The organism is Brevundimonas sp., from assembly GCF_029945885.1.
In the GTDB taxonomy this organism is placed as follows: Bacteria; Pseudomonadota; Alphaproteobacteria; order Caulobacterales; family Caulobacteraceae; genus Brevundimonas.
In genome coordinates, this window is sequence record NZ_JAQSDK010000013.1 from 112690 (window position 1) to 166557 (window position 53868).

Consider the following 53868-nt stretch of genomic DNA (forward strand, 5'->3'; position numbering starts at 1 on the left):
CCGGCGAAGGTCGCGAGCGTCGCGACGGCCTCGGCCAGCGGCACGCCCAGGGCGCGCACGGCCCCGAGGGCGGCGAGGGCATTGGCGACATTGTGGGCCCCGGGAACGTTCAGGGTGACCGGGATGCGGTCGTTGCCGGGGCGCTCGATCAGGTCGAATTTCATGCCCGCCGGAAGCGGTCGCAGGTCGTGGGCCGACAGGTCGGCGGCGGCGTTGTTGATCGAGAAGGTCACCGCCTTGCCCGTGTCCAGTCCGGCGGCGAGGTCGGCGGTCCCGGCATTGTCGAGGTTGAGCACGGCGGTACCGGCCCGGCCGGCGAAGCCGCCGAACAGGTCGCGCAATTCCTCCATCGACTTGTGATCGAGCGAAATGTTGGAGACCACGGCCACGGTCGGGACGTAGCGGGCGATGGACCCGTCGGACTCATCGACTTCGGACACGAACAGGTCGGGTCCGCCGATCAGGGCGCTGGCGAACGGGTGATCGGCGTCGACGAAATTGGTCATCACCGCCCCGTTCATCACCGTGGGCCTGCGACCGGCGCGGTCGAGGATCCAGGCGATCATGCCGGTGATGGTCGACTTGCCGCTGGTCCCGGCCACGCCGACGGACTGCGGGGCGGCATTGAACAGCTGCGACAGCAGTTCGGGACGGGTGACAATCTGCGCCCCGACGCGGCGGGCGGCGGCGATGTCGGGCACCGTGTCCTCGACCGCGCCGGTGGCGACGACGATCTGATCGCCACTGGTCAGGCCCGAGCCGTCCTGGGGATGGAGGGTGACGCCATGGGCAGACAGCCAGGCGAACTTGTCCGGCGTCCGGCCCTGGTCGCGCGAGCGGTCCGAGCCCGCGATCCGGCCGCCGCGGCTCTGGACAATCATGGCCAGGGGCAGCATGCCGGAGCCGCCGATGCCGCAGAAGAAATAGGTGTTGGCCATGATGCTGACTAGGACGGTTCCGGGCGGGGGAAAAGAGGCCGGGGGACGGAAGTTCTTCGGCTTTCGGAAAACGATGCCCTGTCCTAAGCTTGAGGCTGGCCCAATGAGACAGACACGCTGATGACGCCTTCGCCGCCTCCATCGATCGCATCCCGCATTCTGGACGTGGTCTTTGGAGAAAAGGGAACGCCTGAAGAGGCCGGGCTGCCGCCGAAATCGATCCGGCTTGCCTTTGTAATTGTCATGGGCCTGCTGTTCGCAGTCTGGCTGCTCTTGGTGTTTGGTAGTTGGGGCTGGTTGCCGATCGATCGTGATTCCATTCCGACCTGGAGACAGCTTCCGACCTGGGGGAAACTGGCCTTCTTCGGGATGCTTCTGCTTGTGCAGCTCGCGCAGCTTCAAGTTCAGCGCCACTACAAACATCGCGCCGATCGGACCCGGATGTCCGACGGTGGGCAGGACGACCAGCCATGAAGATCGGCATCGTCAACGCCAGTTCGCGGCTGGACCCGGCCCGGGCCGAGGCGGTCCAGGCCTGGTTCGCCGGCCATATTCCCGACGGTTCCGTCTCGGCGGTCTTCCACCCGGCCAGCTTCGGCAAACACGGCCATTTCGGCGGCGATGACGCCAGCCGGGCCAGTGCCTTTGTTGAGTTCGCCAATGACCCGCGGCTGGACGCGGTGTGGTTCGCACGCGGCGGCTATGGCGCGTGCCGGATCGCCGAGGCGGTGCTGCCACGCCTGACCGGGGTGGCCCGCAAGAAACGCTATCTGGGCTATTCCGACGCCGGCAGCCTGCTGGCCGGGCTGTACCGGGCGGGCTTTCCCCATGTGGCGCACGGCCCCATGGCCTCGGACTCGGTGCGCCATGACGAGACGGCCTGGCGGGCGGTGAACTGGCTGGTCAGCGGCGACCCGACATCGCTGGAGCCATCGCTGGCCGATGATCCGCGTCCGGCCGTGGCCTTCAACCTGAGCATCCTCGACGCCCTGGTCGGCACCTATCTGGAGCCGGACCTGACCGACCATGTGCTGATGCTCGAGGATGTGTCCGAGCCGCTGTACCGGATCGACCGGATGATGTTCCACCTGACCGCCCAGCCGTCGATTCGTCGGGTGGCGGGAATCCGGATGGGGCGGGTCTCGGCCGTCGTCGAGAACGATCCTGATTTCGGCATGACGGCCGAGGAGATCGCCCGCTACTGGTGCGCGCGATCGGGCATTCCGTATCTTGGAACCGCCGACATCGGCCATGACGGCGGCAACAAGATCGTGCCCTTCGGTCCGCGTTAAACCCCGGAGAAGGTATCGCAGACGGCGGGATCGCCGGACTGGTAGCCGCGACGCAGCCAGTCAACGCGCTGGGCCGAGGTGCCGTGGGTGAAGCTTTCGGGACTGACCCGACCGCCGCCGCGCTGCTGCAGGGTGTCATCGCCGATGGCGTTGGCGGTCTTCATCCCCTCTTCCAGATCGCCGGATTCGAGGGCCACGGCACCGTTGGACACGGCGGCGGCATTGGCGGCCCAGACCCCGGCATAGCAGTCAGCCTGGAGCTCGAGGGCCACGGAATAGCGGTTGGATTCGGCCTCGCCGGTGGCGCGCTGCTGGGCGGCCTGGACCTGTTGCGAGGCCCCGGTCAGGGTCTGGACGTGATGGCCGAACTCATGGGCGATGACATAGGCCCGGGCGAAGTCGGCCCCGGAAGCACCCAGCTGGGTCTCCATGTCGCGCCAGAAGCCGAGGTCGAGATAGACCGTCGAATCGCTCGGGCAGTAGAAAGGACCCATCGCGGCCTGACCGAAGCCGCAGCCGGTGTTGGTGCCCTGTTCATAGAGAACGACGCGCGGGGCCTCGTAGCCCTGCAGGTTGGCGGTCCAGACGTCATTGATATTGGCCCCGATCACGTCGACGAACTGGCCGGCCTGGTCGTCGGGGGTGCCGGTGCGACCAGCCTCCTGGGTGCCGGTACCGCCGAACTGGCTGGCCAGCTGGGTCGTGGTCGACGGGTCGATGCCGAAGACGAAATAGCCGATGGCCGCCAGCACCATGACGCCGATTCCGCCGCCCGCCATGGCCCCGCCGCCCATGCCGCGCCGGTCCTCAATGCCGCCACCGCGACGTCCACCCTGCCAACGCATCTGATCGGTCTCCTGCCCTGCCGTGCTGCAAGCTAGGCCGGAACGCGGCAGAAGGCCAAGGGATGCAGGCCGGATTCGTCCTAGCGCGGGCGGCGATCCAGCCAGTCATCGATCTGGGTCATGCCGCTGACGACGGCCTCGCGCCGGGCGCGGGCCTGTTCCGGGGTTCCGGTCGTATAGGGGAGATAAGGTTCCGGCGGTGTCGGTTGCCGGGCGGCCTGCAGATCCATCACCCGCAGTCGGGCCTCCAGCACCTGTTGCCGGGCAAAGGCTTCGCGCTGGTCGGCCTCCAGCCGCAGACGGTCCATCTCATGGCGGTGCTGGTCGGCCTGGTAGCGGGCCTGATCCGCGGCATTGGACCAGGGCTGGCCGGGCAGGGGCGCGACCTGGGCGGCGGCCGGCAGGGCGCTGGCCATGGCGGCGGCGGCAAGAGCGGCGGAAGTCACGGACCGGATCATGGCTTCAAGATGGGGTCGAAGCCGGCCCGGACCAAGCGCTGCCGTGGCAGGCCTCGAGGGGCAGGGCCCAGACGCGGGTGCGTTTGATTTCGAAATCCTCGAGCTCGCGCGTGGTCGGGACGCTGTATTCAGCCAGGAATTCCAGCCCCTCGCGCGGGAAATAGGTGCGCTGCGGATCGCCGATCAGCACCCGGGTTCCGCGTGCCCGCGCCACCGCCAGCCAGGCCAGGACGTCGCCGGCCATCGGCTGTTCGTAACAGACATCGCCTGCCAGGATGACGTCGACCTCAGGGGGTGGCGCAGCCAGCAGGTCGGTGGCGGTAAAGTCGGCGGCGACCCCGTTCACGGTCGTATTGGCCGCCACCGCCGCGCCGCAGAAGGGATCGATGTCGGCGCACAGGACGTGGGCGGCCCCGGCGCGGGCGGCGGCGATACCGACCAGGCCCGATCCGGCGGCGAAATCCAGCACCCGCCGCCCGGCCACCTCTTCGGGATGGTCGAGAACCCAGCGCGCCAGCGCCTGACCCCCGGCCCAGGCGAAGGCCCAGAACGGCGGCGGCAGGCCCAGTTCGCCCAGTTCCTCCTCGGTCAGCCGCCAGATCGGCGTCACCTCATCGGCCAGCCACAGCGAAATCTCCGGCGCATGCGGCACCGGCTGGACGCGGGTGTTGGCGGCGATGAAGGCGGCAGGGTCGGGGATGCGGGTCATGGGTCCGGGCTGGTGGGCGGCGACGGGCACCGGGTCAAGGGGCCGCTTATGGCCGGATACAGGGGCGCGCATAAAAAAGCCCCGGCGCGACGGCCGGGGCTTGGTGTCGCCAAGGCCGGATGATCAGCCCTGCGCCTTGACCGTGCGCAGATAGGGCAGTTTGACGTCCACATCGCCGAATCTCGTCCTGGCGTCCTCGGTCGAGACCGAGAGGGCGACGATCACGTCCTGGCCGGGCACCCAGTTGGCGGGGGTGGCAAAGGGCACGCCCTCCGTGGCCTGGACGGCGTCAAGCGCGCGGAGAATCTCGGCAAAATTGCGCCCCACCGACATCGGGTAGGACATGGTCAGGCGGACCTTCTTGTCCGGGCCGACGATGAACACGGTGCGCACCGAGGCCGAGTCCGCCGCGGTCCGGCCGTCCGGCAGCCAGGCTTCGGCGGGCAGCATGTCGTACAGTTTCGAGACGGTGAGCGAGGTGTCGTCGATGATCGGGAAATTCGCCGGAACGCCCGCGAGGCTGGCGATATCAGCCTTCCATTTCACATGCTCCTCGACGCTGTCGACGGACACGCCCAGCACCTTGGTGTTGCGTTTTTCGAACTCGGGAACGAGCTGGGCCACGGCACTGAATTCGGTGGTGCAGACCGGGGTGAAGTCCTTGGGGTGCGAGAACAGGATCGCGTAGCTGTCGCCGACCCAGTCGTGGAAATGGATCTGGCCTGCGGTCGAGTCCGCGGTGAAGTCGGGAGCAACATCGTTGATGCGCAAGCTCATGGGGTAGTCTCCTGTCGGCGGAAATTCATTGTCCGCAGGGGATATGGGTATTCGGCCCGGTCCGGTCCAGCCGACCGCGGCCATTTTCAGGGGCGGCTGATCCGACGGACAGGTCCGATGTCCTGCCGGCCGGACCCGGTCCTCGCGGGCGCTACAGCCCTCTCCCGGTCGTCGATGGTCTGTGGCACAGTCTTGATCGAGACCTGCCACAGTCGCGTGCTCCAGGGGCCCGAATGCCGACCGAGTTGATCGACCGCATCTATGAATGTTCCGTCGTGCCGGAGCTGTGGCCCACCGTGCTGGACGATCTGGCCCGCCTGACCGAGTCGCGCGGCGGTCCATTGTTTTCAGCGCGCAAGACGCTGTGCTGGACGGCGTCAGGCACGGTTCGGGGCGTATTCGACGAATACGTCAACGAGGGCTGGTTCAACCGCTGCAGCCGGCGCGTCTGTCTGATGAGTCAGTCGCAGCCGTCCTTCTTCGTCGAACAGGACTTCTGGAGCGAGGACCAGCTGGACGCCGACCCGATCTATCGTGACTTCTTCCGACCGCACGGGCTGGGCTGGTCGGCGGGAACCGGGCTCAAGATTCCGACCGGCGACAATATCGTCTTCAGCATCGAGCGCGCGTTCGAGCGGGGACCGATCGAGGCCGAACATGTCGAACGGCTGAACGCGCTGCGCCCGCATCTGGCCCGCAGCGCCCTGGTCAGTTCACGGCTGGGCCTGCAGCGGGCCCGGGGCGCGACCGAGGCCCTGACCGATCTGGGCCTGCCGGCCCTGCTGCTGGACGAGACCGGACGGGTGGTCGAGGTCAATGCCCTGATGGAGGCCCTGCCTGAACGGGTCAGGCTGGGGGCGCATGACCGTCTGGTGCTGGCCGACGGGAAAGCCCAGGCGCGACTGAGCGAGGCCCTGTCGATGATCACGGCCACGGCGGGAGGAGCGGGCTGTACCGTCCCGCTTCGCGACGCGGTCGGCCGGGCGACCATGGTTTTGCACCTGATGCCGGTGCGACGATCGGCGCATGACATCTTCGGCAGCGGCTACGCCCTGCTGCTGATCACGCCGGTTGCCGCCGATCGGGCCCCGTCGCTGGAGCTGATGCGGTCGCTGTTCGACCTGACCGTGTCCGAGGCCCGGGTGGCGTCCCGCCTGGCCACCGGCCAGTCCCTGGAGACGATCGCCGCTGAAGGCGATGTGGCGATCACCACGGTGCGCTCACAGCTGCGGCGTGTTCTGGAAAAGACCGGATGCACGCGCCAGGCCGAGGTCGCCGCCCTGCTGGCCAGCGTGGCGCTGACCCCGGTCTGAGCGGGCCGACCGTCCGCCGGTCGTCCCGAAAAACCGGCTCCCTTCATCTGTTTGGATGACGACCGCGCGCTCCCGTGCGGGCCAGGATGCCCTCATGTCGTGGCCCGGCCGCGCCCTCAGGGAGACAGAGTGATGCAGACCTTTATCCGTACCGTCGCCGCGACCGGACTGGCGCTGGCCATGGCGCTTCCCGCCCCGGCTCTCGCCCAGAGACGCGCCGAACCGCAGTTGCAGGTCTCCTATCCGACCGACGGCGCGATGGACTGTGACCAGCTGCTGGTCGAGATCGGCCGGATGGAACAGATCTCCGGCATCTCGGCCGAGAATGCGCAGAACGCCCAGAACCAGGGTGCGATGGCCGAGGGCGCGGCCGGAGTAGCCGTCAATGCCGCCCTGTATTCCGGAGCCCTGGGGGCCGTGCCCGGTCTGGGAATGTTCGCCAACATGGCCGGCGGGGCGGCCCGCCGCAACGCCGAGGCCCGCGCCCGCGCCGAGGCCGAACGGATTCGCATCGCCGACCAGCGTCGCAGCCTGCTGAGCGGCATCTATCAGGGTCGCCAGTGCGGCTTGCCCGTCGCTCCGCCCGTCGCGACCCCCACCGTGGCGGCCGCGGTCGCACCGTCCGTCGCTGCCCCCGTGGCGACGGACGGTGCCGAAGCGGCGGCCGTGCCGCCCGCTGCGGCCTCGGACGACTGATCGTTCGACCCCGGCCAAGGGCGAATCAGGACGCCGCCCGAGGCCGATAGGTGTGGAGCATGAAGCGGTTCCGGCCCGTCCGGTTGCGGCTTTCGACGGCGAAGCGGAAACCGTCGCCGTCTTCAGCCGGCCAATACAGCATGCGCGCCAGGCCGGCGGGCATCTGCGCCTCGAAAGCTATGGCCAGGGGGTGGGCGTCGCTACCGTCGTCCAGGCGACCGACCGAGCGTTTTCCGTCATTGGTGAAGGAGAATACGCCGAGCGCGCCGTCGTCACCGACACCGAACAGGGCGGTCTCTCGGCGGTCGCCGCGCTCGCCCATATGCCAGAATGCCTCCAGTCGGATCCAGCCCTTGCCGAAGGTCCGGAAGCTGCGGGTGCAGACCATCGTCTGACCGTTAAGCTCCGCCTCGGCCCGCCAGTCACCCGGCAGGGGTTTGAGCGCCCCCAGGAGGTCGCGGCCCGGTTTCCATTCCAGGCTCAGCCGGCCTTGCCGCTCGCCGTCCGCAGAACCTCGAGATAGCCCCCGGCCACCTCCATCCGCTCACCCTGCGGCTTGCTGCGCACCGCCCGGTGCAGGTCGGCCAGCTTCCAGCAGGGGACGTGCATGAACAGGTGGTGTTCGGCGTGGAAATTGACCCAGTAGGGGGCGATCAACATCCGCTCCCACCATGAGGCCCGGGTGGTGCGGGCGGCGCGGAACGGGTCGGTGGCCGAGCCCTCGACACAGGCGTGTTCGGCGATGTTGCGCAGCCGGGTGACCAGCGGGAACCAGGTGGCCAGCGGCAGCAGCCACAGGGCGAAATACGCCCACCACACCCCGGCCAGGGTCAGGCCCAGCAGCATGAGCGCATTGACGATCAGGAAGGGGGCCACGGACTTGCCGGTGACCACCGCGCCTTCTGCCGTGTCTTCGTCCCGCTTCGACGCATAGGCCCGGAAGGCGAACAGCACCCGCTGTTTGAAGAAGGTCTGGCCGGTCAGGTCGCGGATGATCTTGCGCCGCAGTGAGGCGGGCGTGACGGGGAAGGGGGCCGACAGGACCAGGTCGGGATCCTCGGCGTTCTGGGCGTATCTGTGATGGTTCAGATGATAGGGGCGATAGTCGCCCAGATCCGCTCCGATCGGCACGGCGCACAGCCAGTGGCCGAGAAAATCGTTGAGCTTGAGGTTCTTCGCCAGGGCCCCGTGGGCGGCCTCATGCATCAATATGGCCAGGCCCAGCTGGCGGGTGCCGATGACCATGACGCAGAGCGGGATCAGGATCGGCCAGACGACGCCGACGGCCATGGCTGCGGCGATCACCCCCCAGGCATGGGCCACCAGCAGCGGGCCACGCCAGGTGGAGCGCGTCTGGAACGGGGCCCATTCGTCGGGGGTGAACAGCTGGGTCGGGGAGACGCGGGGCGCGGCGGACATGGTGCGAGTATAGGCCGTTTTCGCGGGTCTTCAAAGGCAACGGGCTATGTCAGGCTTATCTGACAAAAAGTCAGGTTGACATGACAAAATCTCGCAGTAAGGTAGGCCTTACATTCGGTCAGGAACACATGACATGTTGGCTCTCGGAAAATCAACCACCGCCGCGCATCGCCGCTACGCCGTTCGGACCATGGCCTTCATGGTTCCCTATGTGGCGATCAATGTCGCGGCCATGTTCGGGGCCTTTGACGACATCGCCTCGACTCCGGCCGCCTGGCTGCTGGCCCTGGCGGTCTCGGCCCCCGTGGTCGGGCAGATCTGGGCCACCCTGTCGATGATGCGCGACTCCGACGAGTTCGTGCGGGCGGTGGCGGCCAAACAGTTCATTGTCGCTGCGGGTCTGGCCATGGCGATCGCCAGCGTCTGGGGCTTTGGCGAGAGCTATGCCGACGCCTTTCACCTGCCGGCCTGGCTGATCTATCCGTTGTTCTGGGGCTGCATGGGCCTGACCGCGCCCTTCATCCGGACCTCGAACTGATGCGCAATCAGCTCAAATTACTGCGCACCCAGCGTGGCTGGACCCAGGAGCAACTGGGCCAGGAACTGGGGGTCTCGCGCCAGGCGGTCAATGCTCTCGAGACCGAGAAACACGATCCGTCGCTGGACCTGGCCTATCGCATCGCCGTGCTGTTCGCCCGGCCGGTGGAAGAGATCTTCGACAATCCCCACCTCTGATCAAAAGTCAGATTACCCTTACATCGCTGGAGAGTGAAATGTTCAACGCCTTCTTCAAGGCGCGGCCCCGGCTGCGCGCTGCCCTGTTCGGTCTGGCCGTCTGTTCCCCCGCCTTCGTGGTCGGGATCAGCCAGGCCTTTGCCCAGGAGGCCGCCGGCCCCGTCGCGTACAGCTCCGACCGTCTCTCGGTCGAAGTCATCGGCTCAGGCCCCGATGTAATCCTGATTCCCGGCCTGGCCTCGTCGCGCGATGTGTGGCGGACCGAGGCCGGACGGCTGGCCCCGATGCACCGGGTGCATCTGGTTCAGTTGGCCGGGTTCGCCGGCGAGCCGTGGCATCACGGTGACGGGCCGTTCGTCGCGCCGGTGGTCGAGGCCCTGGCGACCTATATCGACGCGGCCGGTCTCGATCATCCCGCGGTCATCGGTCATTCGATGGGCGGACTGTCGGCCCTGATGCTGGCCCAGCAGTATCCGGCCTCGGTCGGACGGGTGATGAGTGTCGACAGCCTGCCGTTCTTCAGCGCCATGTACGGACCGCAGGTCACGGCCGAAAACGCCCGACCCTTCGCCGAACAGGCGGCCGTGGGCATCCTGAATGCCGATGATGCAGGCTTCCGCGCCGGTCAGGCGCAGACGGCGATTGGTCTGGTGCGGGATCCGACGACGCGGATCGCGATGGTCGACTGGTCGATGGCCTCGGACCGCCACGCCATGGCCGCGGCCATCCGCGACGTGATGACCACCGACGCCCGCCCCGGACTGGGAGCCACGACCACCCCGGTCTGGGCTGTCTATGCCGCCGACGCCGATGGAGGCACGCCCGCGGCCATGGCCGATGCCCTGTGGAGCGGCGAATATGCGGCCCTGCCGGGGGTGACCCTGATCCGGGTCGACGACAGCCGCCATTTCATCATGGCTGACCAGCCTGACCGGCTGGCGGCAATCATCGATCGTTTTCTGGACCAGTGAGCAGGCTCAGTTCGTCGGCGCGGCCACCGGCTGGCCGGCGAACTCGTCGGCATAGGCCCCGGCCAGCACGCTGCGGAATTTCGACAGCGGCAGGGTGACTTCATAGTGGCCCTCGGAATAGGGGCCGACCAGATAGGGACCGATCAGGAAGGTCAGGCCACCGGCCTTGCCGTCGACCGTGCCGGGCGCGAGGACGAAGGGGGTGGCGGCGACCCGGGGGCAGGACCAGTCGCGGCCGTTCAGGGCGACGACCGCAGAGCCGGGGACACGCGCCTGTTTGGCGGCGTTGATCGCCGCGCACAGCGCCTGGTCCAGGGTCGAAAGATCGGCCCCCGGACGGAACAGGCCGGACGGCGAGATCATCTGCTTCAGGGCCTTGTCCCACAACACGCCGGTGGTCTGGGTATTGGGATGGGCCCCGCCCGAGTAGTCCATGGCCTCGCGCTTGAGGCTGACCAGTTTGCCGGTCTCGGCGGCGGCGGTCAGGGTGATGGTCTTCTGGTAGAGGCCGATCGACGAGTCGTCGCCGGCCTCGCTGCGGTCGGCCTGGGCCCCCTCGGTGAACTGGCGCAGGCGACGCACCTCCTCGGCATAGAGGCGGGCGTGCAGGTCGGTCTGGGGCTTGATCGCCTCGGGCAGGGTCAGTTTGACCTCGGCGTACTCCGTTGTCAGGGCAAAGCCCATCGGGGCGGCCGCGTCCGCCGGCGTGATCTCTGCCGGGGCTTCGGCGGCGGGCAGGGGCGCGGGGGCCGGCTCGGCCTCACGGCGGTTGCAGCCGGCCAGGGTGGCGACGATGGCGCTGGTCAGAAGCAGGGCACGGAATGCGGTCATGGAACGGTCCTTCATGTCGGCCAGCCCACTGTACCAAGGATGATGGCCAGAAGCAGGATCAATCCCGCCTCGCGGTTGGATCGGAACAGGCGCAGGGCCAGAACCGGGCTGTCGGGGCGGACGTCGCGGACCTGGCGGTACAGATGCGCCGCCCATGGCAGCAGGGCGACATAGAAGACCGGGCCGAGGCCCGCGGTCAGGCCCGAGGCGACGGTCAGGACGACGGTCATTCCGTAGAAGATGCCCACGCCGCGCTGCACATTGGCCCCCAGCCGCCGGGCCGAGGATTTGACCCCGACCATGGCGTCGTCCTCGATGTCCTGCAGGGCGTAGATTGTGTCGTAGCCGAGGGTCCAGAACACGCCCCCGAGGTAGAGGAGGACGGCGGCGGGGGTGATCGTGCCGGTCACCGCCGCAAATCCCATCAAGGCCCCCCAGTTGAAGGTCAGGCCCAGCCAGGCCTGGGGCCACCAGGTGATCCGCTTCATGAAGGGGTAGGCGGCGACCAGGGCCAGGGAGCCGACGCCCAGCAGCACGGCTGTCAGGTTCAGCGTCAGCAGGATCAGCAGGCTGACCAGCGAACAGCCGATGACGAAGGCCCAGGCCTGTTTGACGCTGATCTGACCCGCCGGAATCGGGCGCAGGGCGGTTCGGGCGACCTGCGCGTCGATGTCGCGGTCGACGATGTCGTTGAAGGCGCAGCCGGCGGCCCGCATCAGGGTGGCCCCCACGGCGAAGGCGACGACCAGCCAGGCGTCATACAGGTCGGGTGTCCGGCGATACTGGCTCAGCGCCAGGGCGATGCCCTGCCAGCCGGGGATCAGCAGCAGCCAGATGCCGATCGGTCGGTCGAACCGGCCCAGTTTCAGCCACGGCTTCAGGCGCGTGGGCGCATGGCGGTCGACCCAGTTGGCACCGGCGTCGGGGAGGGGAGCGGAACTCATGACACCGGTCTAGCCCGTCCGGCCCCGGCGGGTGAAGGGGCGGCCAATTGAAAACGGGCGCGGAACCCGAAGGTCCCGCGCCCGCCTGATCTCAACGTCCGAAGGGACGCTCGGCTCAAAGAACCTTGAGGTCGATCGCGGAGGTCTTGCCGCGCTGGGATTCCAGCTCGTATTCGACCTTGGCGTTCTCATCGAGGCCCTGCAGACCAGCCTTCTGAACGGCGGTGATGTGGACGAAAACGTCCGCGCCGCCGCTGTCGGGCTGGATGAAGCCGAAGCCTTTGGTGGGGTTGAACCACTTGACCGTGCCGGTCGCCATATCTGCGCTCTCCATAAACGCGCTTCTCCAGGCGGGCTCTCACGCGGAGAAACCCGACAATCCATCTGGACGGCTCGTTCAGGCGAAGGAGCAAGACATGGGTTTGGACCCCACGCAAAATCCGGACTGCGAGGCTGTTTTCTCGCGTCTGCCGATCACGGTCAACCCGAAACGATTCGCGCGCCCGGCGCGGCGGGTCGGACGAACCCCGGTGAGGCCGGGGCGGGACAGGTCAGGCACACAGGCCGCGGGGGGCTCCGTCGAGGTGCAGATGGTCGTGATGTTCGCGGTTGTAATCGGGGCTCAGAACCGTCGAGAAGACGCGGCAGGCCCCGGCGCGAATGCGTTTGAGAAAGCGGCGGCCGTCGGCACCCGCGCGGCCCTTGCCTGTCCAGTCACCGGCGATGGAGATTACCCGACCATCCTCGAGCGTGATGGCCGCGACATCGAGGGCATTGGCCCGGGCATGTTCGCTGGGGCGGGCGTCGGTGGCCGTCCGGCCGTAGATACGACGGCAGGAATAGCTGCCGTAGTTCTGAACACTGGCGACCGGGGAGCCGAGAATGTCGCGCGCGGCCGGTTGCAGCACCTGGCGGTCCCAGATCACGTAGCGCACCGCCATCGGGCACTGCATCACGAGACCGCCGGGGGCCAGGGGGGTGACCGCGCCGCCGGTGATGCGCACGGCACCGCGGACCACGCAGAACCCGCCGTCATCCCGGTCCGGAGCGCGTTCGACCTCAACGCCGGCCTCGCGGAGTACCTGCATACAGGCGTCGGTGACGGCCTTGGTTTCTTCCGGGGCGGCGGTGCGGGGAATATCGAAATCCGCGACCTTGGCCGCCGTCGCCTGGCCAATCGGATGGGCGAGATCCAGCGGCTTCCACGGCAGGTCCTGATGCGGGGCGAAGGCATTGAGCAAAGCAAAGCCGGCGCAGACGCCCAGCGCCAACTCCCACAACAGATTCCAGAAGTCAGCGAAATCGCGATCCATGTTCGCCCAGACTAGCCGCCCCCTGTGACGGCGGAAAGGCGGTTCAGGCGGTGGCGGCGATGACCAGGTGCGGGATCAGGGACGAGCAGGCTCTCTGGCCGGCGACTCCGTCATTGGACAGGGTGATGACGCCCAGTCCGCGCTCGGGGGCCGCCAGCACGGTGGCGAACCACAGGGTGTTGGAGCCGTTGTGGGTGATCGTCGGGCCCGGTTCGCCGACCCCGGCCCACGGGGCCGTGCCGATACCCCATCCGGCCGCATAGGCCGGGGGATCGCCGACGGCGGGGGTCAGCAGGTGGCGGCGCGTGTCTTCGCTGAGCCAGTCAGGAGCTCCGCCCATCATGGCCCCGATGAAGCCGGCATAGTCGGCCAGGGTCATATGGACCGTGCCGGCCGGGCCGAGAGCAGCGGGATTGTCGGCGATTCCGGCCGGGTCCACCGCGACGCCCCCCTGGTGTCCCCATGGGGCCTCGCCCTTCGGGGCCCCGAACCCGGCGGAGGCGAGTCCGAGCGGCTGGAACAACTCGTGTTGCATGACCGTCTCCCAGGCTTCGCCGGTGATGGCCTCGATCGCCGCCCCGACCACGATATAGTTGGCGTTGCTGTAGGCGAAGGCCCCCACCGGCCCCGCCGGCGGGGCCGAGAAGACCCCGCGCGCCAGTTCGGCGCGCTGTTCGGGCAGGGGCCGGGTGTCGGCATGGGCGGCCATCAGCCAGGCCCGGTTGACGACCGGCCCGTCCAGCAGCCCGCCCCGGTGCCGCATCAGGTCGTCGAGGGTGATGCCGTTCCAGGCCGGGTCAATCGTCAGTCCGGGAAAGGCCGCCGCCACCGGCATGGCCCAGCGGGCGCGGCCCTGTTCCACCAGTCGGCCGAATACGGCGGCGGACATGGCCTTGGTGTTCGAGCCCAGGTGCCAGCGGTCGTTCAGGGTGGCCAGGTCGCCGCCGCCGGCGCGGCGTACGCCCCGGACGCCGGACCAGACCAGGCCGTTGCGGGTGACGATCCCGGCCGCCAGGGCCGGCGGGGCTGCCGCGGTGAAGACGGAATCCAGCGCCGTTGCGGCCGCGTCCCCGACGGACCGGGCCCGGGCCGGGCCGGGCAGGCCACCAAGGATCGGAAGGACGGCGAAACCGCCAAGAAGCGTGCGACGTGTGCTGAACATGGCATCCTCCCTGTCGCGGACGATCTTATGGGGGTTGCCCGCCACTTGCACCTGACAACGCGGCAAGGTTCGGGATGGAGGAAATCCGGCGGCAATATTGCCCCGGCGGGCGGCGGGGCGCATCCTTGATCCATGGGCAAGAAAAAAGACGGCTACGACAAGACTCTGGAACGGCTGCAGGAGCTGCTGGTGGAGACCCAGGCCTGGGTCATCGCCCAGGGAATCCGGCCGCTGATCGTGTTCGAGGGACGGGATTCGGCCGGCAAGGACGGGGCGATCAAGCGGATCACCGAGTTCGCTGCCCCGCGCCAGACCCGGGTCGTGGCCCTGCCCAAACCGACCGAGCGCGAGACCACCCAGTGGTATTTCCAGCGCTATGTGCCGCACCTGCCCGCCGCCGGCGAGACGGTGATCTTCAACCGCTCCTGGTACAACCGGGCCGGGGTCGAGCCGGTGATGGGCTTCTGTTCGCCGGGCCAGTACGAGAATTTCCTCAAGGACGCGCCGCATTTCGAGCGGATGCTGACTGACGACGGCATCGTGCTGATCAAGCTGTGGCTGGACATCAGCAAGCAAGAGCAGGCCAGGCGTCTGGATGAGCGGATTAATGACCCTCTGAAACGGTTCAAGGTCTCGCCGCTGGACAAGGAGGCCCAGGCCCGCTGGGAGGCCTATTCGACGGCCCGCGACCGGATGTTGTCCGAGACCCATGCCCATGGGGCCGGCTGGACGGTGGTGGCCACCGACGACAAGAAGACCGCGCGGCTGAACATCATCCGCCACATCCTGCGCACCCTCGGCGGGCCGGGCACCAAGGCCGAACGGCCGGACACCGATGTGGTCTTCCCCGCTGACGGAGCCGAGGGCCGTCTGGCCCCCTGATCAGAAGCCCAGCTCGGCGCGCAGGGCGGCGGGACTGACCCCGGCGGCACGGATCTCGGCCAGGGTCACGGCCCCGTCGCGCTTGGCAAAGCGTTTGCCGTCGGGCCCCAGCAGTAACGGATGATGGCGATAGACCGGGGTCGGCAGGTTCAGCAGGGCCTGCAAGACGCGCTGGATCGAGGTGACCGCGATCAGGTCATCGCCCCGGATCACATGGGTCACGCCCTGGGCGGCATCGTCGATGACGGTGGCGATGACATAGCCGGCCCCGATGTCCTTGCGCCCCAGAACCATGTCGCCGAGCGTCTCGGGCCGGGCGGTGTGGCGGCCGGGGCCGGCCGTTTCCTCGAGCCAGTCCAGATGGTCGAAGCCGCCGAGCCGGTCTCGGGCCCGGTTCAGTGACAGCCGCCAGGCAAAGGCCTCGCCCCGGGCCAGACGGTCGGCCTCGTCGTGCGGGGCATGCGGCCCGCCACCGAAGGCCCCGGCGTCGGCGGGGTCGTCGGCATGGGGCGCGACCCCCGCCAGGGCCAGCCGCTCCTTGCGGGTACGGAAACACCGATACAGCACCCCCATGTCACCCAGCTGCTGCAGGGCCGCGTCATAGTCGGCGCGGTGGTCGGACTGGCGGCGCACCGGGGTCTCCCAGTCGAGCCCCAGCCAGGTCAGGTCCTCGAACACGGCCGTCTCGAACTCCGGACGGCAGCGGGTGAAGTCGGTGTCCTCGATACGCAGCAGGAACCGGCCGCCGGCGTCGTGCGCCGCCTGCCAGGCGGTCAGGGCCGAAAAGGCGTGCCCCCGGTGCAGCCGTCCGGTCGGTGAGGGGGCGAAACGGGTGGTGAAGACCAAGCGCTCAGACCCGCTTCAGCGCGCCGTCGGCCTCGGCCGCGGCTACGGCGGTGCGCAGGGCGGCCTCGTCCACGGTATCGAACTCGGCGCACAGGTCTTCCAGGGCGAAAGTCGGCTGGCTGAAGGCCCACTGGAGTGCTTCGGCAAGAGGCCCGGTAGCGGCGGGCGGCGCGGCCCCGGTCGGTCGCAACAGGGTCAGGGGCTTGCGCACCGGCAGGCCGTAGGCGGGCAGGCGCGGGGCCAGTCCGGCCTGTTTGCCGGCGAGGGTGTCGCGGAAGCCGGGCGAGGCCGCCAGGGCGGCCAACCGCTGGCCCAGATCGGCCAGATGCCGCTGCAGTGCGGCCCCGCCGTCCATCTGGGCCGGCGGCATATAGGCGCGGAAGGCCGGATCCTGCATCGCCATGGTCTCCAGCAGGCCGAAGATGATGCGGCCATAGAGGGCGGCCACCGAGAAGGTCACATGCAGCGAGGCATTGCCGCCGCTGACCGGACCGTCGGCCAGGGCGTCGTGATACCAGCCGCGCGGCAGATAGAGGACGTCGCCCGGCCGCATCCGCACGGACTGCATCAGCGGCCCCCGGGTCTGCTGGAAATAGGGGCGGGGATCGCCACCACCGGGCATGGTGACGGGGGTGTCGGCGCGCGACTCATAGAGCTGCCAGGTCTTTTCGCCGCTGATGTGGACAGCGAAGACGTCGTGCAGGTCGAAATGGGTGCCGAAAGCCTGGACCCCGCCGAACGAGGCATAGGCATTGGCCCCGACCGAGGCACCGAAGGTGCGCGACAGCATGTCGGCCAGGGCTGCCAGTTCGGGGGTCAGTGACTGGATGTCGTCGGCAATCAGACTGGCTCCCGTCGACAGGAAGACGTCGACCCGGGCGGGTGCGGGCCGCTGGACCTCGCCCGTCGGGGTGCGGACGCGGGTGCAGTACTGGTCCGGCGGGATCGGCGCGCCGTCGCGCACCAGTTTCAGATTGGCGGCGGTCCAGATCGCGCTCTGGGCCAGCAGGCCGTTGAGCCGGTTCCAGTCGAAGATGCGGGCCTTGGTCGAGCTCGCGCCGGCGGGAATGTGTAGCGGTTTGCGGTCGTGGTAGTCGGCCATGAAGCGATCAGGGGTGATCGGATGCAACAGTTCGGCCAGGGTGAGCATGGATCGACGCTAAAACCGTCCGCTGTCCCTGTCGAGGAACCATGATCACCTGCCCGGGCCCGAGCGAAATCGCCGCTGCACGCGCCGCCCTTGTGGCCGCCGATCCCCGGCTGGAGCGGGCCCATGCCCAGACGCCGGTGTTCGAATGGCGCGCGCGGACCGGCGGCTTCGAGGGGTTGTTCCGGATGATCGTCGAACAGCAGGTGTCCGTGGCCTCGGCCGCGGCCATCTGGGGGCGGGTCCGCGACGGTCTTGGCGAGGTTACGGCTGACCGGGTACTGGCCCTGGACATCGAGACCCTGCGTGGCTTCGGCCTGTCGGGACAGAAGGCCCGCTATGGCCATGAGATCGCCCGGGCCCAGGGCGAGGGCCGGATCGATTTCGACCATATGGCGGGGCTGGACGACGCCGCGGCCGTGGCTGCCCTGACGGCGATCAAGGGGGTCGGGCGGTGGACTGCGGAGACCTGGCTGATGTTCTGCGACGGACGCACCGACCTGTTTCCGGGCGGCGATGTCGCGCTGCAGGAGGCGATGCGCTGGGTCGATCGGGCGGGCGTGCGACCGGGTGAAAAACAGGCCTGTGCCCGGGCTGAAATCTGGCGACCGCACCGCAGTATTGCGGCACATCTTCTGTGGGGGTGGTATGGCGGGATCAGGCGCGGCGAAATCGCGCTTGAGGAGCCCCAGCCGTGATACCGACGCCCAGCCTGGACGAGATCAGCCAGCCGATTCTGCCGACCCTGTTCCTGCTGGACTATGTCGGTGTGCTGGTGTTTGCCGCCACCGGGGCCCTGGCGTCGGCGCGCGAGAAGCATGACCTGGTGACCATGGGCTTCTTCGCCGCCATCACCGGAGTCGGCGGCGGCACATTGCGGGACCTGCTGATCGGCGCACCGGTGTTCTGGGTTCAGGACTGGAAATATATGGCGGTCTGCCTGACCGGGGCGCTGGCGGTCTGGATACTGGGGCGGCGCGACTGGCGGTTCCGGGCCCTGCTGTGGCTCGATGCCATCGGTCTGGCCGCCTACGGCGTAATGGGCGCGGCCAAGGCGGAAGCCTTCGGGGTCGCTCCGCTGATCTGCATCATCATGGGCACGCTGACCGCCTGTTTCGGCGGCATCGTCCGCGACCTGCTGGCGGGGCAGCCGTCGATCCTGCTGCGGCGCGAGATCACCGTCACCGCTGCGATCCTGGCGGCTGCCGCCTATGTGGCGATGAAGATGCTGGGTCTGTCCAATGTGGCGGCCGCCCTGGTGGCCATGCCGCTGGGATTCGGCCTGAGGGCCGGGGCTCTGGCCAAGGGCTGGAGCCTGCCCGGTTTTCCGGACACTCCGTCGCGCGGATGATGTCGCCGAGCCGACACGTAGACGTCATGGCGGAGCCGTCGAATCGCGGCTAGGCTGGAGCTTGCCTGACAAGGAAGGAGACGTGTCTTCAGTCCTGTCGCCTCCCTTTCCCTCCAGCGCACTGGCAGGGCCTGATGCAGGTCCAGTCCCGTCCCCCGTCCGGTTGGCCCGCGCTGGTGCTGAACGCCGACTTTCGCCCGCTGTCCTACTATCCGCTGTCGATCTGGCCGTGGGAGGAGGTGGTGAAGGCCGTCTACCAGAACCGCGTCGATGTGGTCTCCACCTATGACAAGGTGGTGCGCAGCCCGTCGATGGAGATCGTCCTGCCCAGCGTGATTGCGCTGAAGACCTATGTCGATCAGGACCGCCAGCCTGCCTTTACCCGGTTCAACGTCTTCCTGCGCGATGGCTTCACCTGCCAGTATTGCGGTGACATGCGCGACCTGACTTTCGACCATGTGGTCCCGCGCAGCCGCGGCGGTCGCACCACCTGGGAAAACATCGTCGCCGCCTGCTCGCCCTGCAACCTGCGCAAGGGTGGACGCACGCCGCAGCAGGCCAATATGCCGGTCCACCGCGCGCCGCATCGTCCGAACTCCTGGGAGTTGCAGGAGCGGGGGCGGAAATTCCCGCCGCATTTCCTGCACCAGAGCTGGCTGGACTACCTGTACTGGGACATCGAACTGGAGCCGTAGGCGGGAGGCCTTCGGTCCGCTATTGTGCCCGAACGGTTTCACACACAGTAAGCAGACGGTCCCCGGGACCGTTGACGCCACTGCTGCGTTGAGGTCGTCTTCCCCCGTTCAGCACAGGCTGCCATGAAACTCCGTGTCCGTTCCGAGCTCGTCTATCGTTTCGACCCGCCGACGGACGCGATTTTCCAGATTCACGTCGCATCCTGGCCGGGGCTGCGGGTGCTGGAAGAGACTCTGGTCGTCAGCCCCGAGGCCGATTTCCGCCTGGATGAGACGGTCGATCTTGGCACGAGGCCGCTGCGGGGGCGTCTGTCCGGTACCGTGTCGGTGATCTATGAGGCCCTGGTCGACAATGGGCGGCTCAAGGGGCTGCCGCCCGGTGCCGTCCAGCACAACTGGACCGATCTCCCGGTCGAGGTCCTGACCTATCTGTGGCCGAGCCGGTATTGCGGCTCCGACGAGTTCGGCCGGTTCGCCGAGCGCGAATTCGGCAGCCTGAGCGGCGGGGCGCGGGTGCTGGCCATCGTCGGCTGGATTGCCGGGAACGTCGACTATCGCTTCGGCGTGTCCGACAGTGAAACCACGGCCGCCCGAACCTTCATCGATCGCGCCGGCGTGTGCCGCGACTTCACCCATCTGGGTATCGCCCTGTGTCGCGCCTCCGGGATTCCGGCGCGGGCCGTCAGCGCCTATGCCGCCCAGATGACACCGCCGGATTTTCACGCCGTCTTCGAGGTCTGGCTGTCCAATGGCTGGTGGCTGATCGATCCGACCGGCCTGGCTCCGATCGAGGGGCTGGTTCGGATCGCCAGTGGCCGCGACGCAGCCGACATCGCCTTTTTGAGCACCCAGGGGGCCTGCGAAATGGTTCGTCAGGCGATCACTGTCGAGGCCGTCTGATCAGTCACTGCTGTCGGTCGCCTGCCGTGCCTTCCAGGTCTCGATATAGTCGAGACGTCGCAGGGCCCGGTCGTGAGGGTCGATCAGGACATGGGCACCGGCCGGTACGGTGATCTCACCGTGATTGCCGGTCATGGGAAGGGTGGTCAGTTGGCCGTCGACCTCGATCTCGACCGGCATGGGAAAGGACCCGCCGTCGCCGGTGACCCAGTCCAGTTTCAACAGGTCGCCTTCGCGGGTCTGGCGAAGGTCGGGCAGGGCGGCCTGGTACAGATAGGCGCGGAAGAACCAGGTCAGGTCGCGGCCACTCTCTTCATTGACGAGGGCCAGGAAGTCGTCGGTCGAGGCGAAGCGCGGGCTGAAACTGCCCGGACGCGGGTCTGGCCGACCATAGACCAGCCGACGCACCGAATTGAAAAAGGCCTCGTCGCCGATCAGCAGGCGCAGGGAATGGGCGATCAGCGAGCCCTTGTTGTAGATGTCCAGGCCCGGTCCCTTGTCACCGTCATAGACCTGGTCCTCGGTGCGCAGTTCGCCGGACACGACCGGATGAACGTTGAGCAGGGCCAGGCGCTGTTTCAGCAGGGCGGCCTGCATGGCCCGGTCGCCGTGCAGCCAGCGGTCGTAGAGGGGCTGCATATAGCTGCCCAAACCCTCGTGCAGCCACATGTCGTCGGCATTGGTGTTGGTCAACTGGTTGCCGAACCATTCGTGCGACAGCTCATGGTGCAGCAGCCAGTCGAAGCCGCGCCCGTCCAGCTTGTAGGCATTGCCGTAGGCGTTGATGGTCTGATGCTCCATGCCCAGGTGCGGGGTCTCGACCACGCCCATCTTCTCGTCGCCGAAGGGGAAGGGCCCCACGGTGGCCTCGTAGAAGTCCAGCATCTTCGGGAATTCGTCGAACAGGGCCCGGGCCCGGTCCGGGTCGTCGGTGGGCAGGTACCAGTAGGTCATCGGCACGGTGTTGCCGAAACGGCTGGCGTAGTCGGCGCTGAGTTCGACATAGGGACCGATGTTGAGGGCCACCGCATAGGTGTTGGGCCGGGCCGCGCTCCAGCTCCAGGTGGTCCAGCCGTCGCCCTGGTCGATGACACCGGTGAGGCGACCGTTGGCCGGGGCCGACAGGCCGGTGGGGACGGTGATGTGCAGGTCGACCCGGCCCGGCTCGGCCAGGGGGTGGTCGATACAGGGCCAGAACAGGTCACAACCCTCGCCCTGGACGGCGGTGGCGATCCACGGCTGTCCGTCGAGCGTGGTGGTCCAGACGAAACCGCCGTCCCACGGCGCGCGCGGGGCCTCGCGGGGATAGCCGGCATAGGCGATGCGCAGGCTGACCGATTGTCCGGCGGCGATCGGCCGGGGCAGATCGACCGTCAGCCGCCCGTCGGGATTGGCCCAGTGGTCAGGCGGGACCGGCATCCCGTCGACGGCCACCCCGGTGATGGCAAAGCGGGTGTCCAGCTCGACCGCCAGCCGCTCCAGGGGGGCGGTGGCAGTGAAGCGCAATTCGGCGACGGCGCTGAGGGCCCGGGCCTCGGGGCTGACGCGGATGGACAGGTCGGCCCGGTCGAACCGCATGGCCAGCTGCTCGGCGGTCCGGGGCTGGTCGGTCTCGAGCGTGAAGGCGGTGGACAGACGCAGGGCGGCGGTCGGCGGTGCCGGCGTCGTGGCGCAGGCGGCCAGGGCCAGGACACAGGCCGCAGGCACGGCAAGTCGGGGGACGATGGCGGACACGGCGAACTCCGGAGGCGACCGGGTCGAGGGTAGGGCCAGCGGGCGCGGGCGCAAGGGTGATCGCGACCAAAGAAAAAGGCCGGTGTTGCCACCGGCCTTTTTCAAATTCAGCAGTCAGTCGCCGATCAAGCGGCGGCTTGCTCGGCGATCTTGGCCTTGACCTGGCGCTTGATGCGCTGGGCGGCGGTCGAGAGCTTTTCGTCGCGTGCCTTGACGATGAAGGCGTCCAGGCCACCCTTGTAGTCGAGGGTGCGCAGGGCGGCGTTCGAGATCCGCAGGCTGAACGACTGGCCCAGGGACTCGGAGGCGAGCTTGACCGTTTTCAGCGACGGCAGGAACCGGCGCTTGGTCTTCACATTCGAGTGGCTCACGCTGTGGCCGACCATCGGGCCGATACCGGTGAGTTCGCAACGACGAGACATCGTCAGATCCTTAAAGATCACATCCGGAAAACAGCGGCCGGACGCATGAAACAGGAACGCGCGGGCAAATGTCCCGCGCGAGAGGGGGCCGTATAGAGGAAGGGCGGTCCGCGCGTCAAGGCCGAACCCGCCTGTCGGGAGTCGAACGTCCCTGTTCAGCCGCCGTTCAATTGCCGCCATATAGAGACTGTATCCATGACCACGTTTTCAAACCGAGGGGCGACAATGAAACCTTCTGCTGTGCTGACCCGCACCCTGGCCACCGCCGTGCCGGTGCTCGCCGGGGCCCTGATGTTGGGGGCGTCGGCCGCGGCCCCCCAGGCCCCGGCACCCGCGCCGCCCGCCCAGACAGTCCTGCCCGGCTACTGGGAATATACGACCAGTGCCCTGGGCATGGGCGACACCGAGACCAAATGCGTCCGGCCCAGTGAGATCAACCGCTTCTTCGGCGGTCTGTCGACCCGGCGCTGGCGGTGCACCTACCCGGTGCGCGAGGTCGGCAACGGCCAGGCCCGGTTTGAAGGTGTCTGCCGCGACCCCAAGGGGCGGAGCGTCAACGTCCGGCTGAACGGCCCCTTTGACGCGGAACATTTCCGTTTCCGGGGCGGGGCTCAGCTGGCGCGGGGCCTGCCCTATATTCCGGCCAGTATCACGGCGCATCGTATCAGCGCCGAATGCCCGGCCAACGCCGAATATTTCTGAGGCCCGGCCCATCGGGCTCCGGAACAAGAAAAAGGCCCGGTCTCGCGACCGGGCCTTTTGTCTATGACGACGATCGCCTGACGGGTCAGGCGGCTTCGGCCTCAGCCTCGGCCTCGGCGGCAGCGATGGCCGCCGGAGACAGGACAGCCTTCTTGGCGCTGAGCGACTTGGCCAGCAGCTCGACGGCGGCTCCCTTGTCGATGCGGTTGGCCGCAGCGACTTCACGGGCCATGCGGTCCAGGGCCGATTCATAGAGCTGGCGCTCGGAATAGGACTGTTCCGGCTGGCTGTCGGCACGGTGCAGGTCGCGAACCACCTCGGCGATCGAGATCAGGTCGCCGGAGTTGATCTTGGCTTCATATTCCTGGGCGCGGCGGCTCCACATGGTCCGCTTGATGCGGGCGCGGCCTTTGAGCGTGGTCAGGGCCTTGGTCACCACATCTTCGGCGGCCAGGGTGCGCAGGCCGGCCGTCTTGGCCTTCTTGGTCGGAACCCGCAGAGTCATCTTCTCGTGGTCGAAGGTCACGACATAGACTTCCAGTTCCATGCCAGCGACCTCCTGGACCTCGACGGCGGCGACCTTGCCGACGCCGTGCGCCGGGTAGACGACCGCATCGCCTACCTTGAATTCCAGACCGCTCTTGCTCGTCATGTCATTCCTTTCCCGGCAGCAGGGGCGGGCGAAGCGAAAACCCAGAGACGTCAAATCCTCTCCGTCGGCGGGGGCCGTCGGAGGGGACCGGTTTAGACGTCGCTGTGGAAACGGATCACCAAACCTCTGGCCGACCCTGCCTTCGTGGGCGGGGTTCTGTCGCAAACGCGGGCGGGGCGAAAATTTCGCTGACCGCCCGACCCAATGACGAGGAACCTATCACAAAATGCCGGAATTTCAAAACATCCACAGCTCCGTCTCCGGAGGGGTGTGTCACCGGTGGGGCCGGGGCTGAAGGCTCAGGAGCCCTTGCCGGGTTTGGTGGAGAAATATTTCTCGAACTTGCCGGTCTCACGCTCGAATTGTGCGGCATCGGCCGGAGCTGTGCCCTTGACGGTTATGTTGGGCCAGACCTTGGCATATTCGGCGTTGACCTGAAGCCATTTGCCGTCGGGCTCGTCCTCGGTGTCGGGCACGATGGCGTCGACAGGGCATTCCGGTTCGCAGACACCGCAGTCGATGCATTCGTCCGGAGCGATGACCAGGAAATTCTCGCCCTCGTAGAAGCAGTCGACCGGGCAGACCTCGACACAGTCCATGAATTTACATTTCACGCAGGCGTCGGTGACGATGTAGGTCATGGCGGAGCTGAAATACCGGGCGAAGGTCGGGGAGGGAATGGCCTGCGGACATGACCCCCGACCGTTGTCCTGTCAACTGATCGGCCCCGAAAGCGCCCCGGATCAGGGAGCTGCGGGCCGGCCCATCGCGCGTTATTTGCAGCAGTGTCTATTACAGATATGGTCGGCGCTTCCCGGTCTTCAGGAGATCCGTCCATGCTGTCACGTCAACGTCTCGTCCGTTCGGGCCTCGCAGGAGCCCTGGCGCTCAGCCTCGTGGCTGGTGGCGTGTTCGCCCAGGCCGCCCTGACCCGCAACCCCGCCGAGGTCGAGGCCGGAACCTACAAATTGGATCCGGCCCACGGCAAGATCACCTGGTCGATCCAGCATATGGGCTTTTCGACCTATTCCGGTCAGTTCACCAACGTCTCGGCCGATCTGACGCTGGACCCGGCCAATCCTTCGGCCGCGACCCTGACCGCGACCGTGCCCCTGGCCGACGTCGCCCCCAATGACGATGGCCTGAAGGCTCACCTCCAGACGCCGGACTTCTTCAATACTGCAGAGTTCCCGACGGCCACCTTCACGGCCCGGACGATCGTCGTCGATTCGTCCGACCCGAGTGAGGCTGACGTCACGGGCGATCTGAGCCTGCATGGCGTGACGCGATCCGTCACCCTGGCCGTCAAATTCAACCAGGCCGGGCCGTTCATGGGCGGGGCCTATCGCGTGGGCTTCGACGGCGAGACGACGATTAACCGGTCGGAATTCGGCATCGACAAATATGTCCCGATGCTGGGCGACGCGGTCGAACTCCATATCGAGGGTGAGTTCGTCAAACAGTAGGCGCGTCGTCCGACCCCACCAGGCTGGAATAGAGGGCGCGGGCCTCCGTCGGGGGGCCGCGCCGCGTGCCCAGGGCCTCGACCCGCACCGACAGGACCCGGCCACTGATCGCGAAGGTCAGGGCATCGCCGGGATGGACGAGGCGGCTGGGCTTGTCGAGCCGGACCTGGTGCCCGCGCTGGGCCAGGCGCACGGCCCCGCGCTCGACGAAGGCGGTCGCCAGGGACCGTGTGCGCAGGAAGCGGGCCCGCCACAGCCAGACATCGACGCGACAGGCGCTGTCGTTCATGCCTTGGGCGCGACCCGTCGCCGGGCTGTGGCCTTGCGTCGCGGGGGCCGCGCCGGGGCGGCGGTCAGGGCGGCCAGGGCGGCGAAGGGCGAGTCTTTCGGCGGGGCCACGGGTTGCCCGGGCCGATCGGGTAACCGGGCGCGCACGGGCCGCAACGCGATCGACAGCGCCCGGGCCTCGTCGGCGGTCCAGCCCAGTTCGGCCAAGACCGGGGCGGGCAGGGTACCGTCCTTGCCGCGTTGATCGGCGGCCCGTTCCAGCGCCTCGACCGGCACGGCCCAGCGCCCGACGGCGCGCAGGCCGCGGGCCGACAGGGTCCGGGCTGACGGTGGCGGATCGGGCAGCAGGGTCAGGCCCCCGGCCTGTGGACGGAACGGTTGATCGGCGACGAAGGCCAGGGCCAGGGCCCGGGCGCGTGGCTTCAATATATCGGGCAGCCAGACCGAGTGGCTGCCCATGCGCACGGCGAAGGTGCGCAGCGTGCGGCGCTCGGCCGGGCTGAGGGCGTGGAGGTCGCGCTCGACCTCGGCCCGGTCGATCAGGCCGCCGGCCTCGACCAGCCGGAAGGCCAGGCCACGCGGCAGACCCTTCAGGCTTCCGCTGTCGAGCGCCCGGCGCAGGCGACGCAGGGATTTCAGTGCCCGTCCGGCCTCGGCCGCCAGCCAGGCCTCGATCCGCTGGCGGGCGCGGTCGCGGGTGGCCGTGGGTCCAAGTTCGCTGAGCAGCCGCACCCGGGGGGCGAAGGGATCGCCACCGATGATCCGCGCGGCCTGGGCCCCCTGCCACAGGACGATTCCGTCCGGGGCGACCGAGAAGGCGTCGTCACTGTCGCCTGTCAGCCTGCCGAGGCGCCGGGCGATCTCGGGGCCGACGGCGCGACCGGCGGCGGCCTTCAGCGTGCGGTCGGCCAGGGTGGAGCCGCCCTTGTCCGGGGCGAAACGGACCCCGTCCAGGTGGCCGACCACCTCACCCTCGACCGTGACCCGGCCGTCCTCGGCCACCTCGGCGGCGAGATCCGGCCGGTCGTTGAGCGACCGCATCAGGGCGGTGGTACGGCGGTCGACGAACCGGGCCGTCAGCCGCTCGTGCAGGACATCGGACAGCCGCTCTTCCAGTACCCGGGTCTGGTCGCGCCAGTCGCGGGCCTGGTCCAGCCAGTCGGCCCGGTTGGCGATGTAGGACAGGGTGCGCACCCCGGCCAGTCGGGCCGAGAGCTGGTCGATCTGGCCGTCATCGCGGTCCAGTTGGGCGAAGCGGGGGGCGATCCAGTCGGCGGTCAGCCGTCCGCGCGGCCCGGTCAGGGCCTGGAAGATCCCCTTCGACAGGCGGGCGTGTTCGTCGAGGGTGGTCTTCTGGAAATCGGGCAGCTGACAGGCCTCCCACAGCCGCATCACCGCGCCGCGTGAGCGGCCGATACGTTTGACGTCCTCATCGGCCATGGCCCGGCGCAACAGGGTTTCGTCGAGGGCCGGGGCCGCCAGTTTCAGCCCCCGCGTGCCGGGGGTCTCGACCAGGGAGCGCAGCAGGTCGGGCAGGGTGTCGAAATCCAGCCGGGCATTGCGCCATTCGGCAGCCACCACCGGATCGAACCGGTGGTCGACCACCTGTTCGACCAGATCGGCATCCAGTTCCTCGCATTCGCCGGTGACACCGAAGGTGCCGTCGCGCAGGTGGCGACCGGCGCGGCCGGCGATCTGGCCGATCTCATGGGCATGCAGCCAGCGGGTGCGGGTGCCGTCGAATTTGCGCAGGCCGGCGAAGGCGACATGGTCGACGTCCATGTTCAGCCCCATGCCGATGGCGTCGGTGGCGACGAGAAAGTCGACCTCGCCGGACTGGAACAGTTCGACCTGGGCATTGCGGGTGCGCGGCGACAGACTGCCCATGACCACGGCGGCCCCGCCGCGCTGGCGGCGGATCAGCTCGGCGATCGCATAGACCCGCTCGGTCGAGAAGGCGACGATGGCACTGCGCCGCGGCAGCCGGGTCAGCTTCTTCGACCCGTCGTAGCTGAGGGTCGAGAGGCGTTCGCGGATGACGACCTCAAGGTCGGGGATCAGGGCCCGCATCAGGGGGGCCATGGTGCCGGCCCCCAGGAACATGGTCTCGAACCGGCCGCGGGCGTGCAGCAGGCGCTGGGTGAACATGTGGCCGCGCTCGGGATCGGCGACCAGCTGGATCTCGTCGACGGCCAGGAATTCCACCTGGCGTTCCAGCGGCATGGCCTCGACCGTGCAGACGAAGAACCGGGCCCGGGGCGGGACGATCTTCTCCTCGCCGGTGATCAGGGCCACGGCTGCGGCTCCGCAGCGTTTGACGATCCGCTCATAGATCTCGCGCGCCAGCAGACGCAGCGGCAGGCCGATCATGCCCGAGGCGTGACCCAGCATCCGCTCGACCGCCAGATGGGTCTTGCCGGTATTGGTGGGGCCCAGGACCGCGACGACGCGCGAGGGGGCCAGACCCGTGGGGCGATCACTCATGATGGACCCAAGGTGGCGACTCACGAGGCATTGCTCAAGGCGCAAGCGTCGGGCGTCAGGGTCGCAGGGCGTATGGTGAAATTCGCTTGCTCCGCGCCGTGGGGACCGCACAGTGACGGTTACCGCATATCCGGAGCCTGACCTTGACCGACACCGCCCCCCGCAAGCCGATTGCCTGGCCCATGCTGATCCGCCAGGGCCACCTGTTCCTGGGCATGATCATCGCGCCCAGCATCCTGATGTTCGCCATCACCGGCGGGCTGCAGATCTTCCGCCTGCAGGAGAGCCACGAAGGCTACACCCCGCCCCCGATCGTCGAGAAGCTGGGTCGGATGCACATGGATCAGGTCTTTGCGCTGAAGAAGCCGCGGCCCGCGCCGGTGGCGGCTCCGGCCGCGGCGGACGCACCGGCGGCGGCGGTCGAGGCGGCCCGGCCGGAACCGAAGCCCGCCCCGCCGCTGTCGAAGGTGCTGCTGCAGTGGTTCTTCACCCTGGTCGCCGTCGGCCTGGTGCTGTCCACCCTGATGGGGGTCTGGATGGGCGTCATGGTCAGCCGCTGGAAGATCACGGCGCGCTGGCTGCTGCTGGCCGGCACCGTCCTGCCGGTGCTGATGCTGCTGGTCTAGGGCCCGATATCCGTCGGTCTTAACGGGGCGTGGTTAACCGGCGGAACAGGGGCGAAACGAATCAGGACCGAATCGCCGACACCGCCCGATTCAGGGTTTGTTCCCTACAAGATATTGTATCTTAAGAAGGATTAACCACAATCAGCGGCGCGTTCCGGCCAGGGGTATGCGGCGGGCGCGCGGTAATTCCATCGCGGGGCGGCGTGAGGTGCTTCCCCCGCGCCCGCCGAGCCGCTAGGTCAGCCTTCGTGACCCCGTAGCTCAGCCGGATAGAGCAAGGCTTTCCTAAAGCAGAGGTCGGGGGTTCGAGTCCCTCCGGGGTCGCCAACTAAGACAGAAGCTTCTCGACCAGGACCACGTCACGCCAGACGCCGTCCAGTTGTCCATGCCGTCTCAGCACGCCGACCTTCCGGAAGCCGAGCGCGGCGAGCAGGCCCAGGCTCGCCGTGTTCTCGGGAAAGACGCGCGACAGGAGCTTCCAGAGTCCGGCCTCGCGCGCCGCCTCGATCAGACTGACCATCGCGGCGCGACCGGCCCCGCATCCCCGATGGTCCCGGCCGACGTAGACCGAGAACTCGGCCACGCCCCGATAGACGAACCGGTCCGCGTGGGGAAAGCTGGCGGCGAAGGCGATCACCGGTCCCGCCTCCCCGGTCACCACCCGGACCGGATGCCGGCCGTCGAACCACCGGGCGATCATGTCGGGGGTGCGGTGTTCGGTCTCGAAGGTGCCGACCCGATCCTCGATGCCCTGATTATAGATCGCCGTGATCGTCGCCGCGTCGGCGACGGTAGCGGCTCGCGTGCGCATCCTGTCCATCCTGCGTTCCTGCCCGACCTTGAGTCCGTCCGTCCGGAGCCGGTCGCCCCGGTCGAGGGCGTTGACGGTAGGCCGGTTGACACAACTAATAATCTAGATATATAGGTTCGTATGCAAGCATTATCCCCCGGCCTGGACGAAATCGAAGAGCGGGTGGCGGACCGGTTGGCCGCACTGGGGGCACCTGTGCGGCTTCGGCTGATCCGTCTGCTGGTGCGGGCCGGGGAGGAGGGTCTGACGGTCGGTGACCTGCAGCGTCGTCTGGAGATGCCGGCCTCCACCCATGCACATCACCTCGCCGCGCTGGTGCGCACGGGCCTGGTCCTTCAGGAGCGGCGCGGTCGCGAGGTGTTCTGCCGCGCCGACTTCGCCGCCGTGCGTGGCCTGGGGGAGTATCTCAGCGATCAGTGCTGCGCCGACGCGGGGGCCGGTGGTCGGGTCCCGGAGTGACGATTTGTCGATCTGAAATAACTATAAAACTGGAGAAATAGTAAGATGAAACGACTTCATGTGCATGTCAGTGTCGACGACCTCGCGGTGTCGAAGGCCTTCTACAGCGCCCTGTTCGGCACCGAGCCGGTCGTCGAGAAGAACGACTACGCCAAATGGATGGTCGATGATCCCCGGGTCAATTTTGCCATTTCCAGCAAGCCGGACCGGCGTTCCGGCCTGAACCACCTGGGCATCCAGGCCGAGAATGAGGCCGAGCTCGACACCCTTCACGCGGCGCTGGGTGCGGCCAACATCGCCACCCACACCGAGACCTGCGCCCGGTGCTGCTACGCCGAGAGCGACAAGCACTGGGCCGTCGATCCGGACGGTATCGTATGGGAAACCTACCGCACCATGGGCGCGATCGCCGTCTACGGCGAAGACCGGGGTGAAGGCGTCGATCCGCTCGTGAAGCCGGGCGAGCCGGTCACGCCGTAGCGGACGGGACCGGAGGTCACGGTCCTCGTCGGCGGGGGCTGTGCCTTCCGGATGACCACAGGTCCGCTGCCCCCCTGAGTCAGCGGGCCAGGGCACACGGCATGTCGGCCGCCCCGGGCCGCCCTGTCGCCCGTCGCCCGTCGGGGCGGCGGGCTAGGTCTCGCGGCGGCCGCGCGGGCCGGTGCCGGTGCCGTGCTTGCCGATGCTCTCCCAGACCGGCGGCGCGGCCTTGTGGACATACTGTTCCGAGACCATCCAGCCCTTGAACGGTCGCAGCGTGGCCAGACACATCAGGGTCAGCAGGGGCAGGGTGACGACCAGATGCACCCAGATCGGCGGATGGGCCATGAAGTCGAAGGCCATAAGGGCCACCATGCCGATCACCCCGACCAGGGACATGACGAAGAAGGCCGGGCCGTCGGCCGGGTCGGCGAAGCTGTAGTCGAGGCCACAGGCCGGGCAGGACTCGCGGATGGTCAGATAACCGGTCAGAAGCGGCCCCTCGCCACAGCGGGGGCAGCGGCAGCGCAGGCCGGTCGACAGGGTGCTCAGGCGCGGAAAGGCAACATCGGTCATGGGACTGATGTCGGCCCGGCCTGCCGGGGTTACAAGCGTCGTCAGTGTCGCGGGGGCGGTGCCGGTGACCGGTGATCGGTCATCCTCCGTTAACCGCGATTAAAGGGCTTCACGCGAGTGTGCGCGCGTATGTCCGGGGTCTCATCCAGCAAGCGCATCCTCAGAACGACCGTGGCGGCTGCCGCGGCGAGTGCCGTGGTGCTGTCGCCGCTGGCTCCGCTGGCCGAGGAAATGGGCGCGGCGGTCGATCCCATCGATATTCGCGTCGGGGCCAATCCGCGCTTTACCCGCGTCGAATTCGCCGGGGTGATCGGGGCCCGGTCGCAGGTGCGGCGCGAGGGCCAGACGGTCATCGTCCGCATCGGAGCCACTGCCGCCCCGGATATCTCCCGTCTCCGGGTCGATCCGCCCAAGGGGGTCGAGAGCGTCGAGACCCGCTCGGTGCCGGGGGCGACCGAACTGGTGCTGACCCTGGCCGAGGGGGCCGATGCGCGCACCGGCAGCGCCGACGGGGCCGTGTGGTTGAACCTGTATGCGCCCGGCAAGGCCCCGCCGGCCGAGGCCGGGGCGCAAACCGCCGCCGCCGCCGCCATCCCCGTCACGGCGACCGCGACGGCGGACAAGGTCTCGCTGAATTTCGCCTGGACCCAGCCGGTCGGCGCGGCCGTGTTCCGTCGCGGTGCCGCGGTCTGGGTGGTGTTCGATACGGTCGCGCGGCTCGACATGACGGGGGCGCGGACCCTCGGACCGGCGACTGACGCGCGCTGGGCCGCCGGGGCCGACTATACGGCGGTGCGGATCGCCGCCCCCGAGGGTCTGCCGGTGTCGGTGGTCAGCGCGGGCTCGAGCTGGACGGTGGTGATCGGCGGCCAGCCGGTTGCGACCACCGGAGTCGAGGTGACGCGCGCGGACAGCGGCGATCTGGCCCTGGTCGTGCGGATGGCCGGGGCGACCCGGGCCGTCTGGCTGACCGATCCCCTGGTCGGTGACCGTTTCGCGGCCGTGACGGCCCTGGCCCCGGGCAAGGGTCTGTCCCAGCGTCGCCAGTCGGTTGACCTGACGCTGTTGCCGACGGCGCACGGACTGGCGATCGAGACCCCGACCGACGACCTGCGGGTTGCCGCCGACGGCGACCTGGTGTCGCTGACCCGGCCGGGCGGCCTGATCCTGTCGCCGCCTTCGGTGCTGCTGGGCGCGGCCGAGGTGAGCACCGGCGCGCCGCAGAAGGCCCGGTTCGCCGCCCTGATCCTGCCGGAGTGGAGCGACACCGGCCCGGGTGGGTTCGGGCCGCGTATGCGTGAGCTGCAGGATCGCGCCGCAGAGGAAGCCCAGGCTGCCGGCGACAATCCGCGCGCGCCGATCGAGGCCCGACTGGCCCTGGCCCGTTTCCTGGTCGCCTCGGGGCTGGGTTATGAGGCGATCGGCATTCTGAACGCCATTATCGACCAGGCCCCGAACATGGCTGGCGAGGCCGAGGTGCGGGGCCTGCGCGGCGCGGCGCGAACCTCGATCGGCCGTATTGAGGAGGCCCAGGCTGATTTCGCCGCGGGAGCCCTGGCCGGGGATCCCTCGGCGCGGGTCTGGCAGGGCTATATCGCTGCCCAGCAGGGCGACTGGGCCGAGGCCCGGCGCGGCTTCATCGCCGGGGCCTCGGTCATCGACAGCTTTCCTGAGGCCTGGCGGGCCCGTTTCGGGGCCGCCCATGCCCTGGCGGCGCTGGAGACTGGTGACCTCGAGGCCACCAAATCCCTGCTGGCCTACAGTTTCAGCCAGCCGGCGAGCGCGGCCGACCAGCTGACGGCGCGGCTGGTCCAGGCGCGGCTGTTCGAGCTGCAGGGCGAGGGCGACCGGGCCCTGGCCGTCTATAAGGCCGTGGCGCGGGCCCCGCTGGATGGAATCTCGACCCCGGCCAAACTGGCCGTGGTGCGGATGGAGCTGGCCCGGGGCACACTGAAGCCGGACGCCGCCGCCGATCAGCTGGAATCGCTGCGCTGGCGCTGGCGCGGTGATGCCACCGAACTGGCCGTGATCCGGCAGCTGGGCAGCCTGTATCTGTCGCAGGGCCTGTATCGCGAGGCCCTGACCGCCCTGCGTGGGGCCGGGACGCGGATGGCCGACCTGCCGGGTGCGACGGATCTGCAGATGGACCTGTCCAATGCCTTCCGCAGCCTGTTTCTCGAGGGTGGGGCCGACGGACTGCAGCCGATCCAGGCCCTGGGCCTGTTCTATGATTTCCGTGAACTGACCCCGGTCGGGGCCGACGGCGACGAGATGGTGCGCCGGCTGGCGCGGCGACTGGTCAATGTCGACCTGCTGGACCAGGCGGCCGAACTGCTGAAACACCAGGTCGACAACCGGCTGGAGGGGGTGGCCAAGGCCCAGGTCGCGACCGATCTGGCCACCGTCTATCTGATGGACCGGCAGGCCGAGAAGGCACTTCAGGCGATCTGGAGCTCGCGCACCACCCTGTTGCCCAATACCCTGAACGCCGAGCGCCGGGCGCTGGAAGCGCGGGCCCTGATGGATCTGGGCCGGTTCGATCATGCGCTGGAGGTGCTGGATCGTGATGCCACGCCGGCGGCCCAGGCGGTCCGGGCCGAGGTGTTCTGGAAACAGGAAAACTGGGCGGCGGCGGCCGCGGCCTATGACAAGAGTCTGGGCGAGCGCTGGAAAGATTCGAGCGTGCCGCTGACGCCCGGCGAGGAAAGCCTGCTGATCCGGGCCGGGGTCGGCTATTCGCTCGTTGATGACCAGGGAGCGCTGGCGCGGCTGTCACGGGACTATGCGCCGCTGGTGCCGGGGGCCCGGTCGGCCGGGGCCCTGCGCATCGCCCTGGCGGGACCCAACGGTGGCGATGTCGATCCGGCCGATATCGGCACGGCGGCCGGCGGGGCGGATACCTTCTCCGGATGGGTCACGGCGATGAAGGCCCAGTTCAGACAGCAGACGGGCGGGACCCGCACTGCTGCGACCCCCGCCCGTCCTCAAACCCAGGCTCCGGCACCGGCGGCCGCCGCGAGACCCGCAGCCGCCGCCTGACCGGAAACGATCCTAGCTGTTGACGGCGTCCTTGAGCGGCTTCGACACGCGGAAGCGCACGGCCTTGGAAGCAGCGATCTTGATGGTGGCACCGGTGGCCGGGTTGCGGCCTTCACGGGCGGCGCGGGCAGCGGTGTCGAAAACGCCCAGGTTGGAGATGCGGACGTCGCCGCCGCCCATCAGGCTTTTATGGATGTTCTTGACGATGGCTTCGAGCACGCGGCCGGCGTCGGCCTGCGAAACGTTGGCGTCCTTGGCGACGGCAGCGATGAGTTCAGCTTGTGTGGTCATGGGTCGTTTCCAAAAAAGGCCGCCCGATTTCCGGGCGAGACCGACCGATCAACACGTGTTTTGCCGTGCTTGGCAAGCGGTGCCTGTCGCGTGGGTCACTGAGGGTGGGGATTCAGCCCGTTCCTGAGGCCCTCTGGAAGCTCTCGACCAGGCTGCCGGCGACCAGTCGCCAACCATCGACGAGCACGAAGAAGATCAGTTTGAACGGCAAGGAAACCACCACGGGTGGAAGCATCATCATCCCCATGCTCATCAGCACGCTGGCGACCACGAGATCGATCACAAGGAACGGAACAAAAAGAAGAAATCCGATTTCGAAGGCGGTCTTCAGCTCGCTGATCATGAAGGCCGGGGTGACCACCCGCAGGGGCAGGTCGGGGGCTGCGGTATTGGCCTCCACCTGGCTCAGCCGGGTGAACAGGGCGAGGTCGTTGCGGTCCACCTGGGCGAGCATGAAAGTCTTCACAGGTTCGGATGCCGCATCGAAGGCCTGGGGCAGCTCCATCTGCTCATCCAGCAGGGGTCGGATGCCCGAATCATAGGCGTCCTGCCATGTCGGAGCCATGACGATGGCGCTCAGAAACAGGGCCAGGGAGACGAGAACGGCGTTCGGTGGCGACTGCTGCATGCCCAGGGCGGTGCGCAGCAGGGACAGGACCACGATGATTCGCACGAAGCTGGTGGTCATGATGACGATCGACGGGGCCAGCGACAGGACGGTCATCAGACCGACCAGCTGGACCACCCGGGTGGTCAGTCCGGCCCCGGTGCCGAGGTCGACATTGATGGCCGCACCGCTCTGGGCCGCCTCCTGGGCCAGGGCGGCCAACGGCCACAGCAGGCACAGGACCGTGGTCAGCAGCGACAGCAGGGCCGCGCGTTTGAACTCGGCCCGTGTCGGGACGGCGAACAGGGCCGGGCGCGGCGCGCGGACGGTCACGCCCCGGTCTCCGGCAGGGGCGGGGCGGGTTGGCGCGGCTCGATCAGCTCACGCCCCTCGCCCAGCAGGATCAGTCGTTCCTCGTCATCGACCCGGACCAGGACCAGGCGGCGGGCCGGATCCAGCACCAGGGTCTCGACGACGCGCAGGCGACGCTCGCCGCGCTCGGCGCTGATTCGGGCCATCAACTGGGGCGCATAGCGACGGGCGGCCCAGGCCGCGAGGCCGATGATCCCGAGGGTAAAGGCCAGGCCGAAGACGGCGCGGGCAAGGTCGAGGAAGTTCATTCAAATGGCCCTGCCGGCGACGCCTCCGCGATCGGGGGCCGGCGCATGGAGCCTTGCCGATCGTGGTTAACGGGTCGTTTAGATAACTCCGCGTTAACCATGCAGGCGGCATTTTCTGCCCATCTGAACGGGCGCGCCGCGTCTGACGGGAGGAAGCCATGGGCTTTTCCGACCTGCCCCTGCTGGACCAGATCAAGGGTCGCCTGTCCTGGCTGGACGAACGTCAGCGGGTCATTGCCCAGAATGTCGCCAACTCCGACACGCCGGGCTACGTCGGCCGCGATCTGAAGGCACCGACTGATTTTGCCGCCGCCCTGCGTGAGGGCGGGGCGCTGCAGATGACCCGGACCAGCGCGAATCACATCGCTCCGGCCGTGACCCAGAGCCGGTTCCACACCAGCGCCGCGCCCGATTCCGAGACCACGCTGGACGGCAATACCGTCGTGGTCGAGGAGCAGATGCTGAAGATGGCCGAGAGCCGGATGGCCTATGACGCCGCCATCAGCTTCTACCAGAAGTCGATGAACATGCTGCGGATGGCCGCCCGCGGGCCGGGTCGCTGACACCATGAGCGAGGATCAATAGATCATGCCAGAGCCCGTCGCCCGCAACAGCGCCATGGCCGTGGCTGCCTCGGCCCTGAAGGCCCAGCAGTCGCGGATGCGCGTCATCGCCGAGAATATCGCCAACGCCCAGTCCACCGCGACGACGGCGGGGGGCATGCCCTATCGCCGCCAGATCCCGGTGTTCGAGGCCCGCAATGTCGACGGGGCCACTGGCGTGACCCTGGCCGAGGTGCGGCCGGACCAGAGCGAGTTCCGCAAGGAATATGATCCGTCCCATCCGGCCGCTGACGCCGACGGCTATGTGCTGCGGCCCAACGTCAACAGCCTGGTCGAGGCGATGGATATGCGCGAGGCGCAGCGGGCCTATGAGGCCAACCTCAATGTCATCGAGACGGCGCGGTCGATGGACGCCCGCATCCTCGACCTGCTGAAGAAGTGAGGCGCTAGATGATCAATCCCATGATGGCGGCGCGCGCCTATTCCTCGGTGCAGGGCGGGGCCATGCCGACCGAACTGACCGGGGCGACGGGCGGAGCCGGCGCGGCCCAGGGGGCCGGTTTTTCAGACCTGCTGCAGAACGTCATGGGCGACCTGACCCAGTCGACCAAGGCGGCCGAGACGCAGATGGCCACCTCGGTGCAGGGCAAGGGCAGTCTGATCGACGTGGTCACCGCCGTGACCTCGGCGGAAGCCTCGCTGGAGACGGTGATGGCCGTCCGCGACCAGGTGATTCAGGCCTATCAGGAAATCATGCGGATGCCGATCTGACGATCGGTGGCCACTAGCCTTCCAGCGAGATGACCGGGCCGCCCAGCCGGACCGGCCGGGGCGAGCGTGCCTTGAGCCAGGCGCGGAAGCGGGTCTGGATCGGGTTGTCGATCCCGAAATGGAAGGCGAAGGCGAAGGCCACAGCGGCCACGATGCCCAGGCCCCACAGGCCCCACTGGGCCGCGACCGGAAGGTCGAAGCGGGCGATGGCGACATTGGCCACGCCGAACCAGGCGATGCGGACCACCTCATTGGTGATGAACATGGAGAAGGAGACCTGGGCGGCCTTCTCGACCCATTTCGACGGGCGTGGGGTCGGGATGGCCCCGGCGGCGAGGATGATCACCGCGATACAGGCCAGGGAGGCCAGGGCCTGTTTGTCGACCAGCTGGATGACGAACAGGGCCACCGCCGCGCCGATGCCGGCCCAGCGGGCCAGTCGGGGATCGATCCAGACCTTCTGCGCGAATCCGGCGAGGGCCATGCCGAGGACGAACAGGGGCAGGGCGCGGAAGAAGCCGTAGCGCAGCGGCATCTGATAGACGGGATAGTCGAGCAGGGCCCAGCACAGCTGGTTGGCCAGCAGATAGCCGCCGAGACCGAGGGCCAGGATCGACCATGGACCCAGCCGGGTCAGGCCGCGCAGGACCCACGGAAAGGCCAGGTAGCAGCCGATCAGGGCCGAGATCGACCAGGTCGGGGCGTTCCAGCCCAGGCCGCCGGGAATGCCGAAGGCCTGGACCAGCGCCAGCTGGGCCGGAAGCTGGTCCCACTGGAACCATTCGGGATTGCGGGGCGGGGCCCCGGCTGCCGTACCCAGAACCACCATGGCCACCAGGGCCAGGCCCATGATCAGGTGGGCGGGCCAGACCCGCAGCAGGCGTTTGAGAACGAAGTTGCCGGGCGACAGCGCGCCGCGCCCCAGGGCCGCGCCATAGACGCGCATCAGCACATAGCCGGAGTCGATCAGGAAGAAATTGGTGAGCAGGAATCCGCTGCGTTCGAACATCGGATGGACGCTCTCGGCCAGGGCGATCGGCCCCGCCCCCTGGAAATGGTGAAGGATGATCAGGGCGGCCACAATGAAACGCAGGGCGTCGAGCCACCCCCCGCGCGAGATCGGGAGTGTTTCATTGCGGGTCGAAACAGACGTCCAGGCCATCGGAAGGGCCTCCTTCGAGGTCAGTTCCGCAAGGACCGGGCCACAGGAGGGCGGGGTTAGGCCGCGGCGGAAAGCGCCAGGCGGCGGACGTTGACGGTCACCGCGCGAGTGAAGTCTACTGCCTTGTAGCCTCCCTCCTTCAGGGCCAGCGGTTCCATATTGGCCGTATCCAGGTCAGCGTAGGACAGCCAGGCCGAGGCGAAGTTCGAGCCGCGAAGATCGGCTTCGCCGAAGTCCGCCCCCCGCAGGTCCGCCCCCTCGAAGTTGGACCCCTGCAGCTGGGTGCCGCGGAAGCTGACGCCTGCGGCGATCGCGCCCCGAGCCGACAGGGCCGCCAGTGTTCGCCCGACCATGGCATTGCCGAGCACCCTGATGTCCATGCCGTCGAAATTGGCGGGCCGGCCTTTCCGGCCGCTGGTCATTCCCCACAGCTCGGCGGCATTCAGGGCCGCCAGCATGGCCGGTCGGGCCGCGAGGGCCGCGCCATCCGGGTCGAGCAGGCAACCCTCGAGACTGGACGACGGCAGGTTCAGCGCCCCGACATCGACGCCGGTCAGAACCGCCCCCCTGAAGGTGGTGCCGCTGACCTGGGCCCCGGTCAGGTCCGCGCCCTCGAGAATGGCCCCCGTGAACACCGCGCCGCGCAGGTTGGCCCCCCGGAGCCGGGCCCCCTTGAGGGAACAGTCCGAAAAATCGACACGACCGGCCTCGGCCTCGGACATGTCCACACCGTTCAGCGACGCCGACATTTCTGCAGGCCGTATCATCTGGAAATCGTCATGGGCGCTGGCGAGGAGGGCGCGCCGCATGTCGGCCCCGTCCAGCACGGCCCCGTTCAGCCGGGCCCCGCAGAGGTTGGCCCCGCGCAGGTCGGCATTGATGGCCTGGATCAGCGTCAGGTCGGCAAGGGAAAGATTGGCCCCGTAGAAGGAGGCGCGGGCGGCGCTGGCCTGCCTGAGGACCGCCCGGCCCAGATCGGCACCCGTGAAATCGGCGTCGTCGAGCAGACGCGCCGTCAGGTCTGCGCGGGACAGTTGCGCAAAGCGCAGCATGGCCCGCGTACCGCCGGCCTGCCGGCGAACAAAACGCTGATGATGCTGCAGTGCTGCCGCCAGCGCGGCAGGACTCATCAGCAGACGATGACGCGACGGTTGGGGCAGGGCCAAAGACGTTCCTCTTGAACGCCAGCCTGACAGGGGCGGACGAAGACCGCGTTAACGGGCACCGTGGAATCGGGCCGGGAACTAGCCTCGCACCAGACGCAGAAACTCCTCACGGGTGCGGGGATCATCGCGGACGACGCCGAGCAATGTGCTGGTCGTCAGGGTCGCTCCGGGTACATCGACGCCGCGCAGGGTCATGCAGCTGTGTTCGGCCTCGATAACCACGCCGACCCCGGCGGGGCGCAGGACCTCCTGGATGGCCTCGGCGATCTGGGCCGTCATCTTTTCCTGGATCTGCAGGCGTTTGGCATAGCCGCGGACGACCCGCGCCAGCTTGGAGATGCCGACGACCCGGTCCGTCGGCAGATAGCCGACATGGGCGACGCCGACGACCGGCAGCATGTGATGTTCGCAGAAGCTGACGAAGCGAATGTTCTTGAGCACGACCAGCTGATCGTAGCCGCCAACCTCCTCGAAGGTGCGTTCCAGATAGGCGCGCGGCTCGACCTCATAGCCGGAGAACAGTTCGCGATAGCTGCGGGCCACGCGGGCCGGCGTGTCGAGCAGGCCTTCGCGATCGGGGTTGTCGCCGGCCCAGCGGATCAGGGTGCGGACAGCGGCCTCGGCCTCGGACTGCAGGATGGCGGGTTCGGTCGACGAGTCGGTCATGCGGTCAGCCATAGGGGGGGATGTGACGAAAGGGGAGCGGTGCCGCTCAGATGATCGGTTGTGGACGGTCGCGGATCCATTGGGACAGCAACCATTTTTCGCCGCTGGTCGGCGGCAGACCGGCATGGAGGGTGCGCGGGTCGACGCGGCCGTCCGGGCGGACGTTGAAGAACAGCAGGGCGTCCCCCGTCTTGCCGCCGAAGCGCCAGTCCAGTTCCGGAAAGGCGGTCTCGCCGCCCGTATAGTCGGCGTTGAGATAGGTCAGGAAGGTCGCCTGGCGCTGGCCCTGCTGGGCCAGGGTCTCGGCCAGGGCCGGGGCTTCCGGGTTGAGAAAGTCGAAATGCGGCTCGTAGCGCTGGCCGATGTCGTAACGCAGGATATTGCAGGGTTCGAAGGTGGCGATGTCGAGGCCGGGGGCAGCGGCGGCCATGCGGGCCCGTATCAGGGCCAGAACCAGATCGGTGTCGATCAGGCTGAAGCCCGCGCCGCTGCCGGTGCGCATGCCGTCCGGCCGCCGGCCGCCCTTGTCGGCGTCATAGACCCGGGCCGGGACCAGACGTTCCCCGGCGCGACGGACGATCCAGTCGCACACGGCCGGGGGTGTGAAGCCCTCGAAGACCTGGATGCGTGGTGAGTCCGAAATCGTCCGGGCGACGGGCGGGGTCAGCCAGGCCTTGATGTCGATCGCCTTGCGGGCCCGGGCCCACAGGGCTGGTTCGGGGTCCGGACGGTCCGCGGCACCGGCGACCCCGTCATCGTCCGTCAGCAGCAGGAGTTGGGCGCGGGCGGAGGCCTCGCCGCGCTCGGCGGCCGTCTGCAGCCAGTCGAGGGCCGTGTCCCAGCTCTGCGGGCGACCGATGCCGACGGCGGCGAGGACGGCCAGGCGGGCCGCGGCCTCGGCATGGCCCAGCTCGGCGGCGCGGCCCAGAAGCACGGCCCCCTCGTTCGGCTGGAACGGAGCCGCGCGGCCGACCAGCAGCCGCGTCCCCAGCCAGGTCATGGAAGGGACGTGGCCCTGGCGAGCGGCCCGGTCCAGCCAGGACACGGCGATCTCGTGCCGGCCTTCGCGGTCAAAGACGCGCGACAGGGCGAATTGGGCGTCCCCGTCTCCGGCGACGGCGCGGCGGTGAATGTTCTCGGTATCCAGCGAACTCATGGGGCGGAGCCTTACCATCGGCTTTGGCGGAGCGCAGCGGATTTTGACGCCGCACCCCCGGGGGACGATTTGGGAATCCTGCCGCCAGACGCAGTTTCCTAACTCCGCATTAACCATGGTCCCGGCATTTTCTGCCCGGTATCGTTGGAGCTGAGAATGAACGGCGCGGAAGTTCTGGATGTCGGGCGTGATGCCCTCTGGCTGACGATCCAGCTGTGCGGTCCCATGCTGCTGGTCGCCCTGGTGGTCGGTGTCAGCATCGGTCTGTTCCAGGCCCTGACCCAGATCCAGGAGCAGACCCTGGTCTATGCCCCGAAAATCATGGCCATCTTCGTCTCCCTGCTGCTGTTCTTGCCGGTCATGGGCTCGCTGCTGGGCGGCTTCATGCGGACCATCGCCGCGCGCATCGCCGGGATGTGATCGCAAGGTGGAACCCTATGCCACCGCCGATCAGGTCTGGGCCGGCGGTCTGATCTTCGCGCGCATCGGCGCGATCATGATGATGATGCCCGGTTTCGGCGAAACCTATGTGCCGCCGCGCATCCGCCTGGCCCTGGCCCTGTCGGTATCGCTGGTGGTGTGGCCGGTCGTCGGCGGATTTCTGCCGGGCCTGCCCGCGACCATCGGCAGCATGGCCGGCTGGGTGCTGCGGGAGGTGATCACCGGTCTGATGATCGGTGGGCTGCTGCGGGCCTTCATGACCGCGCTGTCGACCGCCGGTGAGGTGGTGTCGATGCAGACCACGCTGAGCTTCGCCCAGACCGCCAGTCCGATGCAGGCGCAGCAGGGTTCCACGCTCGGAGCGTTTCTGATGCTGCTGGGCACGACCCTGATCTTCGCGACCAACACCCATCATCTGTTTATCGCCGGCCTGGTCGGGTCCTATGAGCTGATCGCGCCGGCACGGCCGCTGATCGTTGAGGATTTCGCCACCCTGGCCCTCCGCACCATCGCCGACAGTTTCGCCCTGGGAGTGCAGCTGGCGGCCCCGGTGATTGTCTTTGCCCTGGTCTTCAACATGGCGTCGGGTCTGGTGGCGCGCGTAATGCCCGCGTTCCAGATATTCTTCGTCGCCTCGCCGCTCAGTGTGATCCTGGGCCTGTCGATTTTCGCCCTGTCGCTGGGCGTGATCGGGACGGTCTTCATCGACCGCTACCGTATCCTGGCGCGAATCTTCGCGGGCTCAGCCGGTGGCTGACGCGCCCGATCCCGAGTCGAAAACAGAAGAGGCGACACCGCGAAAACTCGCGGACGCGCGAAAAAAGGGCGATTCTCCCAAATCCCCGGATGTCGCCTCGACCCTGAGCCTGATGGGGGCCACGGCGGTAATCATCATCAGCGGCGGCTGGTTCGCCGGCCGGCTGGCCGAGGACCTGCTGCCCTTCATCGCCCGGCCGCACGCCCTGATGGGGGCCCTCGACGCCGGCGGCGGGGCCGAGATCGGCTATCGCGCGGTCTGGGCCGCGGCCCCCTTCCTCGGGGCGGTAATGCTGGCCACCATCCTCGGCGGGGCCGGGGGCAACCTGGCCCAGTCGGGCCTGGTCTTCAGTGCCGAGAAGATGAAGCCGAAGCTGGAAAAACTGAGCCCGATCGCCGGGTTCAAGCGAATTTTCGGCCCCGATGGACTGATGCAGTTCGTGAAGACCTTCATCAAGCTGGTGGCGATCGGCGTCATCTGCTGGATGGTGCTGAAATCCCATTTCCGCGATTTCGAGACGATGGCGGCCCTGAGCCCGGCGGCCATCCTGCCGGCGGCACGCGACCTGGTGATCGCCCTGCTGTCGGCGGCCATGGTCTTCCTGGCCTTCACCGCGGGGGCTGACTACCTGTGGCAACGCTACCGGTTCGCCGAGCGGATGAAGATGTCCAAGGAAGAGCTGAAGGAAGACTACAAACAGGCGGAGGGCGACCCGCATGTGAAGGCCAAGCTCAAGCAGATCCGGGCCCAGAAGAGCCGGCAACGGATGATGCAGGCCGTGCCGACGGCCACGGTGATCGTGACCAACCCGACCCACTATTCGGTGGCCCTGCGCTATGAGCCGGACAAGGGCGACGGCGCGCCGATCTGCGTGGCCAAGGGCGTCGACGCCGTGGCCCTGCGCATCCGGGAGGTGGCGCGGGAGCACAAGGTACCGATCATCGAGAATGTGCCGCTGGCCCGGGCGCTGTATGCGGCGGTGGAGATCGACGAAACCATCCCGCGCGAGCATTTCGAGGCGGCCGCGCGGGTCATCGGCTTCGTCATGCAGGGGCGGAAGAAGCGCTAGAATGGAAAAGGCGTATGCTGCCGCCAGCGAATCGGCTCCGCGAGGCCCCATGCAGACCAAGAGTTGGCAGGCTCAGGCCCGTGCCCCGTTCGATCCCCTGCTCATTCTCATGGCCGTCGGATTCATCCTGGCGGTCGGGGCGATGGCCTATCCGGCCTTCCGGGCCAACCCTTACAGCGCGCCCGGTCTGATCCTGATCTTCACCGCCGTCGCGGTCGCCCTGATCGGCCTGTTCGCCTTCGGCCGCAGCGAGGCGCGCAAGCCGACCGGGGATGTCTGGGTCGAGATGCTGGATGCGCTGGGCGAACCGGCGGTCCTGGTCTGGACCAGTGGTCAGGTCCTGGCCTTCAACGGGGCCTGGGCCGAGGAGAACGGGGCCATGGTGGCCCTGCCCAAGGGGCGGTCGGTTTCGGCCCTTTATATGGCGTTCGCCCAGGCCCGCGAGGGGCAGCAGGCCCGGGCCATCGTCACCATCGGCGCGCGCGAGATCGAGGTCCTGATCAGTCATGCCGGTGGCGGGCGGTTCCTGGTTCGGGCCGCTCCCGAGGCGGTGCTGGGTCTGGCCCATGCCCCGGCGGTCCAGGTCGGCAGCGGCACCAGCGCCGGCGAGGGGCGGGCCATGGCAGCCGGCGCGCCGTTCGGCTCGGCGATGATCGCCCATGAGGACATCTTTTCGGGCCGGGTCGAGGAGCCCAATGCCGCCCTGGCCCTGCTGACCGGTCCGGCCTCGGCCCGCGATGCGGCCTTCGGCCATCTGTTCGAGCCCAACGGGGTGATCGAGGCCCGCTCCAAGCTGACGGCCGGGTCCAGCGGCCCGATCGAACTGGTGGCCCGGTCCCATCCGGACCGGATGCTGCATCTGTATGTGGCACCCGAGGGAGACAAGCGGCGGGTGTGGCTGTTTGACGTCTCGGCCCAGAAGTCGATGGAGCTGCAGCTCAGTCAGGCCCAGAAAATGCAGGCCGTCGGCCAGCTGGCCGGGGGCGTGGCCCACGATTTCAACAATCTTCTGACCGCCATCCAGCTGCAGCTCTCGGGCCTGCTGGAGCGGCACCCGGTGGGAGATCCGTCCTATGAGGGGCTGAACGAGATCCGCCAGACGGCGATCCGGGCCGCCGATCTTGTTCGCAAGCTGCTGGCCTTCTCGCGCAAGTCGACGGTGCGGCGCGAGCGGCTGGATCTGGGCGAACTGGTCGGGGAGTTCGCGGTGCTGCTGCGCCGCCTGCTGCGCGAGGATGTGCGTCTGGAGACCGATTACGGCCGCGACCTGCCGATCGTCCTGGCCGACAAGAGCCAGCTGGAGACGGCGGTGATGAACCTGGCCGTCAACGCCCGCGACGCGATGCGCGGCGTGGTCGAGCCGGGGGCCGGAGTGGTCACCATCCGCACGCGGCGTCTGACCGGCGACGAGGCCCGGGCCATGGGCTGGCTCGACGCCCCGGTCGAGGAGCTGGCCCTGATCGAGGTGTCGGACACCGGCACGGGCGTGCCGCCGGAAATCCTCGACAAGATCTTCGAACCCTTCTTCACCACCAAGGCGGTCAATGAGGGCACCGGCATGGGGCTGGCCACCGTCTACGGCATCGTCGAACAGGCCGGCGGCCACATCAATGTCGTCAATCTGGACGGGGCGGGGGCAGCCTTCCGCATCTTCCTGCCGGCCGCCGCCGAGGCCGAACTGGCCGAGGTCGCCCCGGTCGAGGTCAAGATCAAGACGCCGCGCGACCTGTCGGGGGCCGGCCGGATCCTGTTCGTCGAGGACGAGGCCGCCGTGCGTGGCATTGCCGCCAAATTGCTGCGTCAGCGCGGCTATGAGGTGATCGAGGCCGCTGATGGCGAGGAGGCCCTGATCCTGGCCGAGGAATGGGCCGGCAAGATCGATATGATGATTTCGGACGTGATCATGCCGGGTCTGGACGGACCCAGCCTGCTGAAGAAGGCGCGGCAGTATCTGGGCGATGCGCCGGTGATGTTTATCTCGGGCTATGCCGAGAGCGATTTTTCGGACCTGCTCCAGGACGAGGCCGGGGTGTCCTTCCTGCCCAAGCCGCTGGACATCAAGATCCTGGCCGAGCGGGTGAAGCAGGAATTGCGCGGCGAATAGGCCTGCGGAATTCGTGTCCCCCTGCGGACATTGCCTATGTTTCACTTGCAGCCGCGGCATTCCCCGCTTCTTTTGCGCCACACCTTTTCGGAGACCAGTGTCATGATCGATCGTCGCCGCCTGCTTCTTTCCGCCGTCGCCGGGGTCGCCCTGGCGGGACCCGCCGGAGCCGCCCTGGCCCGGGTCGCCTCGCCCGGTTCCGATCCCGCCGAGGCCGCCCGGCTGAACGGCATTCTCGATGCGATGTTCGCGATGGTCCTGGCCAAATCGGCCATGGCCGCCACCTATATGGGCCTGGACAAGGGACCCAATGCCGCCGCCAAGGCGCGCCTGGACATGCTGACGCCGACCGATATCGCCGAGCGGGAAGCCTTCAGCCGTGACTTCACCGCCCAGCTCCAGACCATCGATGCGTCCAAGCTGGCCGGGATGGATGCGGTCAATCTGGCGACCGTCCTGTATGACGGTGAGACGACCAATGTCGGCCTCGATCACTTTCGTTTCGGCAACACCGGGTCACCCAATCCCTACCGGATCAGCCAGCTGGGCGGATCCTATCGCGACATCCCGGACTTCCTCGACACCATGCATTCGATCGAGACCGAGGCCGATGCCGAGGCCTATCTGTCGCGGCTCGATGCGTTCGGCGACCTGCTGGACCAGGAAACCGGTCTGGTCCGCGCCGACATGGCCATGGGGATCGTGCCGCCCGACTTCGTCATCGACCGCACCCTGACGCAGATGAATGCCGGACTTGAGGCCGCTCCGGCCGAATCCGGCCTGGTGACCTCCCTGACGCGCCGCGCCGGCGAGGCGGGACTCGAGGGGGACTGGGCCGCCCGGGCCACGGCCATCGTCAGCGACAAGGTCTATCCGGCCCTGCGCCGGCAGGTCGCCCTCTTCGAAGGCGCGCGCCCGACGGCCCGCCATGACGCCGGGGTCTGGGCCCTGCCGAACGCCGACGGGTATTATGAATACGGCATCCGCAACTACACCACGACCCGGTTGACCGGGGCCGAGGTCCATCAGCTGGGTCTGAGCCAGGTGGCCGAGATCACCGCCGCGGCCGACGCCATCCTGAAGGCCGAGGGGATGACCGAGGGCACGGTGGGCGCGCGTCTGGCCGCGATGGCCAAGGATGCACGCTTCATCTATCCGAACACCGACGCCGGCAAGCAGCAGCTGCTGGACGAGCTGAACGTGCAGATGGCCGCCATGCAGGCGCGGCTGCCCGACTATTTCGGCATCCTGCCCAAGGCCTCTGTCGATATCCGGCGCGTCCCGCCGGCGATCGAGGCCGGTGCGCCCGGCGGCTATTATCAGGGTCCGAGCCTGGATGGTTCGCGCCCCGGTGCCTATTACATCAACCTGCGCGACACGGCGGAATGGCCGAAATGGACCCTGCCGACCCTCACCTATCACGAGGCGATTCCGGGTCACCATCTGCAGATCACCCTGTCGACCGAGGCCCAGGGCATTCCGACCATCCGCAAGCTGATCGGCTTCTCGGCCTATTCGGAAGGCTGGGCCCTGTATTCCGAACAGCTGGCCGACGAGATGGGCGTGTATCAGAACGACCCGTGGGGCCGTCTGGGCTATCTGCAGAGCCTGCTGTTCCGGGCCACCCGGCTGGTGGTCGACTCCGGCCTGCACCACAATCGCTGGAGCCGCGAACAGGCGATCCAGTACATGGTTGCCACCCTGGGCGACCAGGAATCGAGCGTCACCACCGAGGTCGAACGCTACTGCGTCTGGCCGGGCCAGGCCTCCAGCTACAAGGTCGGGCACACCGAATGGGTGCGGCTGCGCGAGGAGGCCAAGGCGCAGCTGGGCGACCGGTTCGACATCAAGGGCTTCCATGACACGGCCCTGGCTTCCGGCGGGATGCCGCTGGAAGTGCTGAAGACGGTGGTCGGTGAATGGGTGCAAAGCCGGATGGCCTGACAGTCGGGCGGCGCTCGGTCTTGCTATTGACCGCGTTGGGGCGTGCTATCGGCGCGTTCCATACGGAGTTGAGCCATGATCGATCGCCGCCGCCTCCTGCAGACCGTCTTCGCCACGAGCGCCCTGGCCCCGCTGGGAGTCTTTTCGGCCACCCTGGCGGCGACACCCGACGCAGGGGAGGCCGCCGCTCTGGTGGCGGACATCGGCGAGGCGGCCGTGGACGGCAACCCGCAGCTGGCAACCAATCTGGGTCTGGACAGTGGGGCGCGGGCGGGGCTCAAGGCCCGACTGGCCCCGCGGGGTATTGAGGCCCGCAACGCCGCCATCACCCGCAACAGCGAATGGCTGACCAAGATCCGGGCCATCGACGGCTCCGACCTGATCGGTCAGGACGAGGTCAGTTTCGGGGTCGTCAAATTCCAGGCGGAGACCCTGGATGAGGCCCGTGGCTTCGGCTACGGCGATTTCGGCTTCGTCGACGCCGCTGCCTTTCCGATCCAGCCCTATACGCTCAGCCAGTTGACCGGGACCTACCAGTTCCTGCCCGACTTCCTCGCCACCCAGCACACGATCGAGACGACGGCGGACGCCGAGGCCTATCTGTCGCGCCTGTCGGCCATGGCCAAGGTGATGGACCAGGAGACGGAGTCGGTCCAGGCTGATGCTGGCAAGGGGGTAATCCCGCCCGACTTTATCATCCGCAAGACCCTGGTGCAGATGCGGTCGCTACGGGCCCCGGCCGCCGCCGAGGCGGGGATGACCACCAGTCTCGCCCAGCGCGCCGCCGCGAAAGGCCTCGACGGGGACTGGTCCGGCCGGGCCGCGCGGATCGTCGGGGACGAAGTCTATCCGGCCCTCGACCGTCAGATCGCCCTGATGGAAGACCTGCTGCCCAAGGCCGTCTCGAACGCCGGGATCTGGGACCTGCCGGACGGGGCCGCCTACTATGCCACGGCCCTGAAATTGATGACCACAACCGATCTGGATCCAGACACCATCCATGCGATGGGGCTGGAGCAGTCCAGGGCCATTCTTGAGCGGATGGACGGTATCCTGAAGGCCCAGGGGATGGTTGAGGGCACCGTCGGGGCCCGGATGGCGGCCCTCGGAAAGGATCCGCGCTTCCTCTATCCGAACACCGAGGCGGGCAAGGCGCAGATCCTGACCGATCTGAATGCCCAGATCGTCGAGATGCAGGCGCGGCTTCCGGCCTATTTCGGCCGCCTGCCCAAGGCCGGCGTCGAGGTCCGCCGCGTGCCGCCGGCGATCGAGGCCGGTGCCCCCGGCGGCTATGCCGTGTCCCCCAGCCTCGATGGCTCGCGCCCCGGGGCCTATTACATCAATCTGCGTGACACGGCGGAATGGCCGAAATGGTCGCTGCCGACCCTGACCTACCACGAGGCGCTGCCAGGTCATCACCTGCAGGGGACGCTGGCGATCGAGAACGAGACGCTGCCGTTGATCTCGAAGGCCCTGTACTTCAGCGCCTATGGCGAGGGCTGGGCCCTGTATTCAGAGCAGCTGGCCGACGAGATGGGGGTCTATGCCAACGACCTCTTCGGGGAGCTGGGCTATCTGCAGAGCCTGTTGTTCCGGGCCTCGCGGCTGGTCGCCGACACCGGCCTGCACCACAAGCGCTGGAGCCGCGAACAGGCGATCCGCTACATGGTCGACACCGGCGGTGACGAGGAGAGCTCGATCGCCTCGGAGGTCGAACGCTACTGTGTCTGGCCGGGTCAGGCCTGCAGCTACAAGATCGGCCATACGGAATGGGTGCGGCTGCGCGAGGACGCCCGGGCCCAGCTGGGCGACCGGTTCGACATCCGCGGATTCCATGATGCCACCCTGGCCGCCGGCGGCATGCCGATCGCTGTGCTGCAGACGGTGGTCGCCGACTGGGTCGCCTCCCGACGGGGCTGACCCCGTCGGGACTGACCTTTTCGGGTCCGTTCAGCGCGTGCGCCAGGTCGTGGGCCAGTAGTCCGAGACCATGCCCCAGCATTCTTCCATATGTTGTTCGGTCTTCAGAGCGAAGGCGCGCCCGGTCCAGACCCAGGCGCTGGCCGTGCCGCAATCGCCCAGGCCCCGGCCCTTTTCGAAGGAGTCGAGGATGCGGGTTGCGGGATCGAACTGGCCATTGATCACATCAAAGGTCGAACCGTCCGAGGTCGGGAAGCTTACCGGCTGCGGATTGGTCCCGCCGACGCCGGTCGTGAAATACCGGTAGCCCATGTTATAAGCGCCGCCGAAGCAGGGAACGCCCCAGAGTTCGGTATCCGTGGCGAGACGGGCCACGGTGAAGGCGGTGCTGAGGTATTCGTTGTCCGCCACGTCGGCCTGACAGGACCGGGCCGCCGGCATGGCGGCGACGGCCGCAGGCAGGGGGGGCGACCGCGTATCGCCATTGGCGTCCCGGGACCCGTATTGCTCAAATCCCTGCTGGCTGACGGCGGCTGCGGCCACGACGAGGGGCAGGGCGGGGGCGGCGGTGACCGCCGAGGCCGGCCGGTCTCCCTTGCGGACCACGGCGGTCACGGTGTCGAGCCGGCCCTGGCGCTCGTCGATCCAGAGCAGGGCGGCTGAGGCCCCCGTGACCGACAGGTCAAGGCTGACATCCCCGGCGCTGATGGTCAGGGCACGGGAATTGGGCAGGCGGGTGAGGAAGTCCGCTGCGTCGGCGTCGGACAGGACAAAGGCGGCCGTGTCGGGTGCGCCCGCGGCTGCGGCGTAGGTCTTGCCGTCCAGCTTGACCGTCAGGGGCCCGGGGATGTCGCTGCCCGAATCTCCACGCAGACCGAAGACCACGCCGGGACGGGCGGTCGCGCCCGGCTCGCGGGTGACCCGGATCCAGCCGCCGGTCCCGGCGGTCGACGGACCAAAGGCGGCGCAGACATTGCCGTTGTCGCACTGGGCCCGCCAGTCGCGGAACGACCGCGCCTCGGGACTGACGGCCGGGCCAGCGGCCGCGGTCGCCTGCGACGGGTCGAGGTCCGTATCGATGGCCGGGCCCGCGACGCTCTTGTCGCCACAGGCACCGAGCAGAAGCGCCGCGGCGCAGATCATGAGTCGATTCATTGGATTCCCCGTTTGCACCGGTGTTGATACCTGCGCGGTGTCGGGGGCGTGCGCGCCACCCGCGCGCAGAATACTGCCGGTTTTTGAAACCTACACCCTTCAGAGGGGCGAACCGGCCCTTATTCTGGTGGTGGAATAATTATACTTCTCAAAGGTTTGATCGGCTGTTGCTGGAAGCAATGATGCGGGGCCGTGCGGTCACCGGCCTTGGTGGACGGGCGGCGGGACCCGGGACCGGATTGCGCGTCCGCCCGCCAGACCTTTCGCCATCGGTCCGGCCTCGCTATACCGCCGCCAACCCGACACTCCAGACAACGAACAGAGGCGCTTCATGGCCAAGATCAAGGTCGCCAATCCCATCGTGGACATCGACGGCGACGAAATGACCCGGATCATCTGGCAGATGATCAAGGACAAGCTGGTCTTCCCTTTCCTGGACCTCGAACTCGACTATTATGACCTGGGCATGGAGCACCGCGACGCCACCGACGACCAGGTGACGATCGACGCGGCCCACGCCATCCAGAAGCACGGCGTCGGCGTCAAATGCGCCACCATCACCCCCGATGAGGCCCGGGTGACCGAGTTCGGTCTGAAGAAGATGTGGAAGTCGCCCAACGGCACCATCCGCAACATCCTCGGCGGCGTGGTCTTCCGTGAGCCGATCATCTGCTCGAACGTGCCGCGGCTGGTGCCCGGCTGGACCCAGCCGATCGTGGTCGGCCGTCACGCCTTCGGCGACCAGTACAAGGCCACCGACTTCCTGGTCCCCGGTCCCGGCAAGCTGACGATGAAATTCGAAGGCGACGACGGCCAGGTCATCGAGCACGAGGTGTTCCAGTACCCGTCGTCCGGCGTGGCCATGGGCATGTACAACCTCGATGACTCGATCACCGAGTTTGCCCGCGCCAGCCTGGCCTTCGGCCTGCAGCGCAATTTCCCGGTCTATCTGTCGACCAAGAACACGATCCTGAAAGCCTATGACGGCCGCTTCAAGGACATCTTCCAGAAGGTGTTCGACGAGGAGTTCGCCGACAAGTTCAAGGCCGCCGGCCTGACCTACGAGCACCGTCTGATCGACGACATGGTGGCCGCGGCCATCAAATGGTCGGGCGGCTTCGTCTGGGCGTGCAAGAACTATGACGGCGACGTCCAGTCCGACGTCGTGGCCCAGGGCTTCGGCTCGCTGGGTCTGATGACCTCGGTGCTGATGACCCCGGACGGCAAGATCCTGGAATCGGAAGCGGCCCACGGCACGGTCACGCGCCACTATCGCCAGCACCAGAAGGGCGAGGCCACCTCGACCAACTCGATCGCCTCGATCTACGCCTGGACGCGTGGCTTCAGCCATCGCGGCAAGCTGGACGGCAACCAGCCCCTGATCGATTTCGCCAACACCCTGGAGCGGGTCATCGTCGAGACCGTCGAGGCCGGTTACATGACCAAGGACCTGGCCCTGCTGGTCGGCGATCAGCAGAGCTGGCTGACCACCGAAGGCTTTATCGACAAGGTGGCCGAGAACCTGACTAGGGCGATGGCTTCCTAGCAGGGTGCCATGCTCGCGACGCGGTCGCTCGCGGCTTGAGCGTCTTGTTGGGGCGCTAACGTTCGCCGCGCGGCGGCTCACTGCTTGAGCGCTTGCCCCGGGCGCTATGCTCGCGACGCGGTCGCTCGCTACTTGAGCGCCGCGCGAAGCGCCAGGCCGCGTCGGGTCGAGAAGGCGGAGCCTTCTGACCGCGGCCCACGATCAAGCCGCGTCGGGTCGAGAAGGCGGAGCCTTCTGACCGCGGCCCACGATCAAGCCGCGTCGGGTCGAAAAGGCGGAGCCTTCTGAGCGCGAGCCACAAATGAAGGCCCGCCGGATTCGCGTCCGGCGGGCCTTTTGTTTGTGGCGGGGCCCGCATGGTGCAAGGTTGCGGCGAACCTGACGGGAGTCCGCCTGTGAAGCGTCTATTCGGCAATCTGTTCGTCATCGCCCTGGTGGCGGCGGTCGTGTCCTTCTTCGCGGCCCCGGCCGTGGCGTTTTTCGCCATCCGGTCGGCGGCGGACGCCAATGACGCCGCCGGACTGGAGCGGCTGGTCGACTATCCGGCGGTGCGCCAGTCGCTGCGGCCGCAGCTGTCCGGCAATCCGGCGGCCATGGCCCCGGCCCCGTCCTTTCTGGAAGATCCGATCGGTGCCGTGCGGCGGCAGCTGGAGCCAGCCGTGGCCGGCGCGCCGAACCCGGACGTCTATCTGACGCCGGCGGCGCTGTCGGCGCTGAGCCGGGGCGAAGGGCGCTATGCCTCGCAGCGCACCGGACCCGCGACCGGCACCGAGGCGACTGATCCGATGCCGAAGCCGGTGTCCTGGGGCGTCAACCGGGCGCGAATGGCCGTGACCGACGATGGTGGCTCGAGGACGGTCTTTACCTTCGAACGCAAGGGGGCGTTCGAATGGAAGCTGGTGCACATCGGCCTGCCGGACGGGGTTTCGCCCGCCGAAACGAATTCCGCACCGCCCCGCGATATCATCGTCGGGTCCGGGGGCGGCGAAAGCGGCTGACGCTGGCCCCCGGTTTCGAATCGCGCAACCGTCCGGCTGGCGACGCGTTCGGGAGCCAGAGGGTTCTATGTCCAAAAAACTGATTGTCGGCCTGACTGTTGTCGCTGCCGTGTTTCTGGCGGCCTATTTCGCGTCCCCCGTGCTGGCGGTGCGAGGGCTGACCGAGGCCGCAAGGACTGGCGATGAGGCGGCCCTGCGCCAGCGCGTCGACTTCCCCGCGTTCCGGGCCAGCCTCAAGGAAGAGCTGAACGCCGAACTGATGGTGCGGATGCGGGCCGATCCGCGCAGCGACAATCCGGTTCTGTCCGGACTGGGCATGTTGCTGGCCCCCAGTCTGGTGTCAGGGGCGGTCGACGCCTTCGTTACCCCCCAGGCGATCGCCACCATGGTGCGTTCGGCCAGGGCCCCGGATCCGATGGACCGGTCCGAACCGACCGAACCCGCGGAAGCTTCGGAGCCGGGGCGGGACACGGTGCGCCAGTCCTGGGCCTATCGCGATCTGGATACCTTCGCCGTGACCCTGACCAACAGCGAGCACCCGGACCAGCATCTGGCGCTGCTGATGGAGCGGCGGGGTCTGTTCAGCTGGAAGCTGGCCGGGATCGACCTGACCGCGCCGTCCGAAGACGACGCGATCTAGGGCTGTCGATCTAGCCTTCCAGCGCGGTCCGGATCGCCGTCAGGCCCTCTTCGGCCTTCGATCCGTCGGGAGCCCCGCCCTGGGCGAAGTCCGGCTTGCCGCCCGCACCCTGTCCGCCCATGGCGATGACCGCCGCGCGCGCGAGGTTGGCGGCATTGACCTTGTCCGTCATGTCCGCGGTCACAGCCACGGTGATGGCGGCCTTGCCGTCGGTGACTCCGACCAGGGCCACGACGCCCGAGCCGACGTGGGTGCGGAAGCCTTCGGCCACGCCGCGCAGGCCCTTGCCGTCGACTCCATCGAGGACACGGGCGATCAGCTTGATGCCG

General features: G+C 68.0%; 61 protein-coding genes and 1 tRNA gene (2 of these 62 cut by a window edge). 31 read left to right on the plus strand and 31 right to left on the minus strand.

Features of this window, described 5'->3' with window-relative positions:
- A protein-coding gene (locus tag PSV00_RS07100; RefSeq protein ID WP_300445816.1) for a Mur ligase family protein crosses the window boundary here: on the minus strand, positions 1–938 show its 5' portion. Its footprint begins 460 nt before the window's first position; the window shows 938 of its 1398 coding nt (coding positions 1–938); its start codon is at positions 936–938; its stop codon lies beyond the left edge, outside the window.
- Positions 939–1058: 120 nt separating this feature from the next.
- On the opposite strand from PSV00_RS07100, the gene PSV00_RS07105 reads away from it, so the two are divergent.
- Positions 1059–1412: a hypothetical protein gene (locus PSV00_RS07105; protein ID WP_300445817.1), complete on the plus strand. Its 354-nt coding sequence runs from the start codon at positions 1059–1061 to the stop codon at positions 1410–1412.
- The gene (locus PSV00_RS07110) at positions 1409–2230 is read left to right on the plus strand and encodes an LD-carboxypeptidase (protein ID WP_300445818.1); all 822 of its coding nucleotides are present in this window, start codon (positions 1409–1411) and stop codon (positions 2228–2230) included. The genes PSV00_RS07105 and PSV00_RS07110 overlap by 4 nt, the downstream gene beginning before the upstream one ends.
- Here PSV00_RS07110 and PSV00_RS07115 read toward each other — a convergent pair.
- From PSV00_RS07115 to PSV00_RS07130, 4 genes are all read right to left on the minus strand, one after another.
- Complete coding sequence (locus tag PSV00_RS07115) at positions 2227–3075, minus strand: neutral zinc metallopeptidase (protein ID WP_300445819.1); 849 nt, start codon at positions 3073–3075, stop codon at positions 2227–2229. The genes PSV00_RS07110 and PSV00_RS07115 overlap by 4 nt on opposite strands.
- Before the next feature lie 80 nt (positions 3076–3155).
- Entirely contained in the window at positions 3156–3521 is a 366-nt protein-coding gene (locus PSV00_RS07120) for a hypothetical protein (RefSeq protein WP_300445820.1), read from the minus strand.
- A gap of 16 nt (positions 3522–3537) precedes the next feature.
- Positions 3538–4242 carry a methyltransferase gene (locus PSV00_RS07125; RefSeq protein ID WP_300445821.1) on the minus strand — a complete coding sequence of 235 codons (705 nt, stop codon included), beginning with the start codon at positions 4240–4242 and terminating at the stop codon, positions 3538–3540.
- A 123-nt stretch (positions 4243–4365) separates the two neighbouring features.
- Positions 4366–5019, minus strand: a complete 654-nt coding sequence (locus tag PSV00_RS07130; protein ID WP_300445822.1) for a peroxiredoxin — start codon at positions 5017–5019, stop codon at positions 4366–4368.
- A gap of 233 nt (positions 5020–5252) precedes the next feature.
- On the opposite strand from PSV00_RS07130, the gene PSV00_RS07135 reads away from it, so the two are divergent.
- Together PSV00_RS07135 and PSV00_RS07140 are read left to right on the plus strand one after the other, a co-directional pair.
- Entirely contained in the window at positions 5253–6332 is a 1080-nt protein-coding gene (locus tag PSV00_RS07135) for a helix-turn-helix transcriptional regulator (protein ID WP_300445823.1), read from the plus strand.
- 132 nt (positions 6333–6464) lie between these two features.
- Positions 6465–7028 (plus strand): hypothetical protein, encoded by a 564-nt coding sequence (locus PSV00_RS07140; RefSeq protein WP_300445824.1) that lies wholly within the window; start codon positions 6465–6467, stop codon positions 7026–7028.
- A 25-nt stretch (positions 7029–7053) separates the two neighbouring features.
- Here PSV00_RS07140 and PSV00_RS07145 read toward each other — a convergent pair whose 3' ends face one another.
- Positions 7054–7416 (minus strand): hypothetical protein, encoded by a 363-nt coding sequence (locus tag PSV00_RS07145; protein ID WP_300445825.1) that lies wholly within the window; start codon positions 7414–7416, stop codon positions 7054–7056.
- A 92-nt stretch (positions 7417–7508) separates the two neighbouring features.
- Positions 7509–8447 (minus strand): fatty acid desaturase family protein, encoded by a 939-nt coding sequence (locus tag PSV00_RS07150; protein ID WP_300445826.1) that lies wholly within the window; start codon positions 8445–8447, stop codon positions 7509–7511.
- A gap of 133 nt (positions 8448–8580) precedes the next feature.
- On the opposite strand from PSV00_RS07150, the gene PSV00_RS07155 reads away from it, so the two are divergent.
- The 3 genes from PSV00_RS07155 to PSV00_RS07165 are packed head-to-tail and all read left to right on the plus strand — an operon-like array spanning position 8581 to position 10153.
- Entirely contained in the window at positions 8581–8985 is a 405-nt protein-coding gene (locus PSV00_RS07155) for a hypothetical protein (protein ID WP_300445827.1), read from the plus strand.
- Positions 8985–9182 (plus strand): helix-turn-helix transcriptional regulator, encoded by a 198-nt coding sequence (locus tag PSV00_RS07160; RefSeq protein WP_300445828.1) that lies wholly within the window; start codon positions 8985–8987, stop codon positions 9180–9182. Before PSV00_RS07155 ends, PSV00_RS07160 begins: the two co-directional genes overlap by 1 nt.
- A 38-nt stretch (positions 9183–9220) precedes the next feature.
- Positions 9221–10153, plus strand: a complete 933-nt coding sequence (locus PSV00_RS07165) for an alpha/beta hydrolase (protein ID WP_300445829.1) — start codon at positions 9221–9223, stop codon at positions 10151–10153.
- Positions 10154–10159: 6 nt separating this feature from the next.
- On the opposite strand, the gene PSV00_RS07170 is transcribed toward PSV00_RS07165, so the two are convergent.
- The 5 genes from PSV00_RS07170 to PSV00_RS07190 form a co-directional block, all read right to left on the minus strand.
- Positions 10160–10984: an RsiV family protein gene (locus PSV00_RS07170; protein WP_300445830.1), complete on the minus strand. Its 825-nt coding sequence runs from the start codon at positions 10982–10984 to the stop codon at positions 10160–10162.
- 11 nt (positions 10985–10995) lie between these two features.
- On the minus strand, positions 10996–11928 hold the full coding sequence (ubiA, locus tag PSV00_RS07175) for a 4-hydroxybenzoate octaprenyltransferase (RefSeq protein WP_300445831.1): 933 nt from the start codon (positions 11926–11928) through the stop codon (positions 10996–10998).
- Positions 11929–12043: 115 nt separating this feature from the next.
- Positions 12044–12247 (minus strand): cold-shock protein, encoded by a 204-nt coding sequence (locus PSV00_RS07180; protein WP_300445832.1) that lies wholly within the window; start codon positions 12245–12247, stop codon positions 12044–12046.
- 232 nt (positions 12248–12479) lie between these two features.
- Positions 12480–13241: an extensin family protein gene (locus tag PSV00_RS07185; RefSeq protein WP_300445833.1), complete on the minus strand. Its 762-nt coding sequence runs from the start codon at positions 13239–13241 to the stop codon at positions 12480–12482.
- A 43-nt stretch (positions 13242–13284) separates the two neighbouring features.
- The gene (locus PSV00_RS07190; RefSeq protein ID WP_300445834.1) at positions 13285–14403 is read right to left on the minus strand and encodes a serine hydrolase domain-containing protein; all 1119 of its coding nucleotides are present in this window, start codon (positions 14401–14403) and stop codon (positions 13285–13287) included.
- 132 nt (positions 14404–14535) lie between these two features.
- On the opposite strand from PSV00_RS07190, the gene ppk2 reads away from it, so the two are divergent.
- A complete protein-coding gene (ppk2, locus tag PSV00_RS07195) occupies positions 14536–15285 on the plus strand; it encodes a polyphosphate kinase 2 (protein WP_300445835.1) in 750 nt (249 codons plus the stop codon).
- On the opposite strand, the gene gluQRS is transcribed toward ppk2, so the two are convergent.
- Positions 15286–16131: a tRNA glutamyl-Q(34) synthetase GluQRS gene (gene gluQRS, locus PSV00_RS07200; RefSeq protein ID WP_300445836.1), complete on the minus strand. Its 846-nt coding sequence runs from the start codon at positions 16129–16131 to the stop codon at positions 15286–15288. It lies immediately after the preceding gene.
- A 4-nt stretch (positions 16132–16135) separates the two neighbouring features.
- Entirely contained in the window at positions 16136–17281 is a 1146-nt protein-coding gene (locus tag PSV00_RS07205; RefSeq protein ID WP_300445837.1) for a cupin domain-containing protein, read from the minus strand.
- A gap of 41 nt (positions 17282–17322) precedes the next feature.
- Here PSV00_RS07205 and PSV00_RS07210 point away from each other — a divergent pair, with 41 nt between their 5' ends.
- The 4 genes from PSV00_RS07210 (at position 17323) to PSV00_RS07225 (ending at position 20224) form a co-directional block, all read left to right on the plus strand.
- Positions 17323–17976, plus strand: coding sequence for a DNA-3-methyladenine glycosylase 2 family protein (locus PSV00_RS07210; RefSeq protein WP_300445838.1), 654 nt, complete (start codon positions 17323–17325; stop codon positions 17974–17976).
- Entirely contained in the window at positions 17973–18629 is a 657-nt protein-coding gene (locus tag PSV00_RS07215) for a trimeric intracellular cation channel family protein (protein WP_300445839.1), read from the plus strand. The genes PSV00_RS07210 and PSV00_RS07215 overlap by 4 nt, the downstream gene beginning before the upstream one ends.
- Positions 18630–18763: 134 nt before the next feature.
- Complete coding sequence (locus tag PSV00_RS07220; protein WP_300445840.1) at positions 18764–19324, plus strand: HNH endonuclease; 561 nt, start codon at positions 18764–18766, stop codon at positions 19322–19324.
- A gap of 123 nt (positions 19325–19447) precedes the next feature.
- A complete protein-coding gene (locus tag PSV00_RS07225; RefSeq protein ID WP_300445841.1) occupies positions 19448–20224 on the plus strand; it encodes a transglutaminase family protein in 777 nt (258 codons plus the stop codon).
- On the opposite strand, the gene PSV00_RS07230 is transcribed toward PSV00_RS07225, so the two are convergent.
- On the minus strand, positions 20225–21958 hold the full coding sequence (locus PSV00_RS07230; protein ID WP_300445842.1) for a M1 family metallopeptidase: 1734 nt from the start codon (positions 21956–21958) through the stop codon (positions 20225–20227). It abuts the gene before it with no gap.
- A 125-nt stretch (positions 21959–22083) separates the two neighbouring features.
- Positions 22084–22380: a 50S ribosomal protein L28 gene (gene rpmB, locus PSV00_RS07235; RefSeq protein WP_300445942.1), complete on the minus strand. Its 297-nt coding sequence runs from the start codon at positions 22378–22380 to the stop codon at positions 22084–22086.
- A gap of 225 nt (positions 22381–22605) precedes the next feature.
- On the opposite strand from rpmB, the gene PSV00_RS07240 reads away from it, so the two are divergent.
- Positions 22606–23082, plus strand: coding sequence for a DUF3617 family protein (locus PSV00_RS07240; RefSeq protein ID WP_300445843.1), 477 nt, complete (start codon positions 22606–22608; stop codon positions 23080–23082).
- 85 nt (positions 23083–23167) lie between these two features.
- On the opposite strand, the gene PSV00_RS07245 is transcribed toward PSV00_RS07240, so the two are convergent.
- Positions 23168–23734, minus strand: a complete 567-nt coding sequence (locus PSV00_RS07245) for a CarD family transcriptional regulator (RefSeq protein ID WP_300445844.1) — start codon at positions 23732–23734, stop codon at positions 23168–23170.
- 299 nt (positions 23735–24033) lie between these two features.
- On the minus strand, positions 24034–24375 hold the full coding sequence (gene fdxA, locus PSV00_RS07250; protein ID WP_300445845.1) for a ferredoxin FdxA: 342 nt from the start codon (positions 24373–24375) through the stop codon (positions 24034–24036).
- Positions 24376–24570: 195 nt separating this feature from the next.
- Here fdxA and PSV00_RS07255 point away from each other — a divergent pair, with 195 nt between their 5' ends.
- Positions 24571–25200, plus strand: coding sequence for a YceI family protein (locus PSV00_RS07255; RefSeq protein ID WP_300445846.1), 630 nt, complete (start codon positions 24571–24573; stop codon positions 25198–25200).
- Here PSV00_RS07255 and PSV00_RS07260 read toward each other — a convergent pair.
- Positions 25190–25489 (minus strand): S4 domain-containing protein, encoded by a 300-nt coding sequence (locus PSV00_RS07260; protein ID WP_300445847.1) that lies wholly within the window; start codon positions 25487–25489, stop codon positions 25190–25192. The genes PSV00_RS07255 and PSV00_RS07260 overlap by 11 nt on opposite strands.
- Positions 25486–27972, minus strand: a complete 2487-nt coding sequence (locus tag PSV00_RS07265) for a helicase-related protein (RefSeq protein ID WP_300445848.1) — start codon at positions 27970–27972, stop codon at positions 25486–25488. Before PSV00_RS07265 ends, PSV00_RS07260 begins: the two co-directional genes overlap by 4 nt.
- A 143-nt stretch (positions 27973–28115) precedes the next feature.
- Between PSV00_RS07265 and PSV00_RS07270 the strand changes: the two genes are divergently transcribed.
- Positions 28116–28598: a hypothetical protein gene (locus PSV00_RS07270; RefSeq protein WP_300445849.1), complete on the plus strand. Its 483-nt coding sequence runs from the start codon at positions 28116–28118 to the stop codon at positions 28596–28598.
- Positions 28599–28848: 250 nt separating this feature from the next.
- Positions 28849–28925 (plus strand) — tRNA-Arg (locus tag PSV00_RS07275).
- 1 nt (position 28926) lies between these two features.
- On the opposite strand, the gene PSV00_RS07280 is transcribed toward PSV00_RS07275, so the two are convergent.
- On the minus strand, positions 28927–29409 hold the full coding sequence (locus PSV00_RS07280) for an arsinothricin resistance N-acetyltransferase ArsN1 family A (RefSeq protein WP_300445850.1): 483 nt from the start codon (positions 29407–29409) through the stop codon (positions 28927–28929).
- 120 nt (positions 29410–29529) lie between these two features.
- Between PSV00_RS07280 and PSV00_RS07285 the strand changes: the two genes are divergently transcribed.
- Both PSV00_RS07285 and PSV00_RS07290 read left to right on the plus strand, forming a co-directional pair.
- The gene (locus PSV00_RS07285; RefSeq protein ID WP_300445851.1) at positions 29530–29868 is read left to right on the plus strand and encodes a metalloregulator ArsR/SmtB family transcription factor; all 339 of its coding nucleotides are present in this window, start codon (positions 29530–29532) and stop codon (positions 29866–29868) included.
- A gap of 45 nt (positions 29869–29913) precedes the next feature.
- Positions 29914–30348, plus strand: a complete 435-nt coding sequence (locus PSV00_RS07290; RefSeq protein ID WP_300445852.1) for an ArsI/CadI family heavy metal resistance metalloenzyme — start codon at positions 29914–29916, stop codon at positions 30346–30348.
- A 153-nt stretch (positions 30349–30501) separates the two neighbouring features.
- Here the strand turns inward: PSV00_RS07290 and PSV00_RS07295 are convergent, their stop codons facing one another.
- The gene (locus PSV00_RS07295; RefSeq protein WP_300445853.1) at positions 30502–30924 is read right to left on the minus strand and encodes a DUF983 domain-containing protein; all 423 of its coding nucleotides are present in this window, start codon (positions 30922–30924) and stop codon (positions 30502–30504) included.
- A 171-nt stretch (positions 30925–31095) separates the two neighbouring features.
- On the opposite strand from PSV00_RS07295, the gene PSV00_RS07300 reads away from it, so the two are divergent.
- On the plus strand, positions 31096–33963 hold the full coding sequence (locus PSV00_RS07300; RefSeq protein WP_300445854.1) for a hypothetical protein: 2868 nt from the start codon (positions 31096–31098) through the stop codon (positions 33961–33963).
- 12 nt (positions 33964–33975) lie between these two features.
- Here the strand turns inward: PSV00_RS07300 and PSV00_RS07305 are convergent, their stop codons facing one another.
- The 3 genes from PSV00_RS07305 to PSV00_RS07315 form a co-directional block, all read right to left on the minus strand.
- Entirely contained in the window at positions 33976–34254 is a 279-nt protein-coding gene (locus PSV00_RS07305) for an HU family DNA-binding protein (protein WP_300445855.1), read from the minus strand.
- A gap of 112 nt (positions 34255–34366) precedes the next feature.
- Positions 34367–35167: a flagellar type III secretion system pore protein FliP gene (gene fliP, locus PSV00_RS07310; protein ID WP_300445943.1), complete on the minus strand. Its 801-nt coding sequence runs from the start codon at positions 35165–35167 to the stop codon at positions 34367–34369.
- Between the two features lie 23 nt (positions 35168–35190).
- A complete protein-coding gene (locus PSV00_RS07315; protein ID WP_300445856.1) occupies positions 35191–35481 on the minus strand; it encodes a flagellar biosynthetic protein FliO in 291 nt (96 codons plus the stop codon).
- A gap of 158 nt (positions 35482–35639) precedes the next feature.
- Between PSV00_RS07315 and flgB the strand changes: the two genes are divergently transcribed.
- From flgB to fliE, 3 genes are read left to right on the plus strand one after another with little or no spacing between them, the layout of a single operon-like run.
- A complete protein-coding gene (flgB, locus tag PSV00_RS07320; protein WP_300445857.1) occupies positions 35640–36044 on the plus strand; it encodes a flagellar basal body rod protein FlgB in 405 nt (134 codons plus the stop codon).
- 25 nt (positions 36045–36069) lie between these two features.
- Entirely contained in the window at positions 36070–36486 is a 417-nt protein-coding gene (gene flgC, locus PSV00_RS07325; RefSeq protein WP_300445858.1) for a flagellar basal body rod protein FlgC, read from the plus strand.
- An 8-nt stretch (positions 36487–36494) separates the two neighbouring features.
- Complete coding sequence (gene fliE / locus PSV00_RS07330) at positions 36495–36815, plus strand: flagellar hook-basal body complex protein FliE (RefSeq protein ID WP_300445859.1); 321 nt, start codon at positions 36495–36497, stop codon at positions 36813–36815.
- 13 nt (positions 36816–36828) lie between these two features.
- On the opposite strand, the gene PSV00_RS07335 is transcribed toward fliE, so the two are convergent.
- The 4 genes from PSV00_RS07335 to PSV00_RS07350 form a co-directional block, all read right to left on the minus strand.
- On the minus strand, positions 36829–37977 hold the full coding sequence (locus tag PSV00_RS07335; protein WP_300445860.1) for an acyltransferase: 1149 nt from the start codon (positions 37975–37977) through the stop codon (positions 36829–36831).
- 56 nt (positions 37978–38033) lie between these two features.
- Positions 38034–39143 (minus strand): pentapeptide repeat-containing protein, encoded by a 1110-nt coding sequence (locus PSV00_RS07340; protein WP_300445861.1) that lies wholly within the window; start codon positions 39141–39143, stop codon positions 38034–38036.
- 78 nt (positions 39144–39221) lie between these two features.
- Entirely contained in the window at positions 39222–39809 is a 588-nt protein-coding gene (gene folE / locus PSV00_RS07345; RefSeq protein ID WP_300445862.1) for a GTP cyclohydrolase I FolE, read from the minus strand.
- A gap of 46 nt (positions 39810–39855) precedes the next feature.
- Entirely contained in the window at positions 39856–40965 is a 1110-nt protein-coding gene (locus PSV00_RS07350; RefSeq protein ID WP_300445863.1) for a 2OG-Fe(II) oxygenase, read from the minus strand.
- Between the two features lie 156 nt (positions 40966–41121).
- Between PSV00_RS07350 and fliQ the strand changes: the two genes are divergently transcribed.
- The 6 genes from fliQ to PSV00_RS07380 all read left to right on the plus strand — a co-directional run bounded on the left by fliQ (position 41122) and on the right by PSV00_RS07380 (position 49200).
- A complete protein-coding gene (fliQ, locus tag PSV00_RS07355) occupies positions 41122–41385 on the plus strand; it encodes a flagellar biosynthesis protein FliQ (protein ID WP_300445864.1) in 264 nt (87 codons plus the stop codon).
- Positions 41386–41392: 7 nt separating this feature from the next.
- Positions 41393–42163, plus strand: a complete 771-nt coding sequence (gene fliR, locus PSV00_RS07360; RefSeq protein ID WP_300445865.1) for a flagellar biosynthetic protein FliR — start codon at positions 41393–41395, stop codon at positions 42161–42163.
- The gene (flhB, locus tag PSV00_RS07365) at positions 42156–43232 is read left to right on the plus strand and encodes a flagellar biosynthesis protein FlhB (protein WP_300445866.1); all 1077 of its coding nucleotides are present in this window, start codon (positions 42156–42158) and stop codon (positions 43230–43232) included. The genes fliR and flhB overlap by 8 nt, the downstream gene beginning before the upstream one ends.
- A 49-nt stretch (positions 43233–43281) precedes the next feature.
- The gene (gene cckA, locus PSV00_RS07370) at positions 43282–45336 is read left to right on the plus strand and encodes a cell cycle histidine kinase CckA (protein ID WP_300445867.1); all 2055 of its coding nucleotides are present in this window, start codon (positions 43282–43284) and stop codon (positions 45334–45336) included.
- A 102-nt stretch (positions 45337–45438) separates the two neighbouring features.
- Positions 45439–47280, plus strand: coding sequence for a DUF885 family protein (locus tag PSV00_RS07375; RefSeq protein ID WP_300445868.1), 1842 nt, complete (start codon positions 45439–45441; stop codon positions 47278–47280).
- Between the two features lie 75 nt (positions 47281–47355).
- The gene (locus PSV00_RS07380) at positions 47356–49200 is read left to right on the plus strand and encodes a DUF885 family protein (RefSeq protein ID WP_300445869.1); all 1845 of its coding nucleotides are present in this window, start codon (positions 47356–47358) and stop codon (positions 49198–49200) included.
- A 30-nt stretch (positions 49201–49230) separates the two neighbouring features.
- Here PSV00_RS07380 and PSV00_RS07385 read toward each other — a convergent pair whose 3' ends face one another.
- Positions 49231–50355 carry a DUF1176 domain-containing protein gene (locus PSV00_RS07385; protein ID WP_300445870.1) on the minus strand — a complete coding sequence of 375 codons (1125 nt, stop codon included), beginning with the start codon at positions 50353–50355 and terminating at the stop codon, positions 49231–49233.
- Between the two features lie 331 nt (positions 50356–50686).
- Between PSV00_RS07385 and PSV00_RS07390 the strand changes: the two genes are divergently transcribed.
- The 3 genes from PSV00_RS07390 (at position 50687) to PSV00_RS07400 (ending at position 53539) form a co-directional block, all read left to right on the plus strand.
- A complete protein-coding gene (locus PSV00_RS07390) occupies positions 50687–51901 on the plus strand; it encodes an NADP-dependent isocitrate dehydrogenase (RefSeq protein WP_300445871.1) in 1215 nt (404 codons plus the stop codon).
- A 395-nt stretch (positions 51902–52296) separates the two neighbouring features.
- Positions 52297–52899 carry a DUF2939 domain-containing protein gene (locus tag PSV00_RS07395; RefSeq protein WP_300445872.1) on the plus strand — a complete coding sequence of 201 codons (603 nt, stop codon included), beginning with the start codon at positions 52297–52299 and terminating at the stop codon, positions 52897–52899.
- Positions 52900–52966: 67 nt separating this feature from the next.
- On the plus strand, positions 52967–53539 hold the full coding sequence (locus tag PSV00_RS07400; protein WP_300445873.1) for a DUF2939 domain-containing protein: 573 nt from the start codon (positions 52967–52969) through the stop codon (positions 53537–53539).
- 10 nt (positions 53540–53549) lie between these two features.
- On the opposite strand, the gene alaS is transcribed toward PSV00_RS07400, so the two are convergent.
- Positions 53550–53868: the 3' end of an alanine--tRNA ligase gene (alaS, locus tag PSV00_RS07405; RefSeq protein ID WP_300445874.1), read on the minus strand. The gene runs 2342 nt beyond the window's last position; 319 of the gene's 2661 nt are visible here — the last part of the coding sequence; the start codon falls outside the window, past its right edge — the gene reads right to left on this strand; its stop codon occupies positions 53550–53552.

Coding starts and splice junctions, on each gene's coding strand:
- fliQ (WP_300445864.1), top strand. CDS start 41,122: ATGAACGGCGCGGAAGTTCTGGATGTCGGGCGTGATGCCCTCTGGCTG.
- PSV00_RS07170 (WP_300445830.1), bottom strand. CDS start 10,984: ATGACCGCATTCCGTGCCCTGCTTCTGACCAGCGCCATCGTCGCCACC.
- PSV00_RS07390 (WP_300445871.1), top strand. CDS start 50,687: ATGGCCAAGATCAAGGTCGCCAATCCCATCGTGGACATCGACGGCGAC.
- PSV00_RS07220 (WP_300445840.1), top strand. CDS start 18,764: ATGCAGGTCCAGTCCCGTCCCCCGTCCGGTTGGCCCGCGCTGGTGCTG.
- PSV00_RS07305 (WP_300445855.1), bottom strand. CDS start 34,254: ATGACCACACAAGCTGAACTCATCGCTGCCGTCGCCAAGGACGCCAAC.
- fdxA (WP_300445845.1), bottom strand. CDS start 24,375: ATGACCTACATCGTCACCGACGCCTGCGTGAAATGTAAATTCATGGAC.
- PSV00_RS07245 (WP_300445844.1), bottom strand. CDS start 23,734: ATGACGAGCAAGAGCGGTCTGGAATTCAAGGTAGGCGATGCGGTCGTC.
- PSV00_RS07190 (WP_300445834.1), bottom strand. CDS start 14,403: ATGTTCAGCACACGTCGCACGCTTCTTGGCGGTTTCGCCGTCCTTCCG.
- PSV00_RS07150 (WP_300445826.1), bottom strand. CDS start 8,447: ATGTCCGCCGCGCCCCGCGTCTCCCCGACCCAGCTGTTCACCCCCGAC.
- PSV00_RS07115 (WP_300445819.1), bottom strand. CDS start 3,075: ATGCGTTGGCAGGGTGGACGTCGCGGTGGCGGCATTGAGGACCGGCGC.
- PSV00_RS07255 (WP_300445846.1), top strand. CDS start 24,571: ATGCTGTCACGTCAACGTCTCGTCCGTTCGGGCCTCGCAGGAGCCCTG.
- fliE (WP_300445859.1), top strand. CDS start 36,495: ATGATCAATCCCATGATGGCGGCGCGCGCCTATTCCTCGGTGCAGGGC.
- PSV00_RS07105 (WP_300445817.1), top strand. CDS start 1,059: ATGACGCCTTCGCCGCCTCCATCGATCGCATCCCGCATTCTGGACGTG.
- flgB (WP_300445857.1), top strand. CDS start 35,640: ATGGGCTTTTCCGACCTGCCCCTGCTGGACCAGATCAAGGGTCGCCTG.
- PSV00_RS07260 (WP_300445847.1), bottom strand. CDS start 25,489: ATGAACGACAGCGCCTGTCGCGTCGATGTCTGGCTGTGGCGGGCCCGC.
- PSV00_RS07375 (WP_300445868.1), top strand. CDS start 45,439: ATGATCGATCGTCGCCGCCTGCTTCTTTCCGCCGTCGCCGGGGTCGCC.
- PSV00_RS07210 (WP_300445838.1), top strand. CDS start 17,323: ATGATCACCTGCCCGGGCCCGAGCGAAATCGCCGCTGCACGCGCCGCC.
- PSV00_RS07285 (WP_300445851.1), top strand. CDS start 29,530: ATGCAAGCATTATCCCCCGGCCTGGACGAAATCGAAGAGCGGGTGGCG.
- PSV00_RS07185 (WP_300445833.1), bottom strand. CDS start 13,241: ATGGATCGCGATTTCGCTGACTTCTGGAATCTGTTGTGGGAGTTGGCG.
- PSV00_RS07350 (WP_300445863.1), bottom strand. CDS start 40,965: ATGAGTTCGCTGGATACCGAGAACATTCACCGCCGCGCCGTCGCCGGA.
- PSV00_RS07385 (WP_300445870.1), bottom strand. CDS start 50,355: ATGAATCGACTCATGATCTGCGCCGCGGCGCTTCTGCTCGGTGCCTGT.
- PSV00_RS07380 (WP_300445869.1), top strand. CDS start 47,356: ATGATCGATCGCCGCCGCCTCCTGCAGACCGTCTTCGCCACGAGCGCC.
- PSV00_RS07315 (WP_300445856.1), bottom strand. CDS start 35,481: ATGAACTTCCTCGACCTTGCCCGCGCCGTCTTCGGCCTGGCCTTTACC.
- ubiA (WP_300445831.1), bottom strand. CDS start 11,928: ATGAGTTCCGCTCCCCTCCCCGACGCCGGTGCCAACTGGGTCGACCGC.
- PSV00_RS07160 (WP_300445828.1), top strand. CDS start 8,985: ATGCGCAATCAGCTCAAATTACTGCGCACCCAGCGTGGCTGGACCCAG.
- PSV00_RS07155 (WP_300445827.1), top strand. CDS start 8,581: ATGTTGGCTCTCGGAAAATCAACCACCGCCGCGCATCGCCGCTACGCC.
- cckA (WP_300445867.1), top strand. CDS start 43,282: ATGCAGACCAAGAGTTGGCAGGCTCAGGCCCGTGCCCCGTTCGATCCC.
- PSV00_RS07165 (WP_300445829.1), top strand. CDS start 9,221: ATGTTCAACGCCTTCTTCAAGGCGCGGCCCCGGCTGCGCGCTGCCCTG.
- PSV00_RS07295 (WP_300445853.1), bottom strand. CDS start 30,924: ATGACCGATGTTGCCTTTCCGCGCCTGAGCACCCTGTCGACCGGCCTG.
- ppk2 (WP_300445835.1), top strand. CDS start 14,536: ATGGGCAAGAAAAAAGACGGCTACGACAAGACTCTGGAACGGCTGCAG.
- PSV00_RS07110 (WP_300445818.1), top strand. CDS start 1,409: ATGAAGATCGGCATCGTCAACGCCAGTTCGCGGCTGGACCCGGCCCGG.
- PSV00_RS07145 (WP_300445825.1), bottom strand. CDS start 7,416: ATGGTCTGCACCCGCAGCTTCCGGACCTTCGGCAAGGGCTGGATCCGA.
- PSV00_RS07180 (WP_300445832.1), bottom strand. CDS start 12,247: ATGGCGACCGGCACGGTCAAGTGGTTCAACCCCACCAAAGGCTTCGGC.
- rpmB (WP_300445942.1), bottom strand. CDS start 22,380: ATGTCTCGTCGTTGCGAACTCACCGGTATCGGCCCGATGGTCGGCCAC.
- PSV00_RS07265 (WP_300445848.1), bottom strand. CDS start 27,972: ATGAGTGATCGCCCCACGGGTCTGGCCCCCTCGCGCGTCGTCGCGGTC.
- PSV00_RS07125 (WP_300445821.1), bottom strand. CDS start 4,242: ATGACCCGCATCCCCGACCCTGCCGCCTTCATCGCCGCCAACACCCGC.
- flgC (WP_300445858.1), top strand. CDS start 36,070: ATGCCAGAGCCCGTCGCCCGCAACAGCGCCATGGCCGTGGCTGCCTCG.
- PSV00_RS07225 (WP_300445841.1), top strand. CDS start 19,448: ATGAAACTCCGTGTCCGTTCCGAGCTCGTCTATCGTTTCGACCCGCCG.
- PSV00_RS07400 (WP_300445873.1), top strand. CDS start 52,967: ATGTCCAAAAAACTGATTGTCGGCCTGACTGTTGTCGCTGCCGTGTTT.
- PSV00_RS07240 (WP_300445843.1), top strand. CDS start 22,606: ATGAAACCTTCTGCTGTGCTGACCCGCACCCTGGCCACCGCCGTGCCG.
- PSV00_RS07290 (WP_300445852.1), top strand. CDS start 29,914: ATGAAACGACTTCATGTGCATGTCAGTGTCGACGACCTCGCGGTGTCG.
- PSV00_RS07280 (WP_300445850.1), bottom strand. CDS start 29,409: ATGCGCACGCGAGCCGCTACCGTCGCCGACGCGGCGACGATCACGGCG.
- PSV00_RS07205 (WP_300445837.1), bottom strand. CDS start 17,281: ATGCTCACCCTGGCCGAACTGTTGCATCCGATCACCCCTGATCGCTTC.
- PSV00_RS07140 (WP_300445824.1), top strand. CDS start 6,465: ATGCAGACCTTTATCCGTACCGTCGCCGCGACCGGACTGGCGCTGGCC.
- folE (WP_300445862.1), bottom strand. CDS start 39,809: ATGACCGACTCGTCGACCGAACCCGCCATCCTGCAGTCCGAGGCCGAG.
- PSV00_RS07135 (WP_300445823.1), top strand. CDS start 5,253: ATGCCGACCGAGTTGATCGACCGCATCTATGAATGTTCCGTCGTGCCG.
- PSV00_RS07130 (WP_300445822.1), bottom strand. CDS start 5,019: ATGAGCTTGCGCATCAACGATGTTGCTCCCGACTTCACCGCGGACTCG.
- PSV00_RS07335 (WP_300445860.1), bottom strand. CDS start 37,977: ATGGCCTGGACGTCTGTTTCGACCCGCAATGAAACACTCCCGATCTCG.